The sequence below is a fragment of the Micromonospora sp. DT229 genome (genome assembly GCF_049844505.1).
Taxonomy (GTDB): domain Bacteria; phylum Actinomycetota; class Actinomycetes; order Mycobacteriales; family Micromonosporaceae; genus Micromonospora.
In genome coordinates this window covers 1-56,954 of the sequence record NZ_JBNCLD010000011.1, presented here as the reverse complement: position 1 = coordinate 56,954, position 56,954 = coordinate 1, and the positions used below count along the sequence as shown (strand labels likewise).

Sequence of the window (56,954 nt, the reverse complement as noted above, 5' to 3'; positions counted from 1 at the left end):
TTCCTCCATGCTGACGCTGAGGGTGGGACCCCGTCGAACACGCAGAGCGCCATCTGCCGCGCAAGAATAACGACATCTATCCGTAACCGTCAATTATTCAAATTGACTCATCCGTCTCGTGTGGCGTCCGATGTCCGGATGAACTGTGTGCTAGCTCGCAAACCTGGTGTAGTCGCGATAATGCTTATTTAGCGTCACCTGGAAGCAGGGCTGGGAAGCTTCGGATCTGCGATTTCCACACCGGCAATTCGCGCTGGAGCAAATTCGCTATGCCGCTAGGTGTTGAGCTACGCAGACGACGGCCGAGGCGGTTCGTGCTGGTCCTCGGCGACCTGAAGCAGATGGCAGCGGACGATCGCCCGGCAGGAGGTGGCCAGGAGCAGTCCGATGCCAACCGCCATGATCGGCAGCCCGGCACCGAACGGTCGCTCCGCCACCGAATCCAGGCTGCTCTGTTCGCCCAACATGGCGAAGCTCGCCGCGACCACCGCAAGAGCGGTGACCAGGGTGCCGATGGCCGCGACCATCCCGGTCATCGCCGCCACCACGCTCCGCCGTGCCCACAGTGCGGCCCCGGCAGCCAGCAGCAGCCAACCGAAGGTGAGCAGAGTCCAGCCGCCCCCATCGCTGAGCGAGGCGTACTCCCAGCCGGAGAAGGACCACAGGGCGCGCTCGCTCCGACGGAACCAGGGCATCAGGTAGCCGCCGAAGGCGAGCATGGTGGCCACCAGCATGCCCGCGTCGACGGCGAACAGCCGGAGCGTTGAGGTCTGCGGTGCCGTGGACATGATCCTCCTCGTCCAAAAGCTACGGAGCAGCATCGTACGGCGTGATCCATACGCACGCCCACAGTCGCGGGTGGCCGGTAGACGGCACCTCATCGATGGGCGGTGCCACCGGGGCTAGCGCGTGTCGGGTCGGCGACAAAGCGGGTCAAACGCCATCCCTCGTACGTATCCTGGCGTGTTCATCGGCAACTGTGGACGTGGGGGAACGTGGATCCGCGACAATTACGGCGCTTGGCGGAACGGTCGGCCAACTTCGGGTTTCTGCTGAAGGATCATGGGCTGCTGGTCTGGTACGGGGCTGGCGCTGAGCTGCTGGTCTATGTCGACGCGCAGGCCGCGATGTTCAAGATCCGCGCCTTCGGCGACGAGTTGGCCAAGGAACTGCTGCGGCGCACCGGGCAGCAACCCCGCAGCGACTTCTACCACCGGGTGGAGGCGCTGCACGCGGACGGGACCCTGACCCGGGAGATCCACCGGGCCTTCCACAGCCTGCGGGATCAGGGCAACAGGGCGGTGCACGACCACTTGGCCGAGGTACGTGCCGCACTGGAGATGCTGCGTACCTGCTTCGAACTGGGACTGTGGTTTCACCGGGCGGTGACCGGTGACCGTTCGCCCATCGGCTTCGTGCCACCCACGCCACCACAGCAGCAGGTTCCGCGCAGCGTCGCCGACGCACTCCGAGACGAGCTGGACCGCTACCGCCGGGAGTTGGCCGAGGCGAAGCTGCTGCTCACCGGGGCACAGTCCGTCGAGCGGGCGCAGGCCGATGCCGAGCGGGCCGCCGACCAGGCGGTCCGGGCCGCTGCCGCCGGACGCGAGGAGGCCGCCGAGCTGGTCATCAGCCTGGAGTCGGCGGCGCGTGCCGAACAACAGCGCCGGGACTCCAGCCGGACCGGCAAGGTGTCGGCGGCCCGCCGGGAGGAGTTCATCGCCCGTGCCCGGCGTGCCTCCCGCGAACCCCTCAACGAGGCACAGACCCGGGTCGAGATCGACCGGCAGCTCCGCGAGGCCGGCTGGCAGGTCCAGGACGAGGAACACGCCAACTTGTACGCAGGACGCGGCGTGGCCGTCCGGGAGGTGACCCTGGCCAGCGGTCGGGCCGACTACCTGCTCTATGTCGATGAGCAACTGGTCGGGGTCATCGAGGCGAAGCGCGAAGGCACCGCCCCGCGTGGCGTGGAGGCGCAACTCGACCGCTACCGGCGCGGGCTGACCCCCGCGCAGAAACTGACCGCCTGGCGGCGAGACGTGCCGCTGCCGTTCGGCTATGTCGCCACCGGCACGCAGACCGCCTTCGTCAACGGGCTGGACCCGCATCCGCGTACCCGGGAGGTTTTTGCCTTTCACCGGCCGGAGACGTTGGCCCGGTGGATGCGGGAGGCCGACGACGACCCGGCCGCGCCGACGCTGCGTGCCCGGCTGCGGCAGATGCCGGAGCTGAACCCCTCCGGTCTGCGGCCGGCGCAGATCGAGGCGATCAGGGGCCTGGAACGCTCGCTGGCCGACGACCATCCCCGGTCGCTGATCCAGATGGCCACCGGCGCGGGTAAGACCTTCACCGCGGTAACCGCCAGCCACCGGCTGCTCAAGCACGCCCGCGCGAACCGGATTCTCTTCCTCGTCGACCGCAACAACCTGGGTCGACAGACCCTCCAGGAGTACGCGGGCTATCAGACTCCGGGCGACGGGCGGAAGTTCACCGAGCTGTACAACGTGGACCGGCTCTCCGGCGCGGGTCTGCTCGACTCCTCGACCGTGGTCATCTCCACGATTCAGCGGCTCTACGCCGCCCTGCGCGGTGAGGACCTGCCCGACCCGGATGCCGACGACCGCGCGTACGACGAGTACGAGCTGGACGCTCCGGCGGAGGTCGGCTACCAGTCGCGCATCCCGCCGGAGACCTTCGATCTGATCGTGGTGGACGAGTGTCACCGCTCGATCTACGGCCGGTGGCGGGCGGTGATCGAGTACTTCGACGCCTTCGTGGTCGGCCTGACCGCCACCCCGGTAGCCCAGACCCTGGGCTTCTTCCAGCAGCACCTGGTCTCGCAGTACACCTATGAGCAGGCGGTGGCCGACGGGGTCAATGTCGGCTTCGACGTGTACCGGATCAAGACCCAGATCACCGAGGCGGGGCACACCATCGACGCCGGAACAGTGGTGCCGCTGCGCGATCGGCGTACCCGGGCCGAGCGTTACCAGGAACTGGAGGACGATTTCCGGTACGAGGGCGGCCAGGTCGGCCGATCGGTGATCTCCAAGGGGCAGCTGCGCCTGGTGCTGGAGACCTTCCGGCAGCGGCTGTTCACCGAGATCTTCCCGGGCCGCAACACCGTGCCCAAAACGCTGATCTTCGCGCGGGACGACAACCACGCCGAGGAGATCGTCACGATGGTGCGGCAGGTCTTCGGGCGTGGCAACGACTTCGCCGCGAAGATCACCTATGCTTCCCGCCGTGAGGGTGCCAACCCCGACACCCTGCTGCAAGCCTTCCGCAACAGCCCGGAGCTGCGCATCGCGGTGACCGTCGACATGATCGCCACCGGCACCGACGTCCGCCCTCTGGAGTGCGTCTTCTTCCTCCGGCCGGTACGCAGCGCCACCTACTTCGAGCAGATGAAGGGACGCGGGGCACGCACCATCGACCCCGCCGAGTTCCAGGCGGTCACCCCCGACGCACAGGTCAAGGACCGGTTCGTCATCGTCGACGCGGTCGGCGTCACCGAAGCCGAGTTGGACGAGGCGGTGCCCCTGCACCGCCACTCCGAGAAGCAGATCTCCCTGCGTGACCTGCTCCGCAAGGCAGGCACCCTGACCGCCAACCCGGACGAGGTGGCCACCCTGTCGGATCGGCTGTCCCGGCTCCACCAGAAGATCAGCGACGCGGAGCGGGAGGAAATCGCCGAGCTGGGCGGGCAGCCGCTCACCGCGATCGCCCGGGGCCTGGTCGAGGCCGTGGCACCGGAACAGCTCAACCCCGCGAAGGCCGCCGGTCCTCGCGCGGTACGCGAGCTGCTGGCCGATGCCCTGCGCCCGCTGGCCGCCAACCCGGAACTGCGGGAACGCATCCTGGCCATTCGGCGGGCCCACGACATCACCATCGACGAGGTGAACGTCGACACCCTGCTGTCGGCTCACGGGGTACCGGCCGAGGATCTGGCCCAGAACATGGTCAAGGACTGGCACGCCTACCTGGAAGACCACCGCGCGGAGATCACCGCCCTTCAGGTCTTCTACGAGGGGCGCGGTCGGATCGGGTACGCCGAACTCAACGATCTGGCCCGGCGGATCGCCCGACCACCGCAAGCCTGGACGGCCGAATCGCTCTGGAAGGCGTACGTCCTGCTCGGCCGCACCGCCGAGGCCCCCGGCACCCGCAGCGTCACCGACCTGGTCAGTTTGATCCGCTACGAACTGGGGCTGGACACCGAGCTGCGGCCCTACCGCAGCGTGATCGAGGAACGCTTCCGAGGGTGGCTGCTGCGCCAGGAACAGGCGGGAGCTACCTTCACTGCCGACCAAGTGTGGTGGCTGGAGAGGATCAAGAACGTGATAGCGACAAGCGTGGAGATCACCCCCGACGACCTGGATGGCGCCCCCTTCACCGAACGCGGCGGCATCGACGGCTACGCCAACACCTTCGGCCCCCGCGCCGAACCCCTCCTCACCGAACTGAACCAGGAACTTTCCGCGTGACGCATCCGTTCGAGATTCCGCCATCTTGGACGTGGACAAACCTCGGTGAAATCGCAGAGGTTGTCGGCGGAGTCACGAAGGATAGTAAGCGACAAAATGATCCAAGCTACGTCGAAGTTCCCTACCTCCGGGTCGCCAACGTTCAGCGTGGCTACCTGGATCTTTCGAACGTCGCCACTATCCGAGTCCCTGAGCAGAAGGCAGAGTCTCTGCGCCTTCAGTATGGGGATGTCCTTCTCAACGAAGGAGGGGACCGCGACAAGCTTGGCCGAGGCTGGGTCTGGGAAGATCAGATCCCAGGATGCATCCACCAGAACCACGTCTTCCGCGCCCGCATCATCGACGGGGTCCTAGCGCCGAAGCTCCTTGCGCTGTTTGCCAACAGTTTCGGGCAGAAGTGGTTCCAACAGAACGGCCTGCAAAGCGTCAACTTGGCTTCTATTAGCCTAACGACGATCAAGAACTTCCCCGTGCCGTTGCCGCCGCTCGCCGAGCAGCACCGCATCGGCGCTGCTCTCGATAACCTGCTGTCGAGGCTCGATATTGGTTCGAGTGAGCTGGCGGCGATCATCCAACGTATGGATCGATTTCGCGATCAGATTATGTATCTAGCTGGTGTCGGTCGTCTCTCGAGCGGAGTTTCACGGAGTTTGGCCCAATTGCCTGAGCCTGCCGGTGTAGTTGATGGTGAACTGCCAGACATTCCGGGCACGTGGCAGTGGAAGCGGCTGGGGGAGATTGCCGATGTCATTGGTGGTGTGACAAAGGATGCCAAGCGGCAGTCGAATCCCGACTTTGTGGAGGTCCCCTACCTCCGGGTGGCGAACGTGCAACGTGCTCGTCTCGATCTTGCGGAGGTGACGCGGATCCGGGTGCCCCCAAAGAAGGCAGAGCAGTTGCGGTTGGTTCCCGGCGATGTGCTGCTCAATGAGGGCGGTGACCGGGACAAGTTGGGTCGAGGCTGGGTGTGGGAAGGGCAGATAGCCGGTTGCATCCACCAGAACCATGTTTTTCGTGCTCGCATCAGGGATGAGGTGCTGCACCCGAAGTTGTTGGCGTGGCACGCGAACGGATTCGGGCGGCGCTGGTTCGAGGTCAACGGTCTACAGAGCGTTAACCTGGCTTCTATCAGCCTCGGCAAGATGCGGCAGTTTCCCGTCCCTGTTCCTCCCCGCGATGAGCAGGAAGCGCTGGTGCAGACGGCCGAGACGTACCTGTCCATGTTGGATGGCATGGAGAAGGCGGTGGCGACTGCCCGGCAGAAGGCAGTTCACCTTCGCGCGTCGTTGCTGGCAGATGCATTTGCTGGGCGGCTTGTGCCGCAGGACGCAAACGACGAGCCAGCATCGGAGTCGTTGGCGCGAGTCCGGGCTGAGCGCGAGGTGGCGTTGCCGAAGCAGAAGTCTCGTCCTCGGCGTACGAAGAAAGACTTGCCGGCACCGCCGACCAGGGTGACCGGCGATGACTACCAGCAGGAGGCACTGCCGCTGTGAGCACTGTGGATTCGCGTCGGTTGGTGCAGAAGCTCTGGAACTACTGTGACGTGCTGCGCGACGATGGTGTGTCGACCATCGATTATGTGGAGCAGTTGACCTTCCTGCTGTTCCTGAAGATGGCCGACGAGCGGGCCAAGCGGCCGATGCTGCCGGAGCAGATCGTGCCTCCCGCGTTGAGTTGGCAGACCCTGCTCGACGCCGAGGGTGACGCGCTGGAGGTGCAGTACCGGCACATTCTGGCTGGGCTGGCCAAGGAAGGCGGCACGCTCGGCACGATCTTCCGCAAGGCGCAGAACAAGATCCAAGATCCGGCGAAGCTGAAGCGGTTGATCGTCGACCTGATCGACCAGGAGAACTGGTCCGGGACCGGTGTCGACGTCAAGGGCGATGCGTACGAGGAGTTGCTGGTCCGGGGCGCGGAGGACACCAAGTCGGGGGCAGGACAGTACTTCACCCCTCGGGCGCTGACGGCCGCGATGGTCGACTGCATGATGCCGACCCCGGACGACACGATCACCGATCCGGCCTGCGGCACCGGTGGTTTCCTGCTCGCCGCCTTCGAGTACATCCAGCGACACCACGGCGCAAGCCTCACCCCGGATCAGCGGCGCCGACTTGCCTCCGGCGCCATAACCGGTACGGAACTGGTCGAGGGCACGGCACGGCTGGCCGCCATGAACATGCTGCTGCACGGCATCGGCACCCCGGGTGGGAACTCGCTGATCACCATCGGTGACGCGCTGGGTAACCCGCCAGCCCGCCGGCACACCCTGGTGCTGGCGAACCCGCCGTTCGGGCGAAGCTCCACGATCCGGTCGGTGACCGAGACTGGCAAGGCCTCCCGCGAGGAGCGCGAGATCGAGCGGACCGACTTCTGGGCGGCGACCGCCAACAAGCAGCTCAATTTCGTGCAGCACATCGCATCCTTGCTGGAGATCGACGGCCGGGCCGCCGTCGTCTTGCCGGACAACGTCCTCTTCGAGGGCGGCGCGGGGGAGACCATCCGCCGTCGACTGCTCAAGCAGTACGACCTGCACACTCTGCTGCGCCTGCCCACCGGCATCTTCTATGCCGGTGGGGTCAAGGCCAACGTGTTGTTCTTCGAGCGCAAGCGGGCCCGCGAACAACCCTGGACCCAGAAGCTCTGGGTGTACGACTTCCGCACCAACCAGCACTTCACCCTCAAGCAGAACCCGCTGCGCCGCGAACATCTCCAGGATTTCGTGGACTGCTATCTGCCCGGCAAGGACCGCAGCGAGCGGGTGGAGTCCGAACGGTTCAAGGCGTTCAGCTACGACGAGTTGATCGCCCGGGACAAGGTGAACCTGGACATCACCTGGCTACGCGACGCTTCGCTGGAGGACGCCGACGCCCTGCTGCCGCCCGAGGTGATCGCTCAGGAGATCGTCGAAGACCTCCAGGCCGCCCTGCGCGAATTCGCCGCCATAGCCGACGCGCTTGGCAGCTCCGACTCGAAACCGGCCTGACGATCCTGCTGCCCAGGGTCCCTGATCTGGTGGAGGTTCCTTATGTCCGACGCGCCGATCCGTGGCGATGGCTTCACCATCCACACACTGTTCACCCAATTCCAGTTCAAGCTCGACCCGTATCAGCGCGAGTACAGCTGGGGACGTAAGGATGTCAAGGCGTTGCTCGACGACTTGACCAGCCACTTCCGGTTGGAGTGGAAGCCCGGTCATGAGCGGAAGGCAGCCCGGCATTACCGTCCTTACTTCCTCGGGCCTTTCGTCTACTACCAGGACGACGACCTGGCGGCACTGGTAGACGGACAGCAGCGCATCACGACACTGCATCTGCTCCTCATCCACCTGAGGCGGCTGGCTCTAGAGGCGGAACGGCCGGAGTACCGAAACGACATCAATGCCCTGGAGCCTCTGATCGCGGGCACATCGTATGGCGAACGCGCGTACGCCATACGCTCGCCAGAGCGCGCCGCCCTACTTGAGATGATCTACGACGACAAGCCGGTGACGCTGTCGGCTGATTCCGCCCCTTCGGTCGCCAACCTGTACGAGCGCAGCCAGGAGATAGTCGAGCTGCTGCCGGACTACATCCGGGACGAGGCGCTGCCCCTCTTCATCCACTGGTTGCTCAACCGAGTCTGTCTGGTCGGCATCAACGCGAACGACCGTCAGCAAGGCTGGGAGATCTTCGAGACGATGAACGACCGGGGCGTACAGCTCGGCCCGGCTGATCTGCTGAAGAGCTTCTTGCTTCGACGGGCCAGGAACGATGACAACCTGCCTCGTCTGGGGAATGCCTGGACCAAGATGCTGGTCACTCTGGGGGCCTCTGACGCGCAGGCACCCACAAAGTTCTTCCAGGCGATGCTGATTGGTCGATACGCTGAAGACTTGGAGGAAGCAGGAAATATTGGGGTCTCCTTCCACGGTTGGGTTCAGGACAATGCTGTAAGGCGGATGGGTCTGCGCTACGCGCCTGACTTCGCTCGATTTATCGAGCGTGACTTGGTTCTACTCGCCGATAGATTCAGTACGTTGAGTGCCGCGACGCAGGTCTTCGAGCCTGGACTGGAGGCAGTCTTCTACAACGCCCGCAACGAGCTTGTCCAGATGCCGTTCCTGCTGGCAGCCGTGCAGCCTGACGATACAGCCGTCCAGTTTCGGGAAAAGATCCGCCTCGTCTCAGGATTCCTGGATCTCGTTTATGTGCGAATGATAGTCAACAACAAGTTTCGCAAGCCGGACAACCTGTACCGGGAGCTCTTTCCGCTCATAATGGAGTTGCGGAAAGCTCGGGACATCGACGAGTTGTCCAAGGTGTTGGGTCGGCGGGTAGCCGAGTTGGACGTCGATTTCACGGCCGTCCGGCTCTTCGGTCTGAGGCCGGATAACCTCGCTCAGGTTCGCTACCTGTTGGCTCGTCTCACTGCCTTTGTTGAGGTCGAGTGCGGTCAGCCAAACGAGATTGAGCGCTTTCTGTCGAAGAAGGAGCCGTTTGAGGTTGAGCACATCTGGGCGGACAAATTCGAGCGATATCAATCAGAGGTGCGGACCGAGGCAAACTTCCGTAGCCAACGCAACCGCTTCGGTGCACTGTTGCTGCTGCGCAAGTCGCATAACGCCAGCTACCAGGACGCACCCTTCGAAGACAAAGTGGAGTGGTACCGAGGTCAGAATCACCTTGCGGCGTCCCTGCATCCCGTGACCTATCAGCGGAATAAGCCCTTTACGGACGGGGTCGTTCGAAAGCACCGCCTGGAGAAGCTTCTCCACAGCGTGGCTCGGTTCGATCAGGCGGCGATCGAGTTGCGTCAGCGGCTGTATGAGCGGCTATGCGAGATCATCTGGAATCCGGGACGACTTGGGATCACCCTGCCGCCCAGTAGCGAGGTTGCTGTGCTGCCTGCCTCCAAGGCAGCCGCTCGGCGGACCCGTGCTCACTTCGGAGGCGTCACCACTGCTCGTCTGGTCGAGGTGGGTGCCCTTGTGGCAGCCGAGAAGTTGACTCTCACCTACAAGAAAGCGAAGTACACGGCGCTGGTAAACAGCGACGGACAAATCGAGTTGGACAGCGGCGAGAAATTCGAGTCACCCTCACCCGCTGCTTCTGCGGCCACGGGCAAGCCGGCGATCAACGGCTGGAGTGCCTGGAAAGTGCAGAGACAGGGCAAGTCGGTGTCCCTCTTCGACATCAGGTCGGACGCGCTGGCCCGTGGCCTGCTGGAAGGGCCGTCGTAGGCCGGCTAACGGCAGCGTCTCAGGGCAGTCGCCGTACGACGGGGCGCAGCACTGTGATCAGCGGGCCGAGGTCGGTCGTGATGAGGTGCTGTTGGCAGGCGCTGATGTTTGCTTCCGCGTTCAGTTCGGACCAGTCGAGCAGGTAACCGGCTGCCGCCGCTAGCTGTCGCAGGAACGAACGGATGGCTCGTCCGTTGCCCTCACGAAAGGGATGGCACACGTTCAGCTCACCGTAGTAGTGCGCGAGGGTTTCGACGAACGCATCCGGACGCAGACCAAGTAAGAAGCCATCCTCGGGGAGTCGACTGAGGATGGCGCTTACTTGATCGTCGATGAAGCGCCAGTGACAGAACCTTGCGCCAGGCTTGCTGATGTCGACTGTCCTGGTTTCTCCGGCCCACGGGTACACGGCAGCGAAGAGGTGCCGGTGGAAATCTTGGAGGTGCTCCAAGCCATAGTTGCCGGGAAGGATCATCCGGGAGGCTTGAACTTCACGGATCGAGGCCAGTCTGGATTCGACTTCGTGCAGTTGCTTGGTGTCGGAAATGCCCAGATTGTTCCTCAGGCAGTCTGAGCCTGGCCAGCAGTACGGGTCAGTCTCGGTCACCGCGGATCCGGGCGATTTCCTGAGCGATCAGCTCGTCGGCGTCTATGACACCGGAGGCGACATCGCGAAGTTTGTTCTGCCAGTCCTCGTCGAACTCGACGCCTTCGAGTGCGGCGTTCGCGGAGGCGAGGGTGACAGCGGTTTCGACGCTGGCCACTTGCCGGGCGAAGTATGTCCGCATGAGTTCGACATTGAGTTGTTCTGTCGAGCTTGCGGACTCGGGAAGGGCGCCTCGGGCGACGCGCCATGGAAGCTCATTGTGGGTCATTGTCGACAGTTCGGTGGCGGAGAACCGGCCGTAGCTCTCGGTCACCCAACGGACCGTGGCTGTCTGGGGCGGTGTCAAGTGCGACGGCTCGCCGTGCGGCCACTCGGACACGATGCGCTGCCCTCGGTGGTGGCGGTAGAGGAGTGGCACCACCGGGCCCTCGCGCCACGCCTCGATCGGCTCCTGAAACAGGGGATGCCCCTCGCGCGCCAGGTGCCAGCCCTGGCAGTAGTAGACGAGCTTTTCCAGCTTCATGGCGGTCATCGGGCCGAGTTCGCTCAATACCGCCGCCGCAACGTCGTGTGCGTTGACCACCGGCGGCACCTCCTTCCCAGCTCCGAGATCTCCTGCCCTGAGTCCGTCTGCCACAAGCCTAGCGACCAGGGGAGACAATTCCGCCCTACCCTGGCCGGCATCTCCTGCGACCTACTGCGCCACGACGGCAACCAGCTCTTGTTTACCTGGGTCGGGCGTCTAAGGCTCGGTGCGGATCGGCACCCAGTCGGTGAAGCGTTGGTGCAGGTTCGGGTAGGCGTCGGGATGCAGGTTGGCGAGCTGTTCGGTGGCCTGTTCGCGCAGGGTCACCAGGTGGACGAGTAGCCCCGGCATGTTGCCTCGGTACTCGGCGAGCAGGCGCAGCTTCGCCGGTGAGCAGGGCCAGGAGCTGCCGCAGGCTTGGCAGCGCCAGGTCGGGCGGGACGGGACGTGATCGCGCAGGTGCGCCCGCCTCACCGGTCGCCCCCGGTCGTGCCGAGCCGCTGGCTCCGAGCCCGGCTTCTGCTCGGCGGGGGTACGGGTCGAAGCCCGACCGGCCGTACGAACAGTTCCCGGCGCTGGACGGCGTCGCCGTTGTGGTCGAGTACGTACGCCTGGATCCAGGCCCAGCCGTGGTAGCTGTTCCGGTCGGTCAGTTCACGGATCACCCGTACCGTTATCGGCCTGGCGAACTGCGGTGACGCCTCGCGGGTCAGCAGGTAGACGCCGGGTGTGACCCGTGGGGTGCCGTCGTCCCGTTGACCGGGGACCGGGGTGGCCGGGCGACTCCTCCAGCGCGAGACGGGGACAGCGTTCGCGGGCCTGGGCAATGTCACGGGCGCCTCCTCGTCTGGTCGGTGTGGCGGACCGATGGCCACGGCCACTTCCCGCCACGGGCGCGAATCGCCTGCGGTGCTCTGGATGGGGGGTCGCTGCGGTGGGGACATCCGGCAGCGACCCCCGCCACGTACGCGCCCGCCGGGTCGGGGGGATCGACCTCCACCAGGCGCGCCGTGCTACTTCCACCCTGGACGTACGCCCCATACGGTGTGAATAGTCAGCGCGCGATCGCGGAAAGTAACGGCCAGGCTCGAATGGGCGCGGAACGGTGCACAGCGCCGGGGAAGGGTGTGGAAGTCGTGGGAATCTCGCCCTCGGAGTACCTGCTTCGTGAGTTGCGGCGTCGGCGTGGGGCCGCCGGGCTCACTCAGGCGCAACTCGGCGAGCGGGTCTTCTGCTCGGATTCGCAGGTGAGCGCGATCGAGACCGGCACGAAGCCGCCGACCCTGCCCTATCTGACCGCGGTGGACGGTGCGTTGGAGACCGGCGGCTACTTCGCGACCCTCTGGGACGAGTTGGTCAAGGGGGATGCCTCCCCGGTCTGGCTGCGCGAGTTGATCCAGATCGAGCGGGAGGCCACCGCGCTGCGCTGGTATGAGCATTCCTTCGTGCCGGGCCTGCTCCAGACCGAGGCGTACGCCCGCGCGACCTTCCGGGCCGCGCGTACCCCGGTTGCCGACCTTGATCAGCGGGTCGACGCGCGGATGCAGCGACAGGCGGTGCTCGACCGCGACCCGAGCCCGCAGTTGTTCGTGGTGTTGGACGAGATGGTGCTGCGACGGGCCTGCGGTGGCCCGGAGGTGATGGCCGAGCAGGTTGAACACCTGCTCACCTGTGCCGAGCAGCCGCATATTCAGTTGCACGTTGTGCCGCTGTCGGCTGGCATCTATTCAGGGTTGGCCGGGGCGTTCATCCTGGCTGACCTGCCTGATGGGACGCGGGCTGCCTATATGGACAATCAGGTGGCAGCACAAATCGTGGGGCAGCCGGATTCGGTTGCTAGCCTGGGCCTGGCGTGGGACGCGGTCCGGAGCGAAGCCCTCCCGTTGGGCCAGACACTCGACGTGCTCAAGGAGGCGGCGAAGACATGGGCAACCTGACCGGCGCGCGGTGGCGTACCTCATCCCGCTCCTCCACCAACGGCGGCGCCTGCGTCGAGGTGGCCGACAACCTGCCCGGTGTGGTCGGCGTACGCGATTCAAAGGATCCGACCGGCCCGGCGCTGACCTTCACCCCGGCCGCCTGGCGGGCCTTCCTCACCCAGTTCCCCGCGCGGCCCTGATCCGCGCGGCCCTGATCCGCGCGGCCCTGATCCGCGCGGGTGTCCGCGTGCCCTCGGCTCACTGGCGGGGCCTGACACCGGCGACCGAAACGGGTGTCGCCCCGGCCTGACGGCCGGGGCGACAATCCTGCTACTCGGTTCAGTTACGCGGCGCGTTGATCCGCTCGGGGATGAGCTCGTACCGCTCGGGGTCGATGGTGTTCAGCGTCCCGTCGGTGATCGAGTTGAAGATCCCGAAGAGCCCGTCCTCGATCTGCTTGGTGAGCATTCCGTGCTGCTTCTGGCCCCAGGACTGGGTCTGCCCACGGGTCTCGAACAGAATGCTCGCGCTACCCCGCAGGGCGTACGAACCCAGCGCGGTGCCCGGCAGGTTGGTGTTCTGCGGGTACAGGGTCACCTTGCTCTGCGGCGAGTTGCCGGACTGGAGGGCGTCGTACACCGCGACGTTCACCCGGCGTGCGGCGTCGTAGTCGAACTTCGGCCAGTTACCGTGCTGGGCGGGGTTCGAGATGAAGCGCCCGGAAATGGAGAGGGTGGTGTAGTCGTCCATTCCCACGCCGGTGTAGCAGGCGGCCTGGTTGTGCAGGTCGACGAAGACGTCGACGGTGCCGAACTCCCGCTCCAGCGCGCGGTAGACGTCACGGGACGCCTGCGCTTCCGGGGTGATGTACCAGCCGGTGGAGGCGCTGTTCCCCGGGAAGTCACCCGGCTGCGGGACGTAGTCCAGGTTGGGGTGGAAGTCGCGGTTCACGTCGAACCCGCCGAGCCGGGAGTTGTAGTTCCACGCCGTACGCGCATTGGCGAGCTGCGGGAAGTCGGCGACGACATCGCTCCAGGGCCGCGCGTTCTGCCGGGTGACCAGCTCGCCGCCGTCCGGGTTGAGCTTCGGCACGGCGACGATGGTGACCGCCTTGCGGATCTCCTCGGACCGCTTCGAGTTGTTGCCGAGGGTACGCAGGGCGTCGAGCAGGGCGGGAGTGCCGTGCATCTCGTTGCCGTGGATCTGGCTCTGGACCATCACCACGGTGTCGCCCTCGCCGACCCGGGCGGACCAGATCTCGCGACCCTGGTTCGAGTAGCCGGCGACGTCGACCTTGACCTTGCCCTTGCTGGTGTGCTCGATCTGCTGGAGACTGCGGCGCAGTTCCTCGTGGCTGATGAAGCCCTGGACCGACTTGTTGCCGGTCTCGTTTCCGCAGTGCGATTCGAGCGGCTGGGCGGCTGCCGGGGCGGAAATCGACACCGCCATTCCGGGAAGGCCGATGAGCAGTGCGGCGGCGACCGCGATGTGACGCTTTACCCGACTTGGTGACGTTGACGGCACAGCTTGACGCATGAAAAGCCCTCCACAGTGATCGGGTGGATCTAGCACGTCACCTAAGCACAGGAAACCGCAGTCAGCAAATGGGGCAATTTTGCTGGGCGGCCGTTTCTGAGGCCAATCTCAAGATTTCCTCAATTGTCGTCCGCGATCCTGTCAGGAATCGTTCTCCTGGCTACCGTGCCGCATCCGGTAGCCGCTGCGGCTTCGATTCCAATCGGGTTTCACGCAGTCGGGTCCGACGATTGTAGAAGATTTCCCATGCGGATCTGGACAATTATTCGACATCCGTATCGGCGGTCCGACTCACGCCCGATTCCCGGCGCAGGGCGGGCCCAGGTCGGCGGCGGTGGTGGGCAGCCCGCCGTCACCGCGTCGCCGGTCGGGCGGGGTTGCGGTGCGGGAGGTGACGCGGTACGCCATGCTTGCGCAGATCGCCGATGGTTCCGGGTGCCCCGCCCGGCGGCGTCCTGAGAGTCGAGGATGGAATGGAATTCTTGACCAGTCCCGAGCTGTGGATCGCCTTCGCGACCCTGCTCCTGCTGGAGATCGTGCTGGGCATCGACAACGTCGTGTTCATCTCGATCCTGTCCGGCCGGCTACCCGAGCATCAGCAGGCCCGGGCCCGTACGATCGGCATCTCGCTGGCCCTGATCACCCGGCTGCTGCTGCTGGGCTCGTTGTCCTGGATCATCGGGTTGACCGCGCCGATGTTCACCGTGCTCGGGCAGGAGATCTCCGGGCGGGATCTGATATTGCTGCTCGGCGGGTTGTTCCTGGTCGGCAAGGCGACGTACGAGATCCATGAACACCTGGAGGGCTCCGACCACGGCCAGTCGAACAAGAAGGTGGTGTCCTTCGGCTCGGTGATCGCCCAGATCCTGGTGCTGGACGTCGTCTTCTCGCTGGACTCGGTGATCACCGCGGTCGGTATGGTCGACGAGCTGGCGATCATGATCGCCGCCGTGGTGATCGCGATGATCATCATGCTGGTCTCCGCCGCTGCGGTCAGCAACTTCGTCAACCAGCACCCGACGGTGAAGATGCTGGCCCTGTCCTTCCTGCTGATCATCGGCGCGAGCCTGATCGCGGAGAGCTTCGACCAGCACATCCCGAAGGGCTACGTGTACGGGCCGATCGCCTTCTCCATCTTCGTGGAGTTCCTCAACCTGCGGGTGCGGGCACGCCAGCGCCGCGAGCAGGAGGCGAAGCCGGTGCAGTTGCACCCGACGTACGTCAAGAACAGCCCGGCGCGGCCCGACCCCGAGCCGGAGGTGACCACCGCAAGCTGAGCCTGTCCGCGACCTTGCGCCGCCCGTACCCCGGTGGGTACGGGCGGCGTTTGTCGTATGTGGACCGTCGGTAGCTCGGATGCCTGGTGAAGCTAGGTCTACCCGAGCGTAACTTTTCATTGACGTTTCTGGATTGTGACGGGATCATCATTGCACGGTCGATCGGACACCCCCCACCCTTGCCCCGGCAACCCCGGGGCTTCTCCCCTTGGGAGGTGCAGCGATGCTGCTCCGAAAGGCTGTTCCCGTCCTGGCGCTGACCCTCGCCGCCGTTCTGTCGGCACCCGCCGCCTCGGCCGCTCCGGTGGCTGCCAAAGCACCGGCCACCACGGGCCCTTCGGTGGCCGCCGAAACACCGGCCACCAGCACAGCCGCCGATGCGTCGGCCACCAGCGCGGCCGGCGACGGGCTCGGTGCCCTCGCCGGTGCCAACCCGGTGATCGTGGTCGGCGGGCTCAGCGGCATCGCCGCGGTGTACCAGCCGCTCGCCGCCCGGCTGCGCGCCGACGGCTACCGGGTCTGGGTCTACGAGTTGCCCAATCTCGGGCTCGGCGACATCGTCGCCTCCGCCGGCAGCCTGCGCGCCTTCGTCGGAAAGGTTCGCGCCAGCACCGGCGCGGCCAAGGTCGACCTGGTCGCCCACTCGGAGGGTGGCCTGGTCAGCCGGTACTACATCAAGAACCTCGGGGGCGGCGCCACCATCGGTCGCTACGTCAGCCTCGGCACCCCCCAGTACGGCACCTACGTCGCCAACCTGCTGGCGTTCCTCGGCCTGGGCAGTTGCGCCGGAATCGTCGCCTGTCAGCAGATGACCATCGGTTCGTCGTTCCTCGCCGCCCTCAACGCGGGTGACGACACTCCGGGCTCGGTCCGCTGGACCACCGTACGCACCTGGCAGGACGAACTCGTCCGCCCGGTCGACAACGCCACGCTGGCCGACGGCGCGACGAACGTCCTCATCCAGGCCAAGTGCCCCCTACGCGTGGTAGGCCACCTGGCCCTGGTCGTGGACGGCACCACCTACTCGATCATCCGCCAAGCCCTCCGAGACCACCCCATCAACCCCTCCTGCCTGGCCCTCTAACCACACCGCCACCCCCTCCCTCGCCCCCGCCCTCACTCCTCGCCCCGCGCCCCCCTCGCCCCGCACCCCCCCTCGCCCCGTCGATCATGCACTTTCTGCCGGGGCATAACTGGACAGAAGCCGCACTTGGGCGACCGAAAGTGCAAGATCGCGAAGGAGCGGGGCGCGGAGGGGCTGGGGTGCGGTGGGGGGAGGGGTGGGTCAGGGGGTGGGGGTGGAGAGGGTTTCGTACTCGGTGTCGGTCAGGGTGACCTGGGCGGCGGCGACGTTCTCCTCCAGGTGGGCCACCGAGGAGGTGCCGGGGATGGGGAGCATGACGGGAGAGCGGCGCAGCAGCCAGGCCAGGGCCAGCTGGGCGGGGGTGGCACCGTGCTCGGTGGAGATCGCGTCCAGCGGGCCGCCGGGGCGGGCCAGTTCGCCGGTGGCGATCGGGTACCACGGGATGAAGGCGATGTCGTTGCCCTCGCAGTAGGTCAGGACTTCCTCGGCCTTGCGGTTGACCAGGTTGTAGAGGTTCTGCACGGAGGCGATCGGGGCGATCTGGCGGGCCGCCTCGATCTGCTCGACGGTCACCTCGGACAGCCCGATGTGCCGGATCTTGCCCTCCTCCTTGAGCAGCACCAGCTCCCCGAGCTGGTCGGCCAACGGCACCTTGGGGTCGATCCGGTGCAACTGGTAGAGCCCGATGCTCTCCAGGCCGAGATGGCGCAGGCTCAGTTCACACTGCTGACGCAGGTACTCCGGCCGCCCCAGCGGACGCCAGTCGCTCGGACCGCTGCGGGACAGCCCGGCCTTCGTCGCGATGACCAGATCATCGGCGTACGGGTGCAGCGCCTCCTTGATCAGCAACTCGGAGACGAACGGCCCGTACGAGTCGGCGGTGTCGATGAAGGTCACCCCCAGCTCGTACGCCCGGCGCAGCACCCGTACCGCCTCGGCCGGGTCCTTCGGGTCGCCCCACACACCCGGGCCGGTGATCTGCATGGCCCCGTAGCCGAGCCGGTCGACGGTCAGGTCGCCACCGATCCGGTAGGTGCCGGCGGCCTTGGCGGGTCGAGTGTCAGCGCTGCTAGCCATGCGTCAGTCCCATCGTCTAGATCGTCCTCGTCGGCAAATCTAGCCGTCGTCGCCGCACCCTGCCCGGGTCACGGGAGCACCGGACCGGGATCGGCTGAGCAGCCGGTACGGCCTGCTGCTTCGTGGGAGGCTGGGGTACCGGCGTGTGTGCCGCCGTCGGGCGCAGGTGGGCCGCGAAAAGGGCAGGCGGGCCGCGGAAGGGAGCGTCATGACCGCAGAGCCGCATCTGGACTTCGCGCTCGACACGTACGAGTGCATCGTGCTGTATCCCGGCGCGGCCGGACGGGCCCTGCCCGCCGAGACCGTCCAGCGGTTGCAGGCCGAGCATGCCGAGCACATGCAGGCCCTCCAGCAGCGGGGGATCATCCTGGTCTCCGGCGCGGTCGACGGCAAGGCCCGGCAACCGGACCCGCCCCTGGGCTTCGGGCTGGCCCGCACCGGCTCGGTCGACGACGTGCGCACCGTGATGGAAGCCGACCCGGCGGTACAGGCCGGGCTCTACCGGGTGGACGTGATGACTTTCCTCTGCCCGGCCGGCTCACTGGAGTTTCCGCTGGTCAGGACGGAAAGCTGAGCCGAAGCGGGTAGCTGGCCTTCGGTCATCGTGCGGTCACCGGCGGTTGTCGGGACGGTGCGGCTCAGCGCAACCTGGACTGGGAGGCGTACCATTCCGGCGCGCGGTCGCTGTTGCCCGCCATCGACGTTCCGGTGTGGTCCCCGCCCGCCGGCAGCGCGCGCATGTCGCGCGCCGTTGGACAATTGTTCCGCTTTGCGCAAGGGGTCGGCCCATGGTCCGACCCGGAGGAGAGACTAGCCTGATGGGCGTGACACGCCGCGCGAAGATCGTTTGTACTCTTGGCCCCGCCACCTCGTCCCCCGAGCGTATTCGCGGGCTCGTCGAGGCCGGCATGAATGTGGCGAGGCTCAACTTCAGCCACGGCAGCCACGCCGACCACGAGGCGGTCTACCACCTGGTCCGCGAGGCATCCGAGGCGACCGGCAAGCCGGTGGCCATCCTGGCCGACCTGCAAGGGCCGAAGATCCGCCTGGGCCGGTTCGCCGACGGCCCGCACGAGTGGCGCACCGGTGACTCCGTGGTGATCACCGGAGACGACGTGTTGGGCAGCAAGGAGCGGGTGTCCTGCACCTACCGGAAGCTGCCGCAGGAGGTCAAGCCCGGCGACCGGCTGCTGATCGACGACGGCCGGGTGGCCGTGGAGGTCACCGACGTCACCGGCAACGACATCCGGGTCCTGGTCACCGAGGGTGGACCGGTCAGCAACAACAAGGGCGTCTCGCTGCCCAACGTGGCGGTCAGCGTGCCCGCCATGTCCGACAAGGACGCCGAGGACCTGCGCTTCGCCCTCGGGCTCGGGGTGGACCTGGTCGCGCTCTCCTTCGTCCGCTCCGCCGACGACATCAAGCTGTGTCACGGCATCATGAGCGAGGTCGGCGTACACCGGCCGGTGCTGGCCAAGGTCGAGAAGCCGGAGGCGGTCGACCACCTTGAGGCGATCGTGCTGGCCTTCGACGGGGTGATGGTCGCCCGGGGTGACCTCGGCGTGGAACTGCCGCTGGACGAGGTGCCGCTGGTGCAGAAGCGCGCCGTGCAGCTGTGCCGGGAGAACGCCAAGCCGGTCATCGTGGCCACCCAGATGCTCGACTCGATGATCGAGAACTCCCGGCCCACCCGTGCTGAGGCCTCCGACGTCGCCAACGCGGTGCTCGACGGCGCCGACGCGGTGATGCTCTCCGGCGAGACCAGCGTGGGCAAGTACCCCGTCCTCACGGTCAGCACCATGGCCAAGATCGTCAGCACCACGGAGTCCGGCTCGATCGCCGTACCCCGCCTCCAGCACGACCCGCGTACCCACGGTGGGGCCCTCACCGTCGCCGCCTCCTCGATCGCCCGGGCCATCGGGGCCAAGGCCCTGGTCGCCTTCTCCCAGACCGGCGACACCGTGCGACGGCTCAGCCGGCTGCACTGCGACCTGCCCCTGCTGGCCTTCACCCCGGTCCCTGAGGTGCGCCAGCAGCTCGCCCTCTCCTGGGGGGTGGAGACCTTCCTGATGCCGTTCGTCCAGCACACCGACGACATGTTCCGGCAGGTCGACCAGGCGCTGCTCGGACTCAACCGGGGCAACCCCGGCGACTACGTGGTCATCGTGGCGGGCAGCCCGCCCGGCACCCCCGGCTCGACCAACACCCTGCGGGTGCACCAGCTCGGTTCGCTGGTCGACGCCGCCTCGGCGCGAGCCCTGCAGTGAGCGACGACCAGGTACTCGTCGGCCAGGCCGCCGTAGACCAACTGCTGGAAGTCCTCGACCTGGTGCCGACCGGCACCAGGTCGTTCCGGGGGATGAGCCCCCCGGTCGGACCCCAGCGGGTGTACGGCGGCCAGGTTGCCGGCCAGGCCCTGGTCGCCGCCGGCCGCACCGTCGATCCGGAGCGGGTGGTCCACTCGCTGCACGGCTACTTCGTGCGCCCCGGTGACCCGGTCGAGCCGATCACATACGAGGTGGAGGGCATCCGGGACGGCCGTTCCTTCTCGGTACGCCGTTCGGTGGCCCTGCAACACGACAAGCCGATCTTCTTCATGTCGGCGTCGTTCCAGCGCCCCGAGGACGGGCTGGACCACCACGCCCCCGTCCCGCCGGACGTACCCGGGCCCGAGCAGGTGCCCACCATGTCCGACCGGCTGGCCCGCTACCCGGAACGGCTGGGCGTCTGGGGGCAGATCCCCCGCCCCATCGACGTACGCTACGTCGGCGAGCCCGGCTGGGTACGCCCCGGCGACCGCCCCGCCGACCCGCACCAGCGGGTGTGGATGCGCATCGACGGCAAGCTGCCCGACGATCCGCTGCTGCACGCCTGCGCCCTCACCTACGCCTCCGATCTCACCCTGCTCGACTCGGTGCTCTCGGTGCACGGCGAGGTGTGGGGCCCCGGTGGGGTGGCCGGTGCCAGCCTCGACCACGCGGTGTGGTTCCACCGTCCCTTCCGCGCCGACGAATGGTTCCTCTACGACTGCTGGAGCCCTTCGGCCTCCGGGGCCCGAGGGCTCGCCACCGGCAGGCTGTTCACCGTCGACGGGCGGCACATCGCCAGCGTCGTCCAGGAGGGTCTGCTGCGCCGCGTCGGCGCCTGACCCGACCGGCTGACGGCCTCTGCGTAGCGGCGCGAATCCCGCCCCGATCGACGGCCGTACCATCCGGGTCAGCCGATAGGTGCAGGGGTGATCGTCCGGGTGGCGGGGCGGGCCGACTAACGTGTCCGCCATGCGACTCTCCGCGCGGGTTGACTACGCCCTTCGAGCGGTCACCGAACTGGCCTCGGTGCCCGGGGTCGGTCGTGGCCGTCCGGTGACCGCCGACCAGATCGCCCGAGCCCAGGACATCCCACCGAAGTTCCTGGAGAGCATCCTGCTGCAACTGCGCCGGGGCGGCATCATGCAGGCCCAGCGGGGCCCCGAGGGCGGCTACTGGCTGGCCCGACCCGCCGAGGAGATCTCCCTGGCCGACGTGATCCGGGTGATCGACGGACCGTTGGCACACATCCGGGGGCAGCGGCCCGAGCAGCTCGGTTACCAGGGCGCGGCCCGCGCGTTGCAGGACGTCTGGATCGCCCTGCGCGCCAACGAACGGCAGATCCTCGAACTGGTCACCATCGCCGACGTGGCTCAGGGCACTCTGCCGGAGCAGGTCACCCGCCTGGTGTCCGACCCCCGCGCCTGGACCTGACCCCGCTCCTCGGGGGGAAGGGGGAAGGCCGGGGGAGTCGCGTCATTGACCGACCAGGGGCTTGACCGAAGGCCCCCCGGTGCCGCATTCTCGACCAAGTTGATAGGAGTTGCCGAATAGTTAGGGGGCGGCCGTGCGCAAGCTGCTGGTCATCGCGCTCGTCGGGCTCGCCGCCCAACTGGTCGACGGGGCGCTCGGCATGGCGTACGGACTGACCTCCTCGACCCTGCTGCTCCTGGTCGGGGTCGCCCCGGCCGCGGCGTCCGCCTCGGTGCACCTGGCCGAGATCGGCACCACCCTGGCCGCCGGTACCGCGCACTGGCGGTTCGGCAACGTCGACTGGCGGGTGGTCATCCGCATCGCCATCCCCGGGGCGGTCGGTGCCTTCGCGGGCGCCACCTTCCTCAGCTCACTCTCCACCGAGGCCGCCGCCCCCTGGATGGCCGCGATCCTGTTCACCCTCGGCGCGTACCTGCTGGTGCGGTTCTCCCGGCCGCTGCGCCGCAACCCGACCGCGGGCCGACTGCGGGGGCGCTTCCTCGGCCCGCTCGGACTGGTCGCCGGTTTCGTCGACGCCACCGGCGGTGGGGGATGGGGGCCGGTCGCCACCCCGGCGCTGCTGGTCAGCGGCCGGATGGAACCCCGCAAGGTGATCGGCTCGGTGGACACCTCCGAGTTCCTCGTCGCCGTCTCGGCCAGCCTCGGCTTCCTCATCGGCCTGGGTACGGAGGGTTTCCTGCTGCCGATCGTGCTGGCCCTGCTCATCGGCGGCCTGATCGCCGCACCGATCGCCGCCTGGCTGGTACGCATCGTCCCCGCCCAGATGCTCGGCGCGGCCGTCGGCGGCGTGATCGTGCTGACCAACGCCCGCATCCTGATGCGTACCGCCGAGTTCGACGGTGCCCTGCCGGTGCTGGTCTACCTGCTGCTGGCGGCCGGTTGGGTCACCGCCCTGCTGCTGGCGGTGCGACTGGTGCGGCGGGCCCGTCGCCAGCGGGTGATCGCCGAGGCAGCCGGCGCGGCGCAGGGCGCCTCCGAGGCCGACTCCGCCCCGGAGGAAGTCGCCGCCCTCTCCGCCGCTGACCGCTGAGTCCCGCCCACCCAGGTCCTCAGGAGACCGATCCGCCGCGATTGTGCGTGGAAAGGGCGTGCCCTAGCATCGCAACTGCGCGGGAATCTAATTACCGACGTCGATTCGTCGGGATCTCTGCCGCCAGCGCGGCACCCGCCGGCCTCGGGCAGGGTCGGCGAAGCCACAACTGCCGCGCGCCCGACCTCCACCGGAGGACATCCATGCCCCGCACGGCCCGTCGGGTCATCGTGCTCGCCACCACCACCGCCGTCACCCTCGCCGCCGGTACCCTCACCACCCTGACCGCCTCGGCCGCCGCCACCGGCTGCCGCGTCGACTACCGCATCACCAACCAGTGGGGCGGCGGTTTCGGCGCCGACGTCACCGTCACCAACCTCGGTGACCCCCTCAACGGCTGGACCCTGACCTGGGCCTGGCCCGCCGCCGGCCAACAGGTCACCCAGGCGTGGAACGCCACCGTCACCCAGTCCGGGGCTCAGGTCAGCGCCCGCAACGTCGACTACAACGCCACCATCGGCAGCAACGCCAGCACCTCCTTCGGGTTCAACGGCTCGTGGAGCGGCACCAACCCGGCCCCCGCCAGCTTCGCCCTCAACGGCACGACCTGCACCGGCGCCACCACCCCGACCACCCCACCTCCGCCGCCGACCACCCCGCCGCCGACGACTCCACCACCTCCGACGACTCCACCACCGACCACCCCGCCGCCGACGACTCCGCCGCCGGGCGCGATGCAGGCGGAGAACCTGGACCGAGGGCTGGTCAGCGTGCGTTCCGGATCGGGCAACCTGGTGTCCTGGCGGCTGTCGGGAACCGAGACCTCCGGGGTGGCGTTCAACCTCTACCGGGGCGGCACCCGGGTGAACTCCACCCCGATCACCGGGGCCACCAACTACCTGGACAGCGGGGCCGCCGCCGGTGCCGCGTACACCGTGCGGGCCGTGGTGGGCGGCGTCGAACAGGCCGACTCCGCCCCGGCGTTGCAGTTCCCGGCCGGCTACCTCGACGTACCGTTGCAGGTCCCGCCGGGGGGCACCACCGGAAGCGGTGAGGCGTACAGCTACTCGGCCAACGACGCCGGCGTCGGGGACCTCGACGGCGACGGCCGGTACGAGTTCGTGCTCAAGTGGGAGCCCTCCAACGCCAAGGACAACTCCCAGTCCGGCTACACCGGCAACGTCTACGTCGACGCGTACACCCTCACCGGCGCCCGGCTGTGGCGCATCGACCTGGGCCGCAACATCCGGGCCGGTGCCCACTACACCCAGTTCCAGGTGTACGACTACGACGGTGACGGCCGCGCCGAGGTCGCCATGAAGACCGCCGACGGCACCCGCTCCGGCACCGGACAGGTCATCGGCAACGCCAGCGCCGACCACCGCAACTCCAGCGGCTACGTCCTCGCCGGCCCGGAGTACCTGACCATGTTCGACGGTCGTACCGGCGCCGCCCTGTCCACCGTCAACTACGACCCGCCCCGAGGCACCGTCTCCTCCTGGGGCGACTCCTACGGCAACCGGGTCGACCGGTTCCTGGCCGCCACCGCCTACCTGGACGGTCAACGCCCCTCGCTGATCATGGCCCGGGGCTACTACACCCGGGCGGTCATCGCCGCCTGGGACTTCCGCAACGGCAGCCTGACCAAGCGGTGGACCTTCGACTCCAACACCAGCGGCAACGGCGCCGCCGCCGGACAGGGCAACCACAACCTGTCCGTGGCCGACGTCGACGCAGACGGCCGACAGGAGATCGTCTACGGTGCCGCCACCATCGACGACAACGGTCGACTACTGCACTCCACCGCCACCGGTCACGGCGACGCCATGCACGTCGGCGACCTCGACCCGACCCGACCCGGCCTGGAGGTCTTCAAGGTCAACGAGGACGGCAGCAAACCCAGTTCCTACCTCGCCGACGCCCGCACCGGCCAGCTCATCTGGTCCACCCCGCCCGGCGGGGACAACGGCCGGGGTGTCTCCGGCGACATCTGGGCCGGCAGCCCCGGCGCGGAATCCTGGTCCTCGGCGGTCAGCGGCCTGGCCAACACCCGGGGTCAGAACGTCGGCCGCAAACCCTCCTCGACCAACTTCCTGATCTGGTGGGACGGCGACCCGGTGCGGGAACTGCTCGACGCCACCCGCATCGACAAGTACGGCCCCAACGGCGACACCCGCCTGCTGACCGGCGCCGACGTGGCCGCCAACAACGGCACCAAGGCCACCCCGGCCCTGTCGGCCGACATCCTCGGTGACTGGCGGGAAGAGGTGGTCTGGCGTACCAGTGACAGCCGGGCCCTGCGGATCTACAGCACCCCGACCCCGACCAGCACCCGGATCCACACCCTGATGCACGATCCGCAGTACCGGGTGGCCGTGGCCTGGCAGAACACCGCCTACAACCAGCCGCCGCATCCGAGTTTCTTCCTCGGCGACGGCATGGCCACGCCGCCCGCCCCGCGCATCTACCTGCGCTGAGGCCCTGAGAAAGGGACAGGCACCGGGCCGCAATCGCGGAATCCGCTCAACTGCGGCCCGGTGCCCCACACCGCGGCACCCCCGACCCGTCCCGACCGGAGAGTGCCGTACCACCACCGGATACAAAGTTAAGCGGACTCCGCGTCGCGGGGGTGACGCTCCCATGAAGATCGTGTTTCGCGGCACAGAACCGCTGTGACCTGGGCCACCGTCGCGGATGCGCCAGACCTGTCCGGCCCGCGCCCCGCACCTGTGCCTTCACTCAGCGTCGCAGGCCCCCGGCGACCCGCTCGGCGATCAACTCGAACGACCGCACCCGGTCGGCGATGTCGTACACCATCGTGGTGAGCATCAACTCGTCCGCCTCGGTCCGGGTCAGCAGGTCGCCCAACTGCCGGGCCACCGTCTCCGGCGACCCGGTCGCCTGACCCTCCCGCCGCTGCACCACGAACTCCCGCTCAAGATCGGTGTACGGGTACGCCGCCGCCTCCTCCGGCGAGGCCAACGGCTCCGGACGCCCGGACCGCAACCGCAGGAACGACAACCCCGCCGGCCCGGCCAACCACTCGGCGCGCTCGTCGGTCTCCGCGCAGACCGCGTTCACCGCCACCATCGCGTACGGCCGCTCCAGCCAGCGCGACGGGCGGAAACTCTGCCGGTACAGGGCCAACGCCGGCAGGGTGTGCTGCCCGCTGAAGTGATGGGCGAACGAGAACGGCAGCCCCAGGGCCCCGGCCAACTGGGCGCTGAACCCACTGGAACCCAACAGCCACACCGCCGGCCGCTGGCCCCGCCCCGGAGAGGCCATGATCCGCCCCGGGCGGTCCTCGTCGAAGAAGTCCATCAGCGCGGCCAGCTCCTGGGGGAACTTCTCCGCCGACAGCCCCTCCATCGTCCGGCGCAACGCCAGGGCGGTCATCTGATCCGTACCCGGAGCCCGCCCGATGCCCAGGTCGATGCGGCCCGGGTGCAGGGCCTCCAGGGTGCCGAACTGCTCGGCCACCACCAGTGGCGCGTGGTTGGGCAGCATCACCCCACCCGAACCCAGCCGGATCCGGCTGGTGTGCGCGGCCAGATGCGCGATCAGCACCGCCGGTGCCGACGAGGCGATCGCCGGCATGTTGTGGTGCTCGGCCACCCAGAACCGGTGATACCCCAACTCGTCGGTACGCCGGGCCAACTCGGTGGTGTGCCGCAACGCCTCACCGGCGGAGGCGCCGGCCGCGACGGGGGCAAGGTCCAGAACAGAAAGCGGTACGTCGATCACAGCCGCTGCCAACCCGGAAGATGCCGGATTTGTTCCCCAGACCGGGCGGAGGTGATCAGCCCGACCCGCGGGCCTGCTCGAAGATCAGACTGGTCTGGGTGTGCTGCACCGCCGGATCCACCGCCAGATGATCCAGCACGAAGTCCCGCAGCGCCTCGGCCGACGCGGCCCGTACATGCAGCACGTAATCCTCCGCCCCCGCCACATGGAACACCGACACCACCCCCGGCAGCCGCACCGAACGGGCCCGGAAGGCGTCCACCGCCCCCCGCGCGTGCTCGGTCAGCCGTACCGACACCAGGGCCTGCAACGGCAGACCCAGCGCCGCCGGATCCACCTCCGCGTGGAACCCGCGGATCGCTCCGCTCTGCCGCAGCGCCCGGGTACGCGCCAGACAGGTCGACGGGGCCACCCCCACCCGCTCGGCCAGGGCATTGTTCGGCAGCCGCCCGTCGGCGGACAACTCCGCCAGGATCGCGCGGTCGGTGTCGTCGAGGGCCGCGAACGGCCGTAGATCATTCGATACGAGGGACATGGAATCATCCTCCACCGAACAAGTGCGCAGTAGGAAGGGAGGTGTTACGAATTGTCTGCGAAACTGTTGCCTTTCATGCACTGATCATTCGATCCTGTCGGCATGACGACCGTGGACACCAGAGCCGTGCACGCCGGCCGTGAAGACCTCACCGGCCTCGGCGTCCACGTGCCGCCCATCGATCTGTCGACCACCAACCCCCTGCCCTCGGTCGACGACGGCGGCGACGCGTACGAGGTGCTCGCCACCGGCAACCCGCTACCCCCCGGCGCCAGCGCCGTCTACCAGCGGCTGTGGAACCCCACCGTGGCCCGCTTCGAAACCGCCCTGGCCGAACTGGAAGGCACCGCCGAGGCCGTCGCCTACGCCAGCGGCATGGCCGCCCTCACCGCCGCCGTACTCGCCGCCACCCGCGACGGCAGACGCCACCTGGTCGCCGTACGCCCCCTCTACGGCGGCACCGACCACATCCTGGCCACCGGCCTGCTCGGCACCGAGGTCACCTGGGCCCGGCCCGACCAGGTGGCCGCCGCCATCCGCCCGGACACCGCCCTGGTGATCGCCGAAACCCCGGCCAACCCCACCCTCGACCTGCTCGACATCGCCGCCCTGGCCGAGGCCGCCGGGCAGGTGCCGCTGCTGATCGACAACACCGTGGCCACCCCGATCCTCCAGCAACCCGCCCGGCACGGCGCCCGGCTCGTGCTGCACAGCGCCACCAAGAGCATCGGCGGCCACGGCGACGTCCTCGCCGGAGTGGTGGCCTGCGACCCCGAATGGGCCGCCCGACTGCGCCAGGTCCGCGCCGTCACCGGCGCGATCCTGCACCCCCTCGGCGGGTACCTGCTGCACCGTGGCCTGCAGACCCTGCCGGTGCGGGTCCGCACCCAACAGGCCGGTGCGGAGAAACTCGCCGCCTGGCTCGGCGCCCACCCCGCGGTCACCCGGGTGCACCACCCCGGCCTCGACGACCCCGCCGGGCTCGTCGGCCGGCAGATGTCCGGCCCCGGCAGCCTGCTCGCCTTCGAGGTACGCGGCGGCGCCCCGGCCGCCGCCGCGGTCGCCGGCGCCTGTCGGCTGATCACCCACGCGGTCTCCCTGGGCGGCGTCGACACCCTGATTCAGCACCCGGCCTCGCTGACCCACCGCCCGGTCGAGGGAGACGCCAAACCGGATGCCGCCCTGCTGCGCCTCTCCGTCGGCCTGGAGGACCCGGAGGACCTGCGCGAAGATCTGGCCCGAGCCCTCGCGGCGGCCTGAACGCCGCGCTGCCAGTCGTGGCCGCCCGCGCCGCCCCCGGCGGTCACGACTTCGGGCCGACATGGCGGTCCAGGGCGTCGACCGCCTCCCGCCGGGCCACCGAGAGACTGTTGCGGCGGTTCATCCTCCAGGCGACGCCGAGCAGGTCCAGCGCCCACTGGCACAGGCCCATGATGTCGGCGGACTCATCGACGAACATGTAGCGGGGATAGGCGTACGGCCGCCCCCTGACGGTGACCCGGTTGGTGACCCGACAGCCGTCTGAGTGGAACAGCCCTCGTACGAAGTGGCCTGCGTGGGCAGTCAAGATTTCGCACTGCCAGCCGGCAAGGACGATCGGACGCTTGTGTTTCTTGCCCGGACCGTGTTGCGGGATGAGGCATGGCCAGTGCTTGCCGGTGCTCTGCACCGCTACACAGCCCTGCTTCTGGATTCGTTGGACCCGGTTCGCGAGCACGGCTCTCATCGCGGCGTCGCAGGCCTCGATCAGGTTCGGCCAGGTGTCGGTGCAGTAGATGCGCAGCACCGGCGCCCGGTCACTGGTGACGAGATGCCCGTCGCCGAGATAGAGACCGACCAGGTAGGCATAGGCGGCAGGGTCGGCGGGGCCGGTCAGCTCCGGCCGGCAGCGGAAGCAGCGGGTCGCGCTGCTGACCTGAGCAGGCTCGGGTCGATCGACGCACCAGTGCCACACCGTGGTGTAGGGCAGGGCAAGGGTGCGCGCTATCGAGCGGATGTTGTGGCCCTGGGCGCGGAGTGCACGGACCCGCGCCCGGGTCTCGGGCGGATGCACATCGGCATCGTCGAACGCCTGTATGACAAAGTGCCGGGAGCGGGATTCGAACCCGCAAGCCCTTTCGGGCAGAAGTGTTTGAGACTTCCGTGTATGCCGTTCCACCATCCCGGCGAGTGAGGCTTACTGTACCCGACTACTCTCGTGCGAGAGCATGGGTGGGTAGCCGTGCAGGAAACGATGGTGGGAGTGGCTCGTGGCCGACACGCAGACGGATGCCGCGCGCAGGCGGGTACTGATCGCCGAGGACGAGGCACTGATCCGGCTGGACCTGGCCGAGATGCTGGCCGAGGAAGGCTACGAGGTGGTCGGGGAGGCCGGTGACGGCGAGACCGCCGTTCGGCTGGCCGAGGAGCTCAAGCCCGATCTGGTGATCCTCGACATCAAGATGCCGATCATGGATGGACTGGCCGCCGCCGAGCGGATCGCCGGGGCCCGCATCGCTCCGGTGATCATTCTGACCGCCTTCAGTCAGCGGGATCTGGTCGAGCGGGCGCGGGCTGCCGGTGCGATGGCCTATCTGGTCAAGCCCTTCCAGAAGAGTGACCTGGTGCCGGCGGTGGAGATCGCCCTGTCCCGTTACTCGGAGGTCGCCGCGCTGGAGGCCGAGGTCGCCGGGCTGACCGACCGGTTGGAGGTCCGCAAGACCGTCGAGCGGGCCAAGGGTGCGCTGATGACCACCTACAACATGACCGAGCCCCAGGCCTTCAAGTGGATCCAGCGTACGGCGATGGATCACCGGATGACCATGAAGGAGGTCTCCGAGCGGATTCTCGCCGAGACCGCCGGTGGTGAGGTGACCCAGCCGGCTCCCTGAGTCGGTTGTACGACGGACACGGCTAGAGGCCGGCGTCGATATAGCATCGGCCCATGGCGATCCGGCGGTGGAGTGCGGTCGTCGCCGCCGTGGTGGTGGCGGTGGCCGGCTGCTCGCCATCCGATGCCCCGCCCGCGCCGCCGGAGCCGCTGCGCCCGACCTGGCAGGCGGTCGTCCTGCCGACGAGTTCCGAAGGCGCTGGCCGGGTGTTGGTGCGGGACGCGACCGTCTGTGGTGGGCGCTGGTACGCCGTCGGTGCGGTCGTCGATGCGGCGGGGCAGCGGGTCCCGGCCGCCTGGACCACGATGGACACCTCGCTCTGGTCGCCGGTCCGGCTGGTGTCCTCGAGTGTGTACGGTGCCCGGCACCTGCTCTACGCGGTGGCCTGCCGGGAGGCCCGGCTGGTGGCCTTGGGCGCGGCCAGTGGGGGTGCGCACGGCAATCCGCGGGTGGCCAGTTGGTTCCTGCATCCCGACGGGGTGTTGCGGGAGGTGGCGGCGGGGTTCGAGTTGTACGGCGGGCCTGGGGCGGTGAGTGTCTCCCGGGTGGTGGTCGGGCCGCTGGGATGGTTGCTGGTGGGAGCCCGGGTGACCGGGGCGGCGGTGTGGAGTTCGCCCGACGGGGAGCGCTTCGCGCTGCACGAGGGGTTGCCGGAGCTGGCCGGTGATGAGCGGGGCCGGACGGTGGCGTACGACGCGGTGGCGGTGCCCTCGGGTTGGCTGGCGGTGGGTGCGCTGTTGGTGCCCGGTGCGGTGCCGGCGGCCTGGAGTTCGCCGGACGGGCGGGTGTGGCGGCGGGTGCGACTGCCCGGTGTGGAGGGTCCGGGCCAGGCCCAGCGAGTGGCCAACGTGGGCGGTACGGCGCTGGCGGCCGGTCCGGTTCGTGATGGCTTCGGGGTATGGGGGTGGGGTTCGGCGGGTTGGCGGCGGGTTGGCGGCTTCGGTGCGGGTGGTCGGGGGGCGGGGTCGGTGCGTGCGCTGGCGGCCTCGGCCGACGGGGTGGTGGCGGTGACCATTGACGCCGATGGTCACCGTCTGTGGTGGTCGGACGATGGTGGTGGGTCGTGGCGTCCGGTCGCCCTGCCGGTTGCGGTGCCGTCGGGGGAGACGGCGCTGGTGGTGGCGCTGGAACAAGGACGGCTTATGGTGTTTGCGGACGCGGGAGGCGGGTCACGTGCCTGGTGGGCACACCTTCCGGTAGGTCGCTGAAGGAAGATCACCAAGCAGTGGGTCGTGCCGATCAAACGAAGGTGAAACGGCCTCGGAGCTGATCAATCAATGGTGCCCTCTTACAGCGATCGCACCCTATCCGCCACGGCGTGTAACGGTTCGGTCAACGGCCCCTTCCGGGTCTTACGTCACGGCTACACGGTGGGATAACGTCCGGCCCCAGACCGGCGACGACGGTCTGGTTCGTCCGCCCCCGCAATGGCCAATTGGTAGCGGGTGGTTCGGGCCATGGGACTGAGGAGGGTTCGGGCCTTGAGGCAGAAGCTCGCACGTTTGGTCGGTGGGGTGGCGATCGCCGCGCTCGCTCTTGGCGGTACGGCCGCCTGCAAGTCTGACAGTGGAACCGACGAGGCCAGCGGCGGTGACGGCTGCGGCAGCAAGATCGCCTTCTTCGGCGCGCTGACCGGCCCGAGCGCGGCGCTGGGCATCAACATGAACGGCGGCGTCAAGCTGGCCGTTGACAAGTACAACAAGGAGAACGCCGACTGCCAGGTGACCCTGGTGCCGCTGGACTCCCAGGGTAACCCGGAGCAGGCGCCGGGTCTGGCCCAGCAGGCGATCGACGACACCAAGATCCTCGGCATCGTCGGTCCGGCGTACTCGGGTGAGTCGGAGGCCGCCAACCCGCTGTTCTCCGAGGCCGAGCTGGTCCACATCACCCCGTCGGCGACCCGGCCGAGCCTGGCCGACCAGGGCTGGAAGACCTTCTTCCGGGCGGTCGGCAGCGACTTCAGCCAGGGTCCGGCCGCCGGTCGGTACATCAAGGACGTGCTGAAGGCCGAGAAGGTCTTCGTCATCGACGATCAGTCCGCGTACGGCGCCGGCCTGGCCGACGAGGTCAAGAAGGTCCTCGGTGCCGCGGTCGTGGACAGCGACAAGGTCCAGGGCGACGGCAAGCAGAACGACTTCTCGGCCACCGTCACCAAGGTCAAGTCCTCGGGCGCGACCGCGATCTTCTACGGCGGCTACTACCAGGAGGCCGGCCTGATCCGCAAGCAGCTCACCGCTGCCGGCGTCAACGCCACCCTGGTCGGCGGCGACGGCGTCAACGACGCCGCCTACATCGAGGGCGCCGGTGCCGCGGCGGCCGAGGGCACCATCCTCACCTGCCCCTGCCAGCCGGCCACCGAGGCGCGCGGCAGCTTCGTCGAGGACTACAAGGCCCTCAACGGTGCCGACCCGGGAACCTACAGCGACACCGCCTTCGACGCGGCGAACATCCTGCTCGCCGGTATCAAGGCCGGTAACACCACCCGCACCAAGATGCTGGAGTTCGTGAAGGGCTACAGCGGCGAGGGTGTCGCGGCGAGCTACAAGTTCACCGAGACCGGTGAGCTCGACCCGGCTCAGGTGAAGGTCTGGGCGTACAAGGTCGTGGGCGGCAAGGTTGTTCCGGACCAGGAGGTCCCGAAGGCCTGACCGGTCCCGTAACGGTTCCGCTGTGATCGTGGGGTGCGGCCGGGGAGCACCTTTCCCGGCCGCACCTTCACTGTCTTCCCTTCCTGTACGGAGTGCCCTTCCTTGAACTTCAACGCCCTATTCTCCGATTTCGGGGGATATACGATAACCGGGCTGACGGTGGGCGCCATTTATGCCCTCGTCGCGCTGGGTTACACGCTGGTCTACGGCGTGCTGAGACTTATCAACTTCGCCCACTCCGAGGTCTTCATCGCCGGCGCTTTCGCCGCCATCTGGGGTTGGGCCGCACTCGGTCTGGGTCGTGACTCGGTAGTCACCGGCTTCGGCTCGATCCTGCTTTATCTGCTGGTCGGTGCACTGATAGCGGCGGCGGCGTCCGCCGCAACCGCGACGGTGGTCGAACGGGTGGCGTACCGGCCGTTGCGTAAGCGCAACGCCCCACCGCTGGCCTTCCTGATCACCGCGATCGGCGCCTCGATCGCGATCGCCGAGGCGTTCGGTATCTACACCCGCCGGCTTCCGGTCGGTGCGCCCACGATCGTCCGGCCCGACCTCGTGCTGTTCGAGGCCTTCGGTACGGAAGTGACCCTGGTGCAGGTGCTGGTCATCGTCTCGGCGTTGGCGATGATGGTGGCGCTGGACCTGTTCATCAACCGCAGCCGTATCGGTCGGGGCATCCGCGCGGTCGCGCAGGACCAGAACACCGCGGCGCTGATGGGCATCAACAAGGACCGGATCATCCTGGTGGTCTTCATCATCGGTGGTGTGATGGCCGGTGTCGCCGGGATGCTCTACGACATTCGGATCGGCACCCTGACCTACAGCGTCGGCTTCCTGCTCGGGTTGAAGGCGTTCACCGCGGCGGTTCTGGGCGGCATCGGCAACCTGCGCGGTGCGCTGGTCGGTGGACTGCTGCTCGGCCTGGTCGAGAACTACGCGTCGGCCGTGTTCGGCGCGAACTGGAAGGACCTGGTCGCCTTCGTCGTCCTGGTCGTGCTGCTGATGTTCCGGCCGACCGGTCTGCTGGGCGAGTCGTTGGGGAGGGCCCGCGCATGACAAGCGTGAGGGAATGGATCTACGCAGGTCGCCACGCGGTGGGTGAGCGCTGGCACAACGCACCCCGGTGGATGCGCTGGTCCGTCATCGCGGCGGTGATCGTGTTCTTCTACGCATTGCCGAACCGGGAGTTCTACCAGTGGCTCGGGCCGATCCCGACCACCGGGTCGAACTTCGGGCAGGTGCTCTTCACCGTCTCCATCTACGTGCTGCTGGCGGTCGGTCTGAACATCGTGGTCGGTTTCGCCGGCCTGCTCGACCTCGGCTACTTCGGCTTCTTCGCCGTCGGCGCGTACACGGTGGCGGTGTTGACGTCGCCGAGCAGTGATCTCAAGACCCTCTGGCCGTGGCTGTTGGCCCTGCCGGTGGCGCTCGGGCTCACCATGATTTCCGGCGTGATGTTGGGTACCCCGACGCTGCGGCTGCGTGGTGACTACCTGGCCATCGTGACGCTCGGCTTCGCCGAGATGATCCGGGTGGCGGCGACCAGCTCGGAGTTCCTCAAGGGACAGCGGGGCTTCAACCAGATCCCGCACCCGCCGGGCAGCTACTCCGACGGCAAGCCGATCTTCGGCGTGCTCGACCCGCGGCCGTACTACTGGCTGGTGCTCACGCTGATCATCCTGGTGGTCATCGGGGTGCGCAACCTCAACCGCAGCCGGGTCGGCCGGGCCTGGATCTCGATCCGGGAGGACGAGGACGCGGCGCAGCTGATGGGTGTGCCGACGTTCAAGTTCAAGCTCTGGGCGTTCGCCTCGGGCGCGTTCATCGGCGGTCTGGCGGGGGCGCTCTTCGCCGGTAAGCAGAACTTCGTCAGCTCGCAGAACCTGGAACTGCTCAACTCGATCATCATCCTGGCCGCGGTCATCCTCGGCGGCTCGGGCAACATCGTCGGTGCGATCGTCGGTGGTGGCCTGGTGGCGTACATGATCGAGCGGTTCCGCGGCATCGAGTTCTTCGGCATCGAGCTGTACGAGTACCGATTTATGTTCTTCGGCCTGGTGCTGGTGATCATGATGATCTTCCGGCCACAGGGCTTGATTCCGAACCGACGAAGGGCGGCGGAGTTCAAGGACCGTCGCAAGGAGGTGATCGTCGGTGGGTGAGACCGTGCAGAAGCCGACCGTTCCTGAGCAGGCCGGCGCCCCGGCGGTGGAGTCCACCGCCAAACGGGAGCCGCTGCTTGAGGTCGACCACGTCACGCTGCGTTTCGGCGGCGTGGTGGCCCTCAACGACGTGAACTTCACCCTCTACAAGGGTGAGATTCTCGGGCTGATCGGCCCCAACGGTGCCGGGAAGACCACCTGCTTCAACGCGATGACCGGCATCTACCAGCCCTCCGAGGGTGAGATCCGGTTCCGTGGTGAGCGGATCACCGGCAAGAAGAAGCACCACATCACCAAGATGGGCATGGCGCGGACGTTCCAGAACATCCGCCTGTTCCCGGAGATGACTGCGCTGGAGAACATCCAGGTGGGCGCGGACGCGCACCACAAGACCAGCGTGCTGTCCGCGCTGTTCCGGCTGCCCCGGCACCGCCGGGAGGAACGCGACGGGCTGGAGAAGGCCGAGCGGCTGCTGGACTTCGTCGGTATCCCGCACCGGATGCACGACCTGGCCCGCAACCTCTCGTACGGCGAGCAGCGCCGGTTGGAGATCGCGCGGGCGCTGGCCACCGACCCGGTACTGCTCTGCCTGGACGAGCCGGCTGCCGGCTTCAACCCGGCCGAGAAGGAGGAGCTGCTCCAGCTCATCCGCAAGATCCGGGACCAGGGCGTCACCGTGCTGCTCATCGAGCACGACATGCGCCTGGTCATGGGAGTGACCGACCGGATCGTGGTGCTGGAGTTCGGAAAGAAGATCGCAGATGGGCTCCCCGCCGAGGTGCGTGAGGATCACCGGGTGATCGCGGCTTACCTGGGGGTGCCGGATGACGACGCTGCTTGAGATCGAGGACGTCAGTCTGCTCTACGGGCGGATCAAGGCGCTGCACGGCATCAGCCTGACCGTCAACGAGGGCGAGATCGTGGCCCTGATCGGTGCCAACGGCGCCGGCAAGTCCACCACGATGCGGGCCGTCTCCGGCATCCGTCCGATCGCCTCCGGGCGGATCGTGTTCAACGGCGAGGACATCAGCAAGCTCCGGGCCGACCTTCGGGTGCGGCGCGGGCTGTGCCAGGCACCCGAGGGCCGGGGCATCTTCCCCGGCATGACGGTGATGGAGAACCTGGACATGGGTGCCTACACCCGCCGGGACCGCAGCGAGGTGGCCAAGGACCTGGCCAAGGTGCTGGAGCTGTTCCCCCGGCTGGCCGAGCGGCGCAAGCAGGTCGGTGGCACGCTCTCCGGCGGTGAGCAGCAGATGCTGGCGGTGGGTCGGGCGTTGATGAGCCGGCCCAAGCTGCTGCTGCTCGACGAGCCGTCGATGGGTCTGGCGCCGATGCTGATCCAGCAGATCTTCAGCATCATCACGGAGATCAACCAGCAGGGCACCACGATCCTGCTGGTGGAGCAGAACGCACAGCAGGCTCTGGCTCGGGCGCACCGCGCGTACGTGCTGGAGACCGGCCGGATCGTCAAGGAAGGCACTGGGGCCGACCTGCTGCACGACCCGGCCGTCAAAGAGGCCTACCTCGGCGTGGCCTGAACGGGCGTCACCCCTCTTCGCAAGGAGTACGACATGTTCAACCTCAAGGGTCGTCGCCGGGCCGTCATCGGTGTCGCCGGTGCGGCGCTGCTCACCTTCTCGATGGCGGCCTGCGGCGAGCAGGAGAGCAGCAACGAGCCCGGTACGGGTCCGTCCGTCTCGGCCGCGCCGGACAACGATCTCGCCGCCAAGGTGCCCGACGCGATCAAGGCCGATGGTGTGATCAAGGTCGGCACCGACGCGACGTACGCCCCGGCGGAGTTTCTGGACAACGACGGCCAGACCGTGATCGGCTTCGACGTGGAGCTGTTCAACGCGGTCGCGCAGAAGCTCGGCCTGAAGGCGGAGTACGAGTCGGCGCCGTTCGACGCGATCCTGCCGGGCGTGCAGTCCGGCAAGTACGAGATCGGTGTCTCCTCGTTCACCATCAACGCCGACCGGTTGCAGACGGTGAACATGGTGAGCTACTTCTCCGCCGGCACCCAGTGGGCCACCAAGGCCGGTAACCCGGCCCAGGTGGACCCGGACAACGCCTGCGGCAAGAAGATCGCCGTGCAGGTCGGCACCGTGCAGCTCGACGACATCACCGCCCGGTCGAAGGCGTGCACCGACGCCGGAAAGCCGGAGATCAACATCGATCAGTACCAGGCGCAGAGCGACGCGACGGCCGCCGTGGTCAGCGGCAAGAACGACGCCATGCTGGCCGACTCGCCGGTCGGCGCGTACGCGGTGAAGCAGAGCAACGGCCAGTTGGAGGTGCTCGGCGACATCTACGAGTCGGCGCCGTACGGCTACGCGGTCCCCAAGGACCAGGCCGCGTTCGCCGAGGTGCTGAAGGAGGCCGTGCAGGCGGTCATCGCCGACGGCAGCTACAAGGCGGCCCTGGAGAAGTGGGGCGTCGAGGGTGGGGCCATCACCACGTCGGAACTGAACCCCGCCAGCTGACATGTCACTCGACACCGATTCACCCGAACGGGCACGGCCGGAACCCATCCAGGCCGTGCCCGTGCGGCATCCCGGGCGGTGGATAGCCGTCGCCGTGATCGGGGTGCTGGTCGCCATGTTCGTGCACCTGCTGGTGACGAACGAGGCGTTCAACTGGTCGTTCATGGTCGACAACATGTTCCGGCCGCCGATCATGGCCGGTGTCCGAGGCAGCCTCGCGCTGCTGGTGACCTCCATGCTGATCGGCATCGTGCTGGGCGTCATCCTCGCGATCATGCGACTGTCGGGGAACCCGATCCTGCGCGGCGTCGCGTGGGCGTACACCTGGTTCTTCCGCGCGGTGCCCCGGTTGGTGCTGGCGATCCTCTTCGGCAACCTGGGCCTGCTGTGGTCCCGGATCGAGATCGGGTTGCCCTTCGACCGGCAGATCGGCGCGCTGTTCGGGGTGCAGGACTTCCAGGCGCGGCTGTTCGGCTTCTCGGCGCGGGATCTGCTCACCGGCTTCGTCGCCGGCATGCTGGCACTCGGCCTGTCCGAGGCCGCGTACATGGCGGAGATCGTCCGGGCCGGCATTCAGTCGGTCGACGAGGGACAGACCGAGGCGGCCCAGGCGCTGGGCATGACCCAGGGGCAGATCCTGCGCCGGATCGTGCTGCCGCAGGCGATGCGGGTGATCGTCCCGCCGACCGGCAACGAGACCATCGCGATGCTCAAGGACACCTCGCTGGTGGCCTTCGTGCCGGTCTCCACCGAGCTGTTCTTCCAGCTGAGAGCCGTCGGTAGCCGAACCTTCCAGGTCTTCCCGATGCTTGTCGCGGCGACCCTGTGGTACCTGCTGTTGAGCAGTGTGCTGCTGGTCGGGCAGTACTACCTGGAGCGACACTTCGCCAGGGGCAGCGGTCGCGCCGGTCAGGCCAAGGTCCGGCTGCGGGGCATGGCGGTCGGTGGCGGCGGCGCCACCGGAGGGGCAGGGGGCGTATGACGCAGGCGAGCGTACCGGCCCAGTCCGGTGCCCCGGTGCAGTCCGGTGTCCCGGCTCAGTCCGGTACCCCGGCTGAGGCTGGTGTCCCGGCTCAGGCCGGGGTCGGGCCGATGGTGCGGGCCGAGCAGGTGCACAAGTCGTTCGGCTCGATCGAGGTGCTCAAGGGCATCGACCTTGAGGTACGCGCCGGGGAGGTGTGCTGCCTGCTCGGGCCCTCCGGTTCGGGCAAGTCGACCTTCCTGCGCTGCATCAACCACCTGGAGAAGATCAACGCCGGCCGGATCTGGGTGGACGGCGACCTGATCGGCTACCGGCAGCGCGGCAGCAAGCTGCACGAGATGCGGGAGAAGGAGGTCGCCGCCCAGCGCCGGGCCATCGGCATGGTGTTCCAGCGGTTCAACCTCTTCCCGCACAAGACCGCCCTGGAGAACGTCACCGAGGCACCCCTGCTGGTGCGCAAGGAGAAGCGGTCCGAGGTCCGCGACCGGGCAGTGGCACTGCTGGAACGGGTCGGGCTGGGCGACAAGCTGGGCAACTACCCGAGCCAGCTCTCCGGCGGCCAGCAGCAGCGGGTGGCCATCGCCCGGGCCCTGGCCATGCAGCCCAAGCTGATGCTCTTCGACGAGCCGACCAGCGCACTGGACCCGGAACTGGTCGGCGAGGTCCTCGACGTGATGAAGGACCTGGCCCGCGACGGCATGACGATGATCGTGGTCACCCACGAGATCGGCTTCGCCCGCGAGGTCGGCGACTCCCTGGTCTTCATGGACGGCGGCGTAGTGGTCGAACAGGGCAACCCCCGCGAGGTAATCGCCAACCCCCAACACGACCGCACCAAAACCTTCCTAGCCAAGGTCCTCTAACCCCACCCCCACCCCTCTTGACCCGCGTTGACCATGAGGTTGACGGCAGTAGTTGATCTCCAAGCTGCCGTCAACCTCATGATCAACGCGGTTGAACGGGGTGGGGCCTGGGGCGTGATGGTGGGAGCCGGGCGGTGGGTTGCCGCGCCGTTCCGGCTTTGGGTGTGGGCCGTCGTGGCGGCGGGAGTTGTCGTGATGTCCCTGTCGCCGTTGCTGTCATTTGGCCATGGCGTCCGGGGTTCGTCATCCCGCCTACCCCCTGGGCGGCAGGTACTGCGGGCGCGAACGCGGTGATGTCGGACTTGTGTGCTTGTTGTCATCAGATACTCGGCATCTGTCTTTATGGATTCGTTATCAGAGCGGGTCAGTGCAAGATCTCTGGGTCGCATAGGCTTCAGGCATGTTGATCAACGAATGGGGGAGTTGATGAAGAAGTCTGCAAAGCGTATCGGGGTGCTGGTTTCGGCATCTGTGATGGCGATTTCCGGCAGCCTTGTTGTTGCCGCGGCACCTGCTTCTGCCGCGTCTTGCGAAGCGGGTCTCGGCCTTCCTTGGAAGGCTGTCGACGGTCGCATCTACACGTCAGGTCGCATGTTCGGCGACGGCTGCCAGAGCGGCGATTTCATCATCTCCCTCGACAAGAAGGTCGGAGGGGTCTGGCGTTCGCAGGCCAAGAGCAAGCCGTTCAAGCGCAACGGTAGTGGTGCAGCCTCGGCTCCGTGCAGCTCGGGCACCTGGAGCGCCTCGATCCTGAGGAGCGGCGTGGTTGTCCTCAGTACGGGCGACGCCAAAATCACCTGCTGACGTACGACAAGAGACCAGTCCGATGACTGTTCATCGGCTGAGGGTCGGGTAACACTTCACCCTCCCTGTCCGGCCGCCGAATTAAGGTGGCCGGACAGGGAGGGTGATTCGGTCAAGGACTATTCCGTTTGGCGGAGGGGTCAGTTCGGGGCGTGAATGTGTTTGGCTGCGTTCTTTCTCGCCGAATTCGGTGACGAGAACAACGTGGTTCAGACCAGATGGCGGTCGTCGGAGTCCCGCGCTGTGTCGAGGTACGCCTTCGGTCCGACGGAGTCGTCTGCCGTCCAACCGTGTCCGGATCGAGTGTGTCGGGGGTGCGGGCTAGAGTCGCTGCCGTGACAGCTACTACGCCGCGCCTGCTTCTCGTCGACGGACACTCCCTGGCATACCGGGCCTTCTTCGCCCTGCCGGTGGAGAACTTCTCCACCACGACCGGGCAGCCGACCAACGCGGTGTACGGCTTCACCTCGATGCTGATCAACGTGCTTCGGGACGAGCAGCCCACCCACATCGTGGTCGCCTTCGACGTGTCCCGCCGCTCCTTCCGCACGGAGAAGTACGCGGAGTACAAGGCCGGCCGCAGCGAGACCCCGACCGACTTCAAGGGCCAGGTCAGCCTGGTCAAGGAGGTCCTCGCCGCGCTGCGGATACCGGTGGTGGAGAAGGAGGGCTACGAGGCCGACGACATCATCGCCACCCTGGCCTGCCAGGCCCGCGACCAGGGCATCCCGGTGCTGATCTCCACCGGCGACCGGGACGCCTTCCAGCTCGTCGACGAGCAGATCACCGTGCTCTACCCCCGTAAGGGCGTCTCCGACCTGGCCCGGATGGATCCGGCCGCGGTCGAGGCGAAGTACGGTGTCGGCCCCGGCCGCTACCGGGATCTGGCCGCCCTGGTCGGCGAGACCAGTGACAACCTGCCGGGAGTGCCCGGTGTGGGCCCGAAGACCGCCGCCAAGTGGATCAACACCTACGGCGGGGTGGAGGGCATCATCGCCCGCGCCGACGAGATCAAGGGCAAGGCCGGCGAGAGTCTGCGGGAGCGGCTCGCCGACGTGATCCGCAACTACGAGATCAACTGCCTGGTCGCCGACCTGGACCTGCCGATCCGCCCCGAGGACGCCCGCTGGCCGGGGTGGGACCGGGAAGCGGTGCACCAGGTCTTCGACACCCTCCAGTTCCGCATCCTGCGCGACCGCCTCTACCAGTACCTCGACGCGGTCGAGCCGGAGGCCGAGGCGGGCTTCGAGCTGGCCGGTGAGGTGCTCACCGCGCCGGGCGCCCTGGTCGGTTGGCTGGACACGTACGCACCGGCGGAGGCTGCCGCCGATCGTCCGGTCGGGTTGGCGGTCAAGCTGGACACCGGCCCCAACCGGCGGCACACCGCCAGCGTCACCGGCCTGGCCCTGGCCACCGCCACCGGCGCGGCGGCCTGGTGCGATCCGAGCACCCTCGACCCTGCCGACGAGGCGGCCCTGGTCGGGTGGCTGGCCGACGAGACCCGCCCCAAGGTGCTGCACGACAGTAAGCCCGCCGTGCTGGCCTTCGCCGCGCGCGGCTGGTCCCTGGCCGGCATCGCCCGGGACACCCAGATCGCGGCCTACCTGGCCCGCCCCGACCAGCGCTCCTACGACCTGACCGACCTGGCCCTGCGCTACCTGCACCGCGAGCTGCGGGTCGACGCCCCGGAGGACGGCCAGCTCACCCTCGACGGGCTGGGTCCGAACGGCCAGGCCGAGCAGAACCTCATGCTGCACGCCCGGGCCACCCTGGACCTGGCCGACGCGATCGACGCCGAGCTGTCCCGCGACGGCGAGCAGTCCGCCCGGCTGATGGCCGGGGTGGAGTTGCCGTTGATGCGGGTACTGGCCGGCATGGAGCGCGTCGGCATCGCCGCCGACACCGACTACCTGTCCGAGTTGGAGGCGCACTTCGCCGCCGAGGTGAAGGCCGCCGCCCAGGGGGCGTACGCGGTGATCGGTCGGGAGTTCAACCTGGGCTCGCCGAAGCAGCTCCAGGAGATCCTCTTCGGTGAGCTGAACCTGCCGAAGACCAAGAAGATCAAGACGGGTTACACCACCGACGCCGACGCGCTGCAATGGCTCTACGCCCAGACCGAGCATCCCCTGCTGCACCACCTGCTGCGTCACCGGGACGTGGCACGGCTCAAGTCGACGGTGGACGGTCTGCTCAAGTCGGTCTCGGACGACGGGCGCATCCACACCACCTTCAACCAGACGGTGGCCGCCACCGGTCGGCTCTCCTCCACCGAGCCCAACCTGCAGAACATCCCCATCCGTACCGAGGAGGGACGGCGCATCCGCCGCGCCTTCGTGGTGGGGGAGGGGTATGAATGCCTGCTCACCGCCGACTACAGCCAGATCGAGATGCGGATCATGGCGCATCTCTCCGGTGACGAGGCGCTGATCGAGGCGTTCAACTCCGGGCACGACTTCCACGCGGCCACCGCCTCCTCGGTCTTCGCCGTCCCGGTCGCCGAGGTCAGCCCGGACCAGCGGCGCAAGATCAAAGCTATGAACTACGGACTGGCGTACGGGCTGAGCGCCTTCGGCCTGTCCCAGCAGCTCGGCATCACCGCCGAGGAGGCGCGCGGGCTGATGGAGGTCTACTTCGCCGGGTTCGGTGGGGTCCGCGACTACCTGCAGGAGGTGGTCGCCCGGGCCCGCCAGGACGGCTACACCTCCACCATCCTGGGCCGCCGCCGCTACCTGCCCGACCTGGTCAGCGACAACCGGCAGCGCCGGGAGATGGCCGAGCGGATGGCCCTCAACGCCCCGATCCAGGGCTCGGCGGCCGACATCATCAAGGTCGCCATGCTGCATGTCGACACCGCCCTGCGCGACGCCGGTCTGCGGTCCCGGATGCTGCTCCAGGTGCACGACGAACTGGTCTTCGAGGTGGCGCCGGGGGAACGGGCGACCCTGGAGGAGTTGGTCCGCCGCGAGATGGGCGGGGCCTACCCCCTCTCCGTCCCGCTGGAGGTCTCGGTCGGTGAGGGCCGCGACTGGAACAGCGCCGACCACTGACATCCCGCCCGGCATCCCTGGTACGAAAGTGCCCCCAGAAGGGCGTTTTCGTACCAAGATCTTTCCGGCGCCGTCGAGGGAGCGGGCGGGGAGGGCGAGGTGAGCGGGTGCCTGTGCGGGGAGATGAGCTGACGTGGGTACCGATATCGCAGGTGGGGTGGAGATCCGCCCCTGCGGCCCAGGGTCGCCATGGCTGCTGACCGACCTCAGCCTGGATGACCTACCTCGCGACTACGACGCCTTCGGGCTGCTGTTCGGTGTGCGGAACTACGCCGGGTTCGATCCGGTCGCGCCCGGTCGTGGCCTGCCGGACGACGCCAGCCCGGACCTGCTCGCTCTCCAGTCCGACGACGAGCACGATCACACCTGGGTGACCTGGACCCAGTTGGCCCACATCGACTGGAACGCCCTGGCGCCGCGCGTCGACGACCGGATCCACGAGCACGAGTTGACCGGCGACGGCCCGCGATTCATCGGCAAGGCCGGCCACCACGGGCACGCCTGGCGGGCAGTGGCCGGCGAACACGCCGACCCCCGGGGCAGCAGCTATCCGGAGGGGACCCAGTGGCGCGCCGGAGGCCGGATGTGGCGGGTCGAGCGGCTCCGTCAGGCGGACGTGTTGCGCGTCGATCCGCAGTTGTGCGCACTCTTCGACGCCATGCGCGATCTCGCCGAACGGCTTGGCGGCGACAACGTACGGCTGGTGGTCTGGTTCGACAGTTGACCCGACGGCCGGTCAGCCGACGACCGGCAGCACCACCCCGGGTGGCAGGATCGAGGGATCAGCGGCCGGTGGCGCCGTCGAGGAGTTCCCGCAGGATGTCGGCGTGCCCGGCGTGCCGGGCGGTTTCGCTCGTCATGTGGGCGAGCACCCAGCGCAGCGTGCGGGGTTCGTCGTTCACCGGACTGGCGGTACGGGCGTCGAGGCCGCCGGCCGCGATGATGTGCGTGTCGCTCTCGGTGATCGCGTTCCGGTAGTCGGCGATGACCTCGTCCGTACGGCGGTCCGGCGCGACCACCATGCCGAAGTCGACCTCGGCGTAGCGCGGGTCCCCGGCGAGGGTGTATCCGAACCAGTACCGCTCGGCGGCGGTCAGGTGCGCGACCAGTCCCAGCAGGGTGGTGTCCGACACCACCAACCGCCGTCGCAGTTGCTCGTCGTCCAGCCCGTCGACCTTCTTCAGCAGGCAGGATCGGGCGAAGGACAGAAACGCCAGGGCGGTGTCCAACTCGCCGTCGTCGTTGAAGGGCACAGCTTCACGTTGGGACTCCAGCATGGACCGACCCTAGGCGACCAGGCGCCTGCCCGGCAGCCGTCAGGCCGGTCGGGGCCGGCGGGCCTTCGGCGGAGCCCCGTGCCGTTGGAGGGCCTTGCGGGAGGGGCCGCCGGGCGGCGGCAGTTTGGCCTTGACCGGGTCGTGCCCCCAGTTCATCAGGGAGTAGCGCCACCGGGTGGCCCGTACGTCGCCGCTGGGCCGCTGGGCCATGTGCCGCCGGACGTACCCGACGACCTTGCGCATGTGTTTGTAGTCCGCCTCGGTGAGCTGGTCGCGTTTGCGCCGCAGCAGGTCGATGATCCTCCGGCCGGACTGGTGGCCGACCGACTCGCCGCCACCCTTGTGCCAACCGACCTGTTTGGACTCCTCGGTCTCCAGCCAGGTGGACAGCTCGCCGGGCTTCATGTTCACCGCCTCGGTGAACTCCCGGTAGGTCTGGTCGGGATCGTCACGACCGCTCACGACGCAACACCTCCGGCCGGTGGGCGACGTCCCTGCCCGAGTCGTCGTTGGTGATCCGGTACTGCGGATCCTCCGGGGAGGCGTTCACCGGGTGTCCTCGGACATGGGTGCGTTCGGTGAGCTTCTCCTTGACGACCCCGTACGCCCGGCCGCTGTGGCTGGCCCAGGAGACATGGTCGCCGGTGTGGAACTCCGTGTCGGCCATGCCGCCGGTTACCCGGGGTCGCCGGAGGAAAACGACCAGCTGGTACGGGCTACGGGACGATCTCGGCGATCGGCAGTTTGATGTCGAAGGGCTCGGTCAGCTCGATCAGGTCGGCGCTGTCCGCGGCGAGCTCGTACTGTCGTTCCCCGCCCGGCCCGATCCGGTCACCGAGCCGGTACGCGTACAGGTGCACCGGGTCCTGTTCGATGCGCCAGTAGAACGGGATGCCGGCGGCGGCGTACTCACCCGGCTTGGCGAACCGGTCGACCCGCCGGGTGCTCGGCGAGACGATCTCCACGGCCAGGACCACGTCCGCCGGCCGGAGCCGGGACCGCTCAGCCGGCAGCCCGGCGCGGTAGAGCACCACGTCCGGTTGCCGGCTGGTGTTGTGGCTGAGGGCCACCCCGACCGCCTGGGTGGCGTGCAACTGGGCCGGAGTGTGGGAGTGCAGCCAGAGCCACAAGAGGCTGGAGATGTTCTGGTGGCCCAGGGTGGGGGAGGGTGTCACGTGAATGACTCCGTCGACGAGTTCGACGCGGGGGGCGTCGTCCGGCAGGGCGAGCAGGTCCTCCAGCGTGTAGTCGGCACGCTGCTGCCGCATCGGATCCGGACACCAGGGGCCAGGTGATGTCGGGATGGGCTCGGCGCTCATGAGGCCGAGCGTACCGCCGCTGATGGCCCGCCAGGTCGCACCGGGAGTGCGGTGCGGCTTCGCTCAGTCGGCGGGTTTCTCGCTGACGAAGATGGCGGTGCCGGGGAAGAGGCGGCCTCGCAGCGGGCTCCACTGCCCCCAGACCCCCTCGTGTCCCTCCGGCCACTCAGGTTCCACCAGGTCCAGCAGCCGGAATCCGGCCCCGACCAGCTCGCGGACCCGGTCGCCGAGGGTGCGGTGCTGTTCGACGTAGCTGGCCGCGCCCTGCTCGTCCTGTTCCACGTACGGGCGGGTGTCGAAGTACGAGTGCACCGCGGTCAGCCCGCCCTCGCCCGGGTCGTCCAGGAAGATCCAGCGCATCAAGTGGATATGATCTTGCACTATCAAAAACGCCTGGTCATGCCTGGTGATATCTCCGCGACGTGCCCTGCCGCTCTTCGTGTGCTAGGTCACACGGCGGCTGGACGGCGGGCTACGAAGATGGCGGTGCCAGGGAACAGCCGACCGCGAAGCGGGCTCCACTGGCCCCAGACTTCCTCGTGCCCCGGCGGCCACTCCGGTTCAACCACGTCACAGAGAATGAAGCCGGCGGCCGTAAGCTCTCGGACGCGATCGCCGAAGGTGCGGTGCGCCTCGACGTAGGTAGGCACTCCTGTCGAGTCCTGTTCGACATACGGGCGGCGGTCGAAGTATGAGTGGACAGCCGTTAGGCCGGCCTCGCCGGGATCATCGAGAAAAATCCAGCGCATCGGGTGAGTAACGGCAAAGACCCATGCCCCACCGGGGCGCAGCACCCGGAACACTTCGCGCATGAGCGCTTCGGAGTCTGCGACGAACGGGACAGCGCCGAACGCGGTATGCACCGTATCGAAGGTGCCCGCCTGAAAAGGCATCGCCAGGGCGTCGGCTTGTACGAGCGGCACATGCACGCCCGAGCGTTCGGCGGCCAGCTTGGCGTGCCGCAACATGCCGGTGGAAAGGTCCAGCGCCGTAACGTCGGCCCCTTGGACGTCTAGCCAGCGTGAGCCCGCAGCCGCGCCGCAGCCTATCTCCAGGACTCGTGCTCCCTTCACGTCGCCGAGCAGCCTTGCATCTGCTTCGCGTAGGCCCTCAGGGCACCACACAAGGTCAACGTCTCCGAGGAAAGCGCCGTGCTCTTCCTGGTAGCTGTCAGCGTCCTCATCCCACCAATGCCGGCTCGCCGCCCTGCCTTCTAGATCTGAAACAGCGCGGCGGGTGACACGGGCTTCGGGGGATTGTGAGGGCTCGGTCAAGTTGAATCCGATCGTGATTGTGGGTGACGGGCAATCCGTAGGGGTGTCTATCTTTGCAGGTAGACACCCCTACGGCTTCATCGGTAGTGGCCGGTTTCGTTTAGTCTGTAGGAGTTCGGGCTCACACCGGACTCACTTTGCTTGGGCCTCTGCGGGATCTGCGAAGTACAGTCCGAGCATCTGAGTCGGCCAGGCCGGTTGCTTGACCTCGCCGCGTGGGCCGAACTCTGAGAACCATGGCTTGATGTCCAGGACAGGCGTGCCATCTACGGCGTCTAGTTCCTCGACATGCAGGTCAAGGCCGTCGACCTTGACCAGGCGGCAGCGGGACACGCCCAACCAGTTGATGCGACGCATGTTCCGGTGGCCGAAGATGCCGACTTCTGGCCATTCCGGGTTGTCTCTAGGGCGGCGTGCACCCAGGTTCAGATCGGTCGGATCGGTGAGGTGGAATCGAAATACGATCTCAAGGTGAGAGAAGTCCTCTAGCCCTCTGGTGGCTGCTGGGGTGAACAGCTCACGATCGACTCGAATAATGGCCCTACTTCCACCCCAATAGTCATCCGTCGGCTCGGATCTTCCGCCTATGACCCGCGCAATTGATTCCACGGCGAACTTCTCGGCTGCCATTCCAGTCTCCCGCTTCTGTTGCTGGCTGTCGTTTAGGCGAAAGTTGAGAGGTAGCTTTTGGCGCGTGCATCCACGTCTCGGACTGCTCGGACGCTGCGGCGTCTGTAGGGGGAAAGGATGGCGCGCATCTCGGCGGCAACCTCGCGCGTGCGGCCCGATCGGACGCCTTCCATTGCATCGAGGGCACGGGACCACGTTGCGCAGGCTTCTTCGATCTCGCCCTGCCTAGCCTGGACGGCTCCCATATATCCGAGCGTGACGGCGTGGGTCCGAGTGAAGGTTGACGCCTTGCGCGTCCTGACGCTGCGGCGAAACTGAGTCGTTGCGCCGGCCAAGTCACCGGTGTCGCGCAGCGCGCAGGCCGTCTCATGCGCAAGGCTCGCTTCACCGAAGAAGAAGACGCGGCCGGGCTCATCGTCTCCGCCGGTGGCGGCGGAGAGGTCGTCCTCGGCTCGGAGGAGTGCGCGAGCCGCCTTTTGCGTTTCGCCGTTTACTGCTAGTGCGCGTGCGTAGACCACTCCAAGCAAGGCTCGTTCTCGTGGAGCTGCCGCTTTGTACCGTTCGCCGTCGACGGATGCCGAGGCGAGGTTGAGAGCACGCTTGCGGTGGCCGAGGTCGATGGCTTGGTGTGCCATCGCGCGCAGTACATGGCCTGCCATTGCTGGATTGTCGGCTTCTGCGGCCAGTTTGACGGCGATGTTGAAGTAGTGCTGAGCCACGTTGTGTTCGCCGTTGTCGAATGCCATCCAGCCGGCGAGGTAGGAAAGCTCGCTGGCGGCGGTGAACATGTCGCGCCTCAGAATGTCGTCGGCGTAGCGTCCGTAAAGAAAGCTTGCCACGTCGGAGCCGAGGTATTGGACGACAGCCGAGCGAGCATGCCCGCCGCCCCGACGCTGGTCGACGCGGGAAAACAGGGACATCATGTCGTGCACCGCGTCTACGTCGCCCCGGCTCACGGTCCTGCCGCCTGCCGCACCGCGCGCTCGGCCACGTTCGGCCATTTGCGACCACCAACGATCGGAGGGCAGAGTCAGCGCAGCGAGCGAATAGGCGGCGGTGCTGAGAACGCGCCTACGTTCAGCGTCCACGTCGACTCTCCCGAGTTCGGTTAGCGCTGCCAGCGTATCGACTCGCCATCCGAGCATGTCCTTGGAGGACAGCGGCGGGGCGGGCAACCCGATCTCGTCGAGGGTGATCACCCGGCCGAGCTTCCGTGACAGTGCCTCGCACAGCAGCATGGGTGCCCGCCCAGAAGGCTTGGAGCCTGCTATCCAGTGTGAGACGTGGGAGCGGCCGACTCCGGCGAACTCGGGGGCATTGCTCTCCTTCGCGACGCGGACGAACGCGCGCGCCACCTCGGCGTGCGACATGCCGGCCTCGGTGATGACGGCTGCGAGCTTGGCGTTGCCGGATCGCGCTTGCGGCACGTTGCACCCCCGCTAGAAGTTGATCTTTCACCGCGTTCACCGGTTCGAGGTGCGTCACAGCGTACCTACCGCCCGTGGTTTGCGGTTCGCTACAGGTACGCCGGACCACGACCGATTTGGTGGATGAGTCGCCTGGTCGCACTGGCCCTGCGTACGGAACCTCAAGAGACGTGATGGTTCGCGCACCGCTGCGGAGTGCGCGTATCCCTCGCCTTACCCGTGTGTCGCCGAGACAAGCAATGACCAGGAACGGATTTACATCGTGGCGTATCAACCGGGACCAAACGATCTGTTGCGCGCGGCGCGGCTGGCGCTGCGGTCCCCTTCGGGGTCGGGCCGGCCGATGTCGCGGCAGGAGTTGGCGGAGGCTGTCAATGCGTGGTTGTACGAGCACGCGGGGCGTCGGTTCGCTATCCATGCCGGCTACATCGGCAATCTTGAACGTGGTACCACTCGGTGGCCGTCTGCGCACTACCGCACGGGGTTACGCGCGGTGCTTGGCAGGGCCACGGATGCGGAACTCGGCTTCTTCATCATCCAGGGGCACGCCAAAGATCGCGACACGAGCATGGTGGGGCAGGCTCCGGCCACCGGGCGGCCTGACGCAGGGGCCGACATCTGCCCGGCGAGTTCACCGGCAGCTACCGGTCAGAGTGCCACCGCTCCCGGCGGGTTACCGGTTGCGTCGGCCGGCGCGGCGGCGGTGCGGGTCAGCGTCGGCTCGGGCGCGGCCTCGGTTATGTGGCACGAGGGGTCGCCCGGCTGCATCACGTTGGTGGCCGGTCCGCTCCGGGTGCTGATCGACGTGTCGGGCGTTGGCGTTGGTCTGGTCGACGCTGCTCCGGCTGTGGCCGGTGCGGATGCGGGCCGTGGGGCGCGGGTGTACTCGTTGGCTGAGCGACGGGCGCAGTAGCGATGGCTGCCGTCACGCCTTCACACGCCACGGCGCAGCGCGTGGCGATCAAACCGGCCCCTGAGTCCCTGACGCCTGGCGTTGTCGCGGATGCTCGTCGGTCGTTGGGGGGTCAGTTGGCGGTGACCCGTAAGGCTGTTGGTGTCACTCAGGTGCGGCTTGCGCGAATGGTGCAGTGGTCGCGAAGCACTGTGGCCAATGTGGAGACTGCGCGCCAGTTGGCCCCACGGGAGTTCTGGCTTGCCTGCGACGTGGCTTTGGGCGCGGGTGGGCTGCTGGTGGCGGAGTGGGCGCGTACTGACGCGCTGGCACGTCGCCTGCGGGAACAGATGGTGTCGGAACTTGTTCGGCAGCGCCTTACCCAGTCACCGCCGATGTGCGTGTGCCGGGATCTGCGGCGGCTGCTCGACCTGGCGAACTCGTCGCGGTCGCTTGGGATCTCCCCCGCCGCTGTCATTTCAGGAGACGGAGCCGGTCATGGATGACGACGACGCGGATCTGATCCGTCCCCGGCACCGGCCACATCGGTCGCGTCGATTTCCCGGTGGTAGGCCGTGTGCCTGTCCGTCGTGCCGCACAACGCGAAAGCGGCAGCGCAAACCGCCGGACCTGGCAGGGCCGTCCGCTGATTCCCTCCCGGCTCCTGCTGTACCCCTGCTGCCGCCTGCTGCGGCGGGGCTGAAGGACTGGCCGACGCAGATCGATTGGACTCGCGCGGCCGAGCTGGTGACCCGGGGCCAGCTTGGGCGCGCGCAAGGAATCGCACGAGTGGAAGGAGTGAATTCCTCTCGCACGTCAGCTCATGGCACCAACTCGTCAGCTCTGACTCAGAAGGAGACACGGCACCATGACCGACACGATCACTGGTAACCCGACGATCGAGGCGTACACCGGCCCGATCGACCTGTCCCGTCCGCACTTCGTGGGCGTTGGAGGCTGCGCGATGTCCGGCCTGGCGCGGCTGCTGGCCGAGCTGGGTCACGAGGTCAGCGGCAGCGACCTGCACGACTCGGCCGCTTTGGCAGCGCTGCGCGCGGCGGGCGTGCGAGTCCAGGTCGGACACGACGCGGCGCGCGTCGAGGGCGTGAGTTGCGTCGTCTACACCACGGTCGCGCGGAACGCGGCGGAGGTGCGTGCGGCCCGTATCGCCGGCATCCCGGTGGTGCACCGGGCGCAGGTGCTCGACGCATTGGCCGCCGGGCGGCGGCTGGTGGCGGTGTCCGGCTCGCACGGCAAGTCCACCACGGCGGGGATGCTCGCTCACGTCCTGCGCGCCCTCGGGCAGGACCCGACCTACCTGATTGGGGCTGACCTGACCGGGGCGGGTTCTGGCGCCCACCTCGGCGCGTCCGGGCTGATGGTGGCGGAGGCGGATGAGTCGGACCGGTCGTTTCACTTCCTCAGCCCGTCGATCGTGGTCATCACGAACGTGACCGACGATCACCCGGAGAACTTCGCCAGTCACGCCGACGTGCTGCGGGCCTACGTCGAGTTCGGCGGTCGGGTCGCGCCGTCCGGCGTCCTGGTCGTCAACGCCGATTGTGTGGGCGCGGCGGTGGCGGCCGACGTGATCGCCGACGAGCGGCCCGATCTGACGGTGCTGCGGTACGGGCGGGACCGGACGGCGGACGTGCGGCTGTTGGACGTCAACGCCGAGGGGTGGAGCGCGTCCGCGACGGTCCGGATGCCCACCGGCGCGGAGGTCGTCCTGACTCTGCCGACTCCGGCGGCGCACCACCTGGACAACGCGGCGGCGGCGGTGGCGTGCGCGGCGACGCTGGGTCTGGACCCGGTGGAGGTGGCCGGGGCGGCGTGCACGTTCGGCGGGGTGCGTCGCCGGTTCGAGCACATCGACACGCGGGCCGGGGTGACGGTGATTGACTCCTACGCCGATCACCCGAACGAGATCGCCGCCGACCTGGACGCCGCGCGCACGCTGGCGCGGGGGCGGGTGTTCGTGGTGTTCCAGCCGTCCGGACACGCCCGCGTGCTGGCCTTTGACGACCGCATCGGCAGCCTCCTGGCGGACAAGGCCGATCACGTCCTGCTTCTGGACGTGCACGGCACCGTCCCGGTGGGACGGCCGGTGGCGGACTCGCGGGGGATCATGGCGCGGTTGCGTGAGGGCCGGTACTGCCTGCCGCTCGGCCCGGACCACGCGGCCCGGGTCATCGCGCGGATGGCCGGGCGCGGTGACGTGGTGGTGACGATGGGAACCGGTGACGTGACCGGCTACGGCGCGGCGATCCTGGGCACCCTGGGCAGCCGATCCGAGGTCGCGCTGTCCGCGTGACCCCTATGCCTGGGCGGTGACAGCGCCGGGCTCGTCGTTCAGCTTGTCCGCGAGCGCGAGGAGCCCGGCGCTGTTTGCTGCCTTCACCAACACGACATCGCCCGGACGTAGCCCGTCGCGCAGCATCTCCCACGCCTCGGCCACGTCCGCCGCCCGATCCACGGTGGTGCCGGTGCCGGCGGCTCCGGCCGCGTACTGTGCGGCGTCGTCCCCGCCGATCGCCACCAACCATCCGGCCCCGATCTCGGCCACCTGCTGCCCGATCTCCCGGTGCACCTGGGGGGCGTGCTCGCCCAGCTCGGCCATCTCACCGAGCACCGCCACGGCCCGCCGGCCGTCCCCGGTCATCGCGTGCAGGGCGCGCAGAGCGGCACGCATGGCGTCGGGCGCGGCGTTGTAGGCGTCGTTGATGACCGTCACGCCATCTGAGCGGGTGGTGACCTGCATCCGGCCCGGCGACACCGCCTCGGCTTGCGACACCGCCTCGGCTACCGCCTCGATCGGATGGCCCAGACCGAGGGCGACGGTGGCGGCGGCGAGCGCGTTGGACGCCTGGTGCAGCCCGTAGAGGCGCAACCGCACCTCGGCGGCCTGGCCGTCGTGCACGAGCCGGAACCGGGCGCGGCCCAGCTCGTCCACGCTGACGCTCTCGGCGCGCACGTCGGCGGGTTGCTCGATGCCGTAGGTGAGCACCCGGGCGAGGGTGCGGGATGCCATCGCGGTCACCAACGCATCATCGCCGTTGAGCACTGCCAGCCCGCCGTCCTGCGCCGAGGGCAGCGCTTCAACGATCTCCCCCTTGGCCTGGGCGATGTTCTCCACCGACCCGAACTCGCCCAAGTGCGCGTGCCCGACCCGGGTGACGACGCTGACCGTGGGCGGGGCGATACGGGTCAGGTAGGCCACGTGCCCGACGCCCCGCGCGCCCATCTCCAACACTAGGTAGCGGGTGTCGGTGGTGGCGCGGGTGACCGTGTACGGCAACCCAAGCTCGTTGTTGTTCGACGCCCGGTTAGCCACGGTCGGGCCGAACGCGGGCAGCACCTGGGCGAGGATGTCCTTGGTCGAGGTCTTGCCCACCGACCCGGTCACCCCGATCACCGTGGTCTGCGGCAGCCGGTCCACCATCGCGCGGGCCAGCCGTCCGTAAGCGGTGGGCACGTCCTCCACGACCACCGCCGGCACCCCGACCGGCCGCGACGCCAGCACGGCGACCGCGCCCGCCTCGATCGCCTGGGCGGCGTAGTCGTGCCCGTCGACGCGCTCACCGGGCAACGCCACGAACATGCCGCCGGGTTCCACGCGCCGGCTGTCGAACACCACCGGGGCCGTCACCGTCACCGGGCCGGCGGCGTCGTGAACGGCTCCGCCGACAACGGTCGTGATCTCTTGCAGAGTCATCGGAAGCACGGGATGAACCTACCGTGCGCGGTGCGCGGGGTAGGTGGTCACCGGGGGGTGTAGCCGAATCGTGGGGCCTGTCCGGCTGGTAGCCGCTGACAAAAGCTCGACTGGCGCGATGTCAACTGTCGCTAGCGCTACTGGCAGTGTGCCAAGCTGTGATTTATGTACCGCATCTCGGCTGTCCGTCGCCGGAGCGTGTGGGCTCGACGGCAGGCGCGTCGGCGTTCGCGTTCGGGGCGGTGGGTGTTACCGAAGCCCCGTACACGGGTGGCGTGGGCGTCGTGGGTTGATGACCTGCGCAATCTGTGGTCCGAGATCGCTCATGATCAGGTGTGGCGGGCTCAGTCGGAAGGTGCGGACGCGCCGGTGAAGGTGCTGCCGGTGGGTGATCCGGCGGTGCCGTTCGGTCAGCGTGCTGCGGAGCCTCGGGGGTTGTCGGAGGCGGCGCGGCGTCGTCGGGCGTTGGCCGATCAGGTGGTCAATGCTCTTGCGAATCAGCCGACGATCGACCCGTGGCGCGCCGGAACGGATGTCATCGTGCAACAGGTGTTGCCCGCTCGGTTGGGTGATGATCCGGCGATGCGGCAACCCTTTGTAGAGGCTGCCGCTGTGGTGGAGCGTGGCGGCCCGGGTGTGCTGCGAGTCGTTCCCGGTGACGGTGGGGTGGCGCTGCGCGTGCACGGGCCGTCGTGGTCGCTGGTGTTCCGGGTCAGTCCTTTCGTGGACGCGATTGTGGTGTTCGTGGATGCGACGTCCCGCTACGGGTGGCGGGTTGAGGACGACACCGAGTCGCGGGAGCTGATCGAGGAAGCGGTGACGCAGGTGGTGGCGGAGGCGGCCCGTTACGGGTGGGGCGGGGACAAGCACCCCGCGACGGTCGCTCCGGTCGCTTGATGGCCGGTCGGCCGCCTCGTGGGTGTGGTGCGCGTTCACGGGGGCGGCCGGACTAGGCGTCTAGGGCCTGTGTCGAAGTCGGTGCCGGGGCTTGAGCTGCCGGCTTGAGGATCTTCGCGTGTCGGTGTTCGTGATGTAGCGAGGTCTCCGGTATCTGGTTCAGCGACCAAGCAGAACCCGAACACCGGAGACCTCGTGGACACCCTAGCGGTGGCGAGGCGGCATGACCTGACCGACGCTCAGTGGGTGGCGCTGGAGCCGCTGCTGCCCGTGGGGCGTGGGCCAGGTCGGCCGTCGGCATGGACGAAACGGCAGCTCATTGATGGGATTCGGTGGCGGACACGGGTCGGTGCCCCGTGGCGGGACATGCCGGAGTGCTACGGGTCCTGGGCTGCGGCGTACGGGCTGTTTCGGCGTTGGCAGCGTGATGGGACCTGGGCGAGGATCCTGACCGTGTTGCAGGCCCTGGCTGACGCGTCCGGGCGCGTCGTGTGGGACGTGTCGGTAGACTCGACGGTCGCCCGAGCGCATCAGCACGCTGCTGGGGCGCGTAAAAGGGGGATCTGCAGGCTGAGTCGCCGGGCGGGACCACGGTCGAGCCGACCGACCACGCGCTCGGGCGATCGCGGGGCGGCCTGACAACGAAGGTGCACCTGGCGTGTGAGCAGGGGCAGAAGCCGTTGTCGATCGTGGTGACCGCCGGGCAGCGCGGAGACAGCCCCCAGTTCGTCGCGGTGCTCGACGGTATCCGGGTGCCCCGCCTGGGTTCGGGGCGGCCCCGGACTCGCCCGGACCGGGTCCTGGCTGACAAGGCGTACACGTCGAAGGCCGACCAAGACGCCAACCGGCGCAAGAAGGGATCCAAGGGCGGTCGACCCCCGGCCTTCGACTCACAGCGGTACAAGCAGCGTCACGCCGTGGAGTGCGACATCAACCGCCTCAAACGCCACCGCGCCGTGGCCACCCGGTTCGACAAACTCGCCGTCCGCTACGAAGCCACCATTCACATCGCCGCGATCAACGACTGGCTGTGACCGGACCCGGCACCACACGAGGTGGAGGCTCGCACGCTCGCTGCCATGGGCTGCCCTGGAGAGCGAGGGGAAACCTGCCCGTCGAATTCGCTGGTCGGCTGTCTGCACGGAGAAGTTGACGGACAGCGGCTCCGGTGTGAAGGCAGTTGCGCACTCGAGCGTGACCTCGACGTCGATCCAACTCGTTCCGCCCGGGCGGACCAGCCAGGATTGGCCTGTACCACGTACCAGGACGCCCGGTTTCCGTGCCTCATCTACCTGCACTATGACGGGTGCCTGGCCGGCGTTGAACAACACCAGTTGCGCATCGAGTCGCACCGTCCCGACGCCGTTCAAGCTTCCCCAACTGTTGGACGGGCCTGGTAAGGCCACCAGTGTGACGGTGCTGGCCTCGGCCCGTTCCTCGCGAGAACTCCACACCTCGGCACCGCCGACGCTACCGAGCGCCAAGCCGACTACCAAGGCAACGACCATATAGGCAGCGCCCTTCCGTCCGGGCCTAACTCCGGCGGAGAGGCCCCCATCCGAGTCACCAAGCTCAGCGCCATGCATGTCCAAATCGATGACTCCATGGCTCGCCGTCATGGCGACAGACTAGGGGTTGGTCTTGCCCGAGTTTGGTCAGCGTGGCGGAATGCCGTGATCAGGCCCTCGCCGACTTTGATACAGGCCCTAAGGCGTGTTTCATAAGCCGGTCAGAGCCACTCGGTGATGATCGTGATGGTCAGGACGGCTTGGAAGCGGACTGCGAGCTTCTCGTAGCGGGTGGCGACGCCGCGGTGGCGTTTGAGTCGGTTGATGCCGTTCTCGACGGCGTGGCGTAACCGGTAGAGATCCTTGTCGAAGGTGGGTGGGCGCCCGCCCTTGGAGCCTTTGGCTTTGCGGTGGGCGTCCTGGTCGCTCTTGCTGGGGATGCAGGCCCTGATCCCGCGTGAGCGCAGGTATCGGCGGTTGCCGCGGCTGGTGTAGGCCTTGTCGGCCAGGACCAGGTCGGGGCAGGTACGGGGCCGGCCGACGCCGAGGCGGGTCACGCGGATGCGGCGCAGGACGGGGATGAACTGCGGGCTGTCACCGCGGTGCCCGGCGGTCACGATCAGGGAGAGGACTTTCTGGCCCTGCTCGCAGGCCAGGTGGGTCTTGGTGGTCAGGCCGCCGCGTGACCGGCCCAGCGCGTGGTCGGCGGGCTCGTCGTGCACGCCGCCGGGCGGTTCCTTCTGCAGATGCCCGTCGGTGCGGGCGCCCGCGGCGTGCTGGTGGGCGCGGCTGGTCATCGAGTCCACGCTGACCGTCCAACCGATTCGGCCCCGCCTGTCACCGGCGGCCTGCAACGCCGACAGGATCTTGTCCCACGTGCCGTCGCGCTGCCACCGCCGGAACAGGCCGTAGACGGTCGGCCAGGGCCCGTACTCGGCCGGCACGTCCCGCCACGGGGCGCCGATCCGGATCCGCCACCGGATCCCGTCTATGAGCTGCCGTTTCTCCCACTTCGGCGGACGGCCCGTGGCCGACGGTGCAGGCAACAGCGGAGCCAGAACAGCCCACTGCCCGTCGGTCAGGTCATGCCGCCTCGTCACCGCTACGCTGGCCACGAGGTCTCCGGTATGAAGTTCTTGCTTGGTCGCAGAACCAGATACCGGAGACCTCTTCAGTTATCGATCACCGCCACGCCGTGACCTCGACACCGCCAGCCTGACTTATGAAACACGCCTTAGAGCGTGTCTCGGGTGGCGGTTGGGCGGCCTGGTCTGGTAGATCTTTTCTACTGTGGACGAGCGGTTGATCCTGCA

The 56,954-nt window shown here is 68.0% G+C and carries 52 protein-coding genes, 1 tRNA gene and 1 pseudogene; 33 read left to right on the top strand and 21 right to left on the bottom strand.

Annotation, left to right across the window (positions count from 1 at the left end):
• Positions 1–287 precede the first annotated feature (287 nt).
• Positions 288–788: a hypothetical protein gene (locus ACLQ2T_RS18595; RefSeq protein ID WP_425767617.1), complete on the bottom strand. Its 501-nt coding sequence runs from the start codon at positions 786–788 to the stop codon at positions 288–290.
• A gap of 231 nt (positions 789–1,019) precedes the next feature.
• Between ACLQ2T_RS18595 and ACLQ2T_RS18590 the strand changes: the two genes are divergently transcribed.
• Genes ACLQ2T_RS18590 through ACLQ2T_RS18575 form a run of 4 tightly spaced genes read left to right on the top strand, consistent with a single transcriptional unit; the run spans position 1,020 to position 9,705 of the window.
• Positions 1,020–4,487 carry a DEAD/DEAH box helicase family protein gene (locus ACLQ2T_RS18590; RefSeq protein ID WP_425767616.1) on the top strand — a complete coding sequence of 1,156 codons (3,468 nt, stop codon included), beginning with the start codon at positions 1,020–1,022 and terminating at the stop codon, positions 4,485–4,487.
• Complete coding sequence (locus ACLQ2T_RS18585) at positions 4,484–5,980, top strand: restriction endonuclease subunit S (protein ID WP_425767615.1); 1,497 nt, start codon at positions 4,484–4,486, stop codon at positions 5,978–5,980. The genes ACLQ2T_RS18590 and ACLQ2T_RS18585 overlap by 4 nt, the downstream gene beginning before the upstream one ends.
• Complete coding sequence (locus tag ACLQ2T_RS18580) at positions 5,977–7,470, top strand: type I restriction-modification system subunit M (protein ID WP_425767614.1); 1,494 nt, start codon at positions 5,977–5,979, stop codon at positions 7,468–7,470. The genes ACLQ2T_RS18585 and ACLQ2T_RS18580 overlap by 4 nt, the downstream gene beginning before the upstream one ends.
• A gap of 42 nt (positions 7,471–7,512) precedes the next feature.
• Positions 7,513–9,705 carry a GmrSD restriction endonuclease domain-containing protein gene (locus ACLQ2T_RS18575; RefSeq protein WP_425767613.1) on the top strand — a complete coding sequence of 731 codons (2,193 nt, stop codon included), beginning with the start codon at positions 7,513–7,515 and terminating at the stop codon, positions 9,703–9,705.
• A 19-nt stretch (positions 9,706–9,724) separates the two neighbouring features.
• Here ACLQ2T_RS18575 and ACLQ2T_RS18570 read toward each other — a convergent pair whose 3' ends face one another.
• The 4 genes from ACLQ2T_RS18570 to ACLQ2T_RS18555 form a co-directional block, all read right to left on the bottom strand.
• Positions 9,725–10,312 carry a Fic/DOC family protein gene (locus tag ACLQ2T_RS18570; RefSeq protein ID WP_425767612.1) on the bottom strand — a complete coding sequence of 196 codons (588 nt, stop codon included), beginning with the start codon at positions 10,310–10,312 and terminating at the stop codon, positions 9,725–9,727.
• Positions 10,299–10,895, bottom strand: a complete 597-nt coding sequence (locus ACLQ2T_RS18565) for a type II toxin-antitoxin system antitoxin SocA domain-containing protein (protein WP_425767611.1) — start codon at positions 10,893–10,895, stop codon at positions 10,299–10,301. The genes ACLQ2T_RS18570 and ACLQ2T_RS18565 overlap by 14 nt, the downstream gene beginning before the upstream one ends.
• A 159-nt stretch (positions 10,896–11,054) precedes the next feature.
• On the bottom strand, positions 11,055–11,312 hold the full coding sequence (locus ACLQ2T_RS18560) for a flavin reductase (RefSeq protein ID WP_425767610.1): 258 nt from the start codon (positions 11,310–11,312) through the stop codon (positions 11,055–11,057).
• Positions 11,309–11,671 (bottom strand): hypothetical protein, encoded by a 363-nt coding sequence (locus ACLQ2T_RS18555; RefSeq protein ID WP_425767609.1) that lies wholly within the window; start codon positions 11,669–11,671, stop codon positions 11,309–11,311. Before ACLQ2T_RS18555 ends, ACLQ2T_RS18560 begins: the two co-directional genes overlap by 4 nt.
• 258 nt (positions 11,672–11,929) lie before the next feature.
• Here ACLQ2T_RS18555 and ACLQ2T_RS18550 point away from each other — a divergent pair, with 258 nt between their 5' ends.
• Positions 11,930–12,775: a helix-turn-helix domain-containing protein gene (locus ACLQ2T_RS18550; protein ID WP_425767608.1), complete on the top strand. Its 846-nt coding sequence runs from the start codon at positions 11,930–11,932 to the stop codon at positions 12,773–12,775.
• Positions 12,763–12,957 (top strand): DUF397 domain-containing protein, encoded by a 195-nt coding sequence (locus ACLQ2T_RS18545; protein WP_425767607.1) that lies wholly within the window; start codon positions 12,763–12,765, stop codon positions 12,955–12,957. Before ACLQ2T_RS18550 ends, ACLQ2T_RS18545 begins: the two co-directional genes overlap by 13 nt.
• A 139-nt stretch (positions 12,958–13,096) precedes the next feature.
• On the opposite strand, the gene ACLQ2T_RS18540 is transcribed toward ACLQ2T_RS18545, so the two are convergent.
• On the bottom strand, positions 13,097–14,206 hold the full coding sequence (locus ACLQ2T_RS18540; protein WP_425767606.1) for a M14 family zinc carboxypeptidase: 1,110 nt from the start codon (positions 14,204–14,206) through the stop codon (positions 13,097–13,099).
• 560 nt (positions 14,207–14,766) lie between these two features.
• Here ACLQ2T_RS18540 and ACLQ2T_RS18535 point away from each other — a divergent pair.
• Complete coding sequence (locus ACLQ2T_RS18535; protein WP_425767605.1) at positions 14,767–15,570, top strand: TerC family protein; 804 nt, start codon at positions 14,767–14,769, stop codon at positions 15,568–15,570.
• 223 nt (positions 15,571–15,793) lie between these two features.
• Positions 15,794–16,654 carry an esterase/lipase family protein gene (locus ACLQ2T_RS18530; protein WP_425767604.1) on the top strand — a complete coding sequence of 287 codons (861 nt, stop codon included), beginning with the start codon at positions 15,794–15,796 and terminating at the stop codon, positions 16,652–16,654.
• A gap of 201 nt (positions 16,655–16,855) precedes the next feature.
• Here the strand turns inward: ACLQ2T_RS18530 and ACLQ2T_RS18525 are convergent, their stop codons facing one another.
• The gene (locus ACLQ2T_RS18525) at positions 16,856–17,731 is read right to left on the bottom strand and encodes an aldo/keto reductase (protein WP_425767603.1); all 876 of its coding nucleotides are present in this window, start codon (positions 17,729–17,731) and stop codon (positions 16,856–16,858) included.
• Positions 17,732–17,939: 208 nt separating this feature from the next.
• Between ACLQ2T_RS18525 and ACLQ2T_RS18520 the strand changes: the two genes are divergently transcribed.
• The 6 genes from ACLQ2T_RS18520 (at position 17,940) to ACLQ2T_RS18495 (ending at position 25,038) form a co-directional block, all read left to right on the top strand.
• Positions 17,940–18,305, top strand: a complete 366-nt coding sequence (locus tag ACLQ2T_RS18520; RefSeq protein ID WP_425767602.1) for a YciI family protein — start codon at positions 17,940–17,942, stop codon at positions 18,303–18,305.
• Between the two features lie 244 nt (positions 18,306–18,549).
• Positions 18,550–19,998 carry a pyruvate kinase gene (pyk, locus tag ACLQ2T_RS18515; protein WP_425767601.1) on the top strand — a complete coding sequence of 483 codons (1,449 nt, stop codon included), beginning with the start codon at positions 18,550–18,552 and terminating at the stop codon, positions 19,996–19,998.
• The gene (locus tag ACLQ2T_RS18510; RefSeq protein ID WP_425767600.1) at positions 19,995–20,879 is read left to right on the top strand and encodes an acyl-CoA thioesterase; all 885 of its coding nucleotides are present in this window, start codon (positions 19,995–19,997) and stop codon (positions 20,877–20,879) included. The genes pyk and ACLQ2T_RS18510 overlap by 4 nt, the downstream gene beginning before the upstream one ends.
• A 130-nt stretch (positions 20,880–21,009) precedes the next feature.
• Entirely contained in the window at positions 21,010–21,471 is a 462-nt protein-coding gene (locus ACLQ2T_RS18505; protein ID WP_425767599.1) for an RrF2 family transcriptional regulator, read from the top strand.
• Positions 21,472–21,604: 133 nt separating this feature from the next.
• On the top strand, positions 21,605–22,561 hold the full coding sequence (locus tag ACLQ2T_RS18500; protein ID WP_425767598.1) for a sulfite exporter TauE/SafE family protein: 957 nt from the start codon (positions 21,605–21,607) through the stop codon (positions 22,559–22,561).
• A gap of 203 nt (positions 22,562–22,764) precedes the next feature.
• The gene (locus ACLQ2T_RS18495; protein ID WP_425767597.1) at positions 22,765–25,038 is read left to right on the top strand and encodes a cellulose binding domain-containing protein; all 2,274 of its coding nucleotides are present in this window, start codon (positions 22,765–22,767) and stop codon (positions 25,036–25,038) included.
• Between the two features lie 262 nt (positions 25,039–25,300).
• On the opposite strand, the gene ACLQ2T_RS18490 is transcribed toward ACLQ2T_RS18495, so the two are convergent.
• Both ACLQ2T_RS18490 and ACLQ2T_RS18485 read right to left on the bottom strand, forming a co-directional pair.
• A complete protein-coding gene (locus ACLQ2T_RS18490) occupies positions 25,301–26,305 on the bottom strand; it encodes an LLM class flavin-dependent oxidoreductase (protein ID WP_425767596.1) in 1,005 nt (334 codons plus the stop codon).
• A 55-nt stretch (positions 26,306–26,360) separates the two neighbouring features.
• Complete coding sequence (locus tag ACLQ2T_RS18485) at positions 26,361–26,840, bottom strand: Lrp/AsnC family transcriptional regulator (RefSeq protein WP_425767595.1); 480 nt, start codon at positions 26,838–26,840, stop codon at positions 26,361–26,363.
• 102 nt (positions 26,841–26,942) lie between these two features.
• Here ACLQ2T_RS18485 and ACLQ2T_RS18480 point away from each other — a divergent pair, with 102 nt between their 5' ends.
• Positions 26,943–28,100: a trans-sulfuration enzyme family protein gene (locus tag ACLQ2T_RS18480; protein ID WP_425767594.1), complete on the top strand. Its 1,158-nt coding sequence runs from the start codon at positions 26,943–26,945 to the stop codon at positions 28,098–28,100.
• A 43-nt stretch (positions 28,101–28,143) separates the two neighbouring features.
• On the opposite strand, the gene ACLQ2T_RS18475 is transcribed toward ACLQ2T_RS18480, so the two are convergent.
• Entirely contained in the window at positions 28,144–28,893 is a 750-nt protein-coding gene (locus ACLQ2T_RS18475) for a transcriptional regulator (RefSeq protein WP_425767593.1), read from the bottom strand.
• 31 nt (positions 28,894–28,924) lie between these two features.
• Positions 28,925–29,007 (bottom strand) — tRNA-Leu (locus ACLQ2T_RS18470).
• An 82-nt stretch (positions 29,008–29,089) separates the two neighbouring features.
• On the opposite strand from ACLQ2T_RS18470, the gene ACLQ2T_RS18465 reads away from it, so the two are divergent.
• The 13 genes from ACLQ2T_RS18465 to ACLQ2T_RS18405 all read left to right on the top strand — a co-directional run bounded on the left by ACLQ2T_RS18465 (position 29,090) and on the right by ACLQ2T_RS18405 (position 43,426).
• Positions 29,090–29,710: an ANTAR domain-containing response regulator gene (locus ACLQ2T_RS18465; protein ID WP_425767592.1), complete on the top strand. Its 621-nt coding sequence runs from the start codon at positions 29,090–29,092 to the stop codon at positions 29,708–29,710.
• A gap of 53 nt (positions 29,711–29,763) precedes the next feature.
• Complete coding sequence (locus ACLQ2T_RS18460; RefSeq protein WP_425767591.1) at positions 29,764–30,918, top strand: hypothetical protein; 1,155 nt, start codon at positions 29,764–29,766, stop codon at positions 30,916–30,918.
• A gap of 273 nt (positions 30,919–31,191) precedes the next feature.
• A complete protein-coding gene (locus ACLQ2T_RS18455) occupies positions 31,192–32,358 on the top strand; it encodes a branched-chain amino acid ABC transporter substrate-binding protein (RefSeq protein WP_425767590.1) in 1,167 nt (388 codons plus the stop codon).
• A gap of 102 nt (positions 32,359–32,460) precedes the next feature.
• On the top strand, positions 32,461–33,414 hold the full coding sequence (locus ACLQ2T_RS18450; protein WP_425767589.1) for a branched-chain amino acid ABC transporter permease: 954 nt from the start codon (positions 32,461–32,463) through the stop codon (positions 33,412–33,414).
• A complete protein-coding gene (locus tag ACLQ2T_RS18445; RefSeq protein WP_425767588.1) occupies positions 33,411–34,520 on the top strand; it encodes a branched-chain amino acid ABC transporter permease in 1,110 nt (369 codons plus the stop codon). The genes ACLQ2T_RS18450 and ACLQ2T_RS18445 overlap by 4 nt, the downstream gene beginning before the upstream one ends.
• Entirely contained in the window at positions 34,513–35,361 is an 849-nt protein-coding gene (locus tag ACLQ2T_RS18440) for an ABC transporter ATP-binding protein (RefSeq protein ID WP_425767587.1), read from the top strand. The genes ACLQ2T_RS18445 and ACLQ2T_RS18440 overlap by 8 nt, the downstream gene beginning before the upstream one ends.
• A complete protein-coding gene (locus ACLQ2T_RS18435) occupies positions 35,345–36,061 on the top strand; it encodes an ABC transporter ATP-binding protein (RefSeq protein ID WP_425767586.1) in 717 nt (238 codons plus the stop codon). Before ACLQ2T_RS18440 ends, ACLQ2T_RS18435 begins: the two co-directional genes overlap by 17 nt.
• A gap of 33 nt (positions 36,062–36,094) precedes the next feature.
• Complete coding sequence (locus tag ACLQ2T_RS18430; protein ID WP_425767585.1) at positions 36,095–37,006, top strand: ABC transporter substrate-binding protein; 912 nt, start codon at positions 36,095–36,097, stop codon at positions 37,004–37,006.
• A 1-nt stretch (position 37,007) separates the two neighbouring features.
• On the top strand, positions 37,008–37,988 hold the full coding sequence (locus ACLQ2T_RS18425) for an amino acid ABC transporter permease (protein WP_425767584.1): 981 nt from the start codon (positions 37,008–37,010) through the stop codon (positions 37,986–37,988).
• A 110-nt stretch (positions 37,989–38,098) separates the two neighbouring features.
• A complete protein-coding gene (locus ACLQ2T_RS18420) occupies positions 38,099–38,851 on the top strand; it encodes an amino acid ABC transporter ATP-binding protein (RefSeq protein ID WP_425767706.1) in 753 nt (250 codons plus the stop codon).
• A gap of 426 nt (positions 38,852–39,277) precedes the next feature.
• A complete protein-coding gene (locus ACLQ2T_RS18415; RefSeq protein WP_425767583.1) occupies positions 39,278–39,655 on the top strand; it encodes a hypothetical protein in 378 nt (125 codons plus the stop codon).
• A gap of 335 nt (positions 39,656–39,990) precedes the next feature.
• Complete coding sequence (gene polA / locus ACLQ2T_RS18410; protein ID WP_425767582.1) at positions 39,991–42,702, top strand: DNA polymerase I; 2,712 nt, start codon at positions 39,991–39,993, stop codon at positions 42,700–42,702.
• A 133-nt stretch (positions 42,703–42,835) separates the two neighbouring features.
• Complete coding sequence (locus ACLQ2T_RS18405; protein ID WP_425767581.1) at positions 42,836–43,426, top strand: hypothetical protein; 591 nt, start codon at positions 42,836–42,838, stop codon at positions 43,424–43,426.
• A 58-nt stretch (positions 43,427–43,484) separates the two neighbouring features.
• Here the strand turns inward: ACLQ2T_RS18405 and ACLQ2T_RS18400 are convergent, their stop codons facing one another.
• From ACLQ2T_RS18400 to ACLQ2T_RS18365, 8 genes and pseudogenes are all read right to left on the bottom strand, one after another.
• Positions 43,485–43,979 (bottom strand): DinB family protein, encoded by a 495-nt coding sequence (locus ACLQ2T_RS18400; protein ID WP_425767580.1) that lies wholly within the window; start codon positions 43,977–43,979, stop codon positions 43,485–43,487.
• 39 nt (positions 43,980–44,018) lie between these two features.
• Complete coding sequence (locus ACLQ2T_RS18395) at positions 44,019–44,441, bottom strand: DUF3140 domain-containing protein (RefSeq protein ID WP_327024944.1); 423 nt, start codon at positions 44,439–44,441, stop codon at positions 44,019–44,021.
• Positions 44,428–44,646, bottom strand: coding sequence for a DUF2945 domain-containing protein (locus tag ACLQ2T_RS18390; RefSeq protein WP_013734991.1), 219 nt, complete (start codon positions 44,644–44,646; stop codon positions 44,428–44,430). The genes ACLQ2T_RS18395 and ACLQ2T_RS18390 overlap by 14 nt, the downstream gene beginning before the upstream one ends.
• A gap of 49 nt (positions 44,647–44,695) precedes the next feature.
• On the bottom strand, positions 44,696–45,247 hold the full coding sequence (locus ACLQ2T_RS18385; RefSeq protein WP_425767705.1) for a Uma2 family endonuclease: 552 nt from the start codon (positions 45,245–45,247) through the stop codon (positions 44,696–44,698).
• 114 nt (positions 45,248–45,361) lie between these two features.
• Positions 45,362–45,664: pseudogene (locus ACLQ2T_RS18380) on the bottom strand (SAM-dependent methyltransferase); the annotation flags it as partial.
• An 83-nt stretch (positions 45,665–45,747) separates the two neighbouring features.
• A complete protein-coding gene (locus tag ACLQ2T_RS18375) occupies positions 45,748–46,572 on the bottom strand; it encodes a class I SAM-dependent methyltransferase (protein WP_425767579.1) in 825 nt (274 codons plus the stop codon).
• A gap of 132 nt (positions 46,573–46,704) precedes the next feature.
• The gene (locus ACLQ2T_RS18370) at positions 46,705–47,202 is read right to left on the bottom strand and encodes an SAM-dependent methyltransferase (protein ID WP_425767578.1); all 498 of its coding nucleotides are present in this window, start codon (positions 47,200–47,202) and stop codon (positions 46,705–46,707) included.
• A gap of 32 nt (positions 47,203–47,234) precedes the next feature.
• A complete protein-coding gene (locus tag ACLQ2T_RS18365; RefSeq protein ID WP_377680464.1) occupies positions 47,235–48,629 on the bottom strand; it encodes a Tat pathway signal protein in 1,395 nt (464 codons plus the stop codon).
• 262 nt (positions 48,630–48,891) lie between these two features.
• Here ACLQ2T_RS18365 and ACLQ2T_RS18360 point away from each other — a divergent pair, with 262 nt between their 5' ends.
• The 3 genes from ACLQ2T_RS18360 to ACLQ2T_RS18350 all read left to right on the top strand — a co-directional run bounded on the left by ACLQ2T_RS18360 (position 48,892) and on the right by ACLQ2T_RS18350 (position 51,835).
• Positions 48,892–49,542, top strand: coding sequence for a hypothetical protein (locus ACLQ2T_RS18360; RefSeq protein WP_425767577.1), 651 nt, complete (start codon positions 48,892–48,894; stop codon positions 49,540–49,542).
• 2 nt (positions 49,543–49,544) lie between these two features.
• Positions 49,545–50,027: a helix-turn-helix domain-containing protein gene (locus tag ACLQ2T_RS18355; RefSeq protein ID WP_204293279.1), complete on the top strand. Its 483-nt coding sequence runs from the start codon at positions 49,545–49,547 to the stop codon at positions 50,025–50,027.
• Positions 50,028–50,389: 362 nt separating this feature from the next.
• Complete coding sequence (locus tag ACLQ2T_RS18350; protein ID WP_425767576.1) at positions 50,390–51,835, top strand: UDP-N-acetylmuramate--L-alanine ligase; 1,446 nt, start codon at positions 50,390–50,392, stop codon at positions 51,833–51,835.
• Between the two features lie 3 nt (positions 51,836–51,838).
• On the opposite strand, the gene ACLQ2T_RS18345 is transcribed toward ACLQ2T_RS18350, so the two are convergent.
• On the bottom strand, positions 51,839–53,236 hold the full coding sequence (locus tag ACLQ2T_RS18345; protein WP_425767575.1) for a UDP-N-acetylmuramoyl-tripeptide--D-alanyl-D-alanine ligase: 1,398 nt from the start codon (positions 53,234–53,236) through the stop codon (positions 51,839–51,841).
• A 270-nt stretch (positions 53,237–53,506) separates the two neighbouring features.
• On the opposite strand from ACLQ2T_RS18345, the gene ACLQ2T_RS18340 reads away from it, so the two are divergent.
• Positions 53,507–54,133, top strand: a complete 627-nt coding sequence (locus ACLQ2T_RS18340) for a hypothetical protein (protein ID WP_425767574.1) — start codon at positions 53,507–53,509, stop codon at positions 54,131–54,133.
• A 195-nt stretch (positions 54,134–54,328) separates the two neighbouring features.
• Positions 54,329–55,167, top strand: a protein-coding gene (locus tag ACLQ2T_RS18335) for an IS5 family transposase (protein ID WP_373307069.1) whose coding sequence is annotated in 2 segments (ribosomal slippage) — positions 54,329–54,694 and positions 54,697–55,167 — 837 coding nt in all. Because the reading frame shifts where the segments join, the coding sequence is not laid out codon by codon here.
• 695 nt (positions 55,168–55,862) lie between these two features.
• Here ACLQ2T_RS18335 and ACLQ2T_RS18330 read toward each other — a convergent pair.
• Positions 55,863–56,741, bottom strand: a complete 879-nt coding sequence (locus ACLQ2T_RS18330) for an IS5 family transposase (RefSeq protein ID WP_425767573.1) — start codon at positions 56,739–56,741, stop codon at positions 55,863–55,865.
• Positions 56,742–56,954: the final 213 nt, after the last annotated feature.

Excerpts from the sequence above, each read along its gene's own strand:
- ACLQ2T_RS18595 (WP_425767617.1), bottom strand. The coding sequence starts at position 788 with ATGTCCACGGCACCGCAGACCTCAACGCTCCGGCTGTTCGCCGTCGAC.
- ACLQ2T_RS18575 (WP_425767613.1), top strand. The coding sequence starts at position 7,513 with ATGTCCGACGCGCCGATCCGTGGCGATGGCTTCACCATCCACACACTG.
- ACLQ2T_RS18550 (WP_425767608.1), top strand. The coding sequence starts at position 11,930 with ATGGGCGCGGAACGGTGCACAGCGCCGGGGAAGGGTGTGGAAGTCGTG.
- ACLQ2T_RS18545 (WP_425767607.1), top strand. The coding sequence starts at position 12,763 with ATGGGCAACCTGACCGGCGCGCGGTGGCGTACCTCATCCCGCTCCTCC.
- ACLQ2T_RS18540 (WP_425767606.1), bottom strand. The coding sequence starts at position 14,206 with ATGGCGGTGTCGATTTCCGCCCCGGCAGCCGCCCAGCCGCTCGAATCG.
- ACLQ2T_RS18535 (WP_425767605.1), top strand. The coding sequence starts at position 14,767 with ATGGAATTCTTGACCAGTCCCGAGCTGTGGATCGCCTTCGCGACCCTG.
- ACLQ2T_RS18530 (WP_425767604.1), top strand. The coding sequence starts at position 15,794 with ATGCTGCTCCGAAAGGCTGTTCCCGTCCTGGCGCTGACCCTCGCCGCC.
- ACLQ2T_RS18525 (WP_425767603.1), bottom strand. The coding sequence starts at position 17,731 with ATGGCTAGCAGCGCTGACACTCGACCCGCCAAGGCCGCCGGCACCTAC.
- ACLQ2T_RS18520 (WP_425767602.1), top strand. The coding sequence starts at position 17,940 with ATGACCGCAGAGCCGCATCTGGACTTCGCGCTCGACACGTACGAGTGC.
- pyk (WP_425767601.1), top strand. The coding sequence starts at position 18,550 with ATGGGCGTGACACGCCGCGCGAAGATCGTTTGTACTCTTGGCCCCGCC.
- ACLQ2T_RS18505 (WP_425767599.1), top strand. The coding sequence starts at position 21,010 with ATGCGACTCTCCGCGCGGGTTGACTACGCCCTTCGAGCGGTCACCGAA.
- ACLQ2T_RS18495 (WP_425767597.1), top strand. The coding sequence starts at position 22,765 with ATGCCCCGCACGGCCCGTCGGGTCATCGTGCTCGCCACCACCACCGCC.
- ACLQ2T_RS18485 (WP_425767595.1), bottom strand. The coding sequence starts at position 26,840 with ATGTCCCTCGTATCGAATGATCTACGGCCGTTCGCGGCCCTCGACGAC.
- ACLQ2T_RS18480 (WP_425767594.1), top strand. The coding sequence starts at position 26,943 with ATGACGACCGTGGACACCAGAGCCGTGCACGCCGGCCGTGAAGACCTC.
- ACLQ2T_RS18460 (WP_425767591.1), top strand. The coding sequence starts at position 29,764 with ATGGCGATCCGGCGGTGGAGTGCGGTCGTCGCCGCCGTGGTGGTGGCG.
- ACLQ2T_RS18445 (WP_425767588.1), top strand. The coding sequence starts at position 33,411 with ATGACAAGCGTGAGGGAATGGATCTACGCAGGTCGCCACGCGGTGGGT.
- ACLQ2T_RS18435 (WP_425767586.1), top strand. The coding sequence starts at position 35,345 with ATGACGACGCTGCTTGAGATCGAGGACGTCAGTCTGCTCTACGGGCGG.
- ACLQ2T_RS18430 (WP_425767585.1), top strand. The coding sequence starts at position 36,095 with ATGTTCAACCTCAAGGGTCGTCGCCGGGCCGTCATCGGTGTCGCCGGT.
- ACLQ2T_RS18425 (WP_425767584.1), top strand. The coding sequence starts at position 37,008 with ATGTCACTCGACACCGATTCACCCGAACGGGCACGGCCGGAACCCATC.
- ACLQ2T_RS18420 (WP_425767706.1), top strand. The coding sequence starts at position 38,099 with ATGGTGCGGGCCGAGCAGGTGCACAAGTCGTTCGGCTCGATCGAGGTG.
- ACLQ2T_RS18415 (WP_425767583.1), top strand. The coding sequence starts at position 39,278 with ATGAAGAAGTCTGCAAAGCGTATCGGGGTGCTGGTTTCGGCATCTGTG.
- ACLQ2T_RS18400 (WP_425767580.1), bottom strand. The coding sequence starts at position 43,979 with ATGCTGGAGTCCCAACGTGAAGCTGTGCCCTTCAACGACGACGGCGAG.
- ACLQ2T_RS18390 (WP_013734991.1), bottom strand. The coding sequence starts at position 44,646 with ATGGCCGACACGGAGTTCCACACCGGCGACCATGTCTCCTGGGCCAGC.
- ACLQ2T_RS18385 (WP_425767705.1), bottom strand. The coding sequence starts at position 45,247 with ATGCGGCAGCAGCGTGCCGACTACACGCTGGAGGACCTGCTCGCCCTG.
- ACLQ2T_RS18370 (WP_425767578.1), bottom strand. The coding sequence starts at position 47,202 with ATGGCAGCCGAGAAGTTCGCCGTGGAATCAATTGCGCGGGTCATAGGC.
- ACLQ2T_RS18355 (WP_204293279.1), top strand. The coding sequence starts at position 49,545 with ATGGCTGCCGTCACGCCTTCACACGCCACGGCGCAGCGCGTGGCGATC.
- ACLQ2T_RS18350 (WP_425767576.1), top strand. The coding sequence starts at position 50,390 with ATGACCGACACGATCACTGGTAACCCGACGATCGAGGCGTACACCGGC.
- ACLQ2T_RS18345 (WP_425767575.1), bottom strand. The coding sequence starts at position 53,236 with ATGACTCTGCAAGAGATCACGACCGTTGTCGGCGGAGCCGTTCACGAC.